Annotated in this window: 53 protein-coding genes (2 of these 53 only partly in view); 26 read left to right on the top strand and 27 right to left on the bottom strand. The window is 56.9% G+C overall.

Features of this window, described 5'->3' with window-relative positions:
* The 3 genes in view from secF to yajC are tightly spaced (at most 52 nt apart) and all read right to left on the bottom strand, a layout consistent with a single transcriptional unit that may run on beyond the window.
* Nucleotides 1-670, bottom strand: the 5' portion of a protein-coding gene (gene secF / locus GSQ86_RS22590; RefSeq protein WP_158752389.1) for a protein translocase subunit SecF. The gene continues 533 nt to the left of window position 1, outside the view; only the first 670 of its 1,203 coding nucleotides appear in the window; its start codon is at nucleotides 668-670; the stop codon falls past the left edge of the window.
* A 52-nt stretch (nucleotides 671-722) separates the two neighbouring features.
* Complete coding sequence (gene secD, locus GSQ86_RS22585) at nucleotides 723-2,339, bottom strand: protein translocase subunit SecD (protein ID WP_158752388.1); 1,617 nt, start codon at nucleotides 2,337-2,339, stop codon at nucleotides 723-725.
* 22 nt (nucleotides 2,340-2,361) lie between these two features.
* On the bottom strand, nucleotides 2,362-2,670 hold the full coding sequence (gene yajC, locus GSQ86_RS22580) for a preprotein translocase subunit YajC (RefSeq protein WP_158752387.1): 309 nt from the start codon (nucleotides 2,668-2,670) through the stop codon (nucleotides 2,362-2,364).
* 377 nt (nucleotides 2,671-3,047) lie between these two features.
* Here yajC and GSQ86_RS22575 point away from each other — a divergent pair, with 377 nt between their 5' ends.
* Both GSQ86_RS22575 and GSQ86_RS22570 read left to right on the top strand, forming a co-directional pair.
* Nucleotides 3,048-5,051, top strand: a complete 2,004-nt coding sequence (locus tag GSQ86_RS22575; RefSeq protein ID WP_158752386.1) for a glycosyltransferase family 39 protein — start codon at nucleotides 3,048-3,050, stop codon at nucleotides 5,049-5,051.
* A 187-nt stretch (nucleotides 5,052-5,238) separates the two neighbouring features.
* Complete coding sequence (locus GSQ86_RS22570; RefSeq protein WP_254062563.1) at nucleotides 5,239-7,257, top strand: M1 family metallopeptidase; 2,019 nt, start codon at nucleotides 5,239-5,241, stop codon at nucleotides 7,255-7,257.
* 134 nt (nucleotides 7,258-7,391) lie between these two features.
* On the opposite strand, the gene GSQ86_RS22565 is transcribed toward GSQ86_RS22570, so the two are convergent.
* From GSQ86_RS22565 to GSQ86_RS22555, 3 genes are all read right to left on the bottom strand, one after another.
* Nucleotides 7,392-8,363, bottom strand: a complete 972-nt coding sequence (locus GSQ86_RS22565) for a hypothetical protein (RefSeq protein ID WP_158752384.1) — start codon at nucleotides 8,361-8,363, stop codon at nucleotides 7,392-7,394.
* Nucleotides 8,364-8,687: 324 nt separating this feature from the next.
* Nucleotides 8,688-11,399: an ABC transporter permease gene (locus tag GSQ86_RS22560; protein WP_254062562.1), complete on the bottom strand. Its 2,712-nt coding sequence runs from the start codon at nucleotides 11,397-11,399 to the stop codon at nucleotides 8,688-8,690.
* A gap of 19 nt (nucleotides 11,400-11,418) precedes the next feature.
* The gene (locus GSQ86_RS22555; protein ID WP_158752383.1) at nucleotides 11,419-11,778 is read right to left on the bottom strand and encodes a PadR family transcriptional regulator; all 360 of its coding nucleotides are present in this window, start codon (nucleotides 11,776-11,778) and stop codon (nucleotides 11,419-11,421) included.
* Between the two features lie 49 nt (nucleotides 11,779-11,827).
* On the opposite strand from GSQ86_RS22555, the gene GSQ86_RS22550 reads away from it, so the two are divergent.
* Nucleotides 11,828-13,978, top strand: a complete 2,151-nt coding sequence (locus tag GSQ86_RS22550; protein WP_158752382.1) for a hypothetical protein — start codon at nucleotides 11,828-11,830, stop codon at nucleotides 13,976-13,978.
* A gap of 15 nt (nucleotides 13,979-13,993) precedes the next feature.
* Here GSQ86_RS22550 and GSQ86_RS22545 read toward each other — a convergent pair whose 3' ends face one another.
* Complete coding sequence (locus GSQ86_RS22545; protein ID WP_158752381.1) at nucleotides 13,994-14,641, bottom strand: hypothetical protein; 648 nt, start codon at nucleotides 14,639-14,641, stop codon at nucleotides 13,994-13,996.
* Between the two features lie 130 nt (nucleotides 14,642-14,771).
* On the opposite strand from GSQ86_RS22545, the gene GSQ86_RS22540 reads away from it, so the two are divergent.
* Entirely contained in the window at nucleotides 14,772-15,662 is an 891-nt protein-coding gene (locus tag GSQ86_RS22540) for a LysR family transcriptional regulator (RefSeq protein ID WP_158752380.1), read from the top strand.
* A gap of 86 nt (nucleotides 15,663-15,748) precedes the next feature.
* On the opposite strand, the gene GSQ86_RS22535 is transcribed toward GSQ86_RS22540, so the two are convergent.
* The 3 genes from GSQ86_RS22535 to GSQ86_RS22525 form a co-directional block, all read right to left on the bottom strand.
* Entirely contained in the window at nucleotides 15,749-17,524 is a 1,776-nt protein-coding gene (locus tag GSQ86_RS22535; RefSeq protein ID WP_158752379.1) for a M20/M25/M40 family metallo-hydrolase, read from the bottom strand.
* Between the two features lie 107 nt (nucleotides 17,525-17,631).
* Nucleotides 17,632-18,330: a GNAT family N-acetyltransferase gene (locus GSQ86_RS22530; RefSeq protein WP_158752378.1), complete on the bottom strand. Its 699-nt coding sequence runs from the start codon at nucleotides 18,328-18,330 to the stop codon at nucleotides 17,632-17,634.
* 42 nt (nucleotides 18,331-18,372) lie between these two features.
* A complete protein-coding gene (locus GSQ86_RS22525; RefSeq protein WP_254062561.1) occupies nucleotides 18,373-18,978 on the bottom strand; it encodes a TetR/AcrR family transcriptional regulator in 606 nt (201 codons plus the stop codon).
* A gap of 68 nt (nucleotides 18,979-19,046) precedes the next feature.
* Here GSQ86_RS22525 and GSQ86_RS22520 point away from each other — a divergent pair, with 68 nt between their 5' ends.
* Together GSQ86_RS22520 and GSQ86_RS22515 are read left to right on the top strand one after the other, a co-directional pair.
* Nucleotides 19,047-20,672: a DHA2 family efflux MFS transporter permease subunit gene (locus GSQ86_RS22520; protein ID WP_158752377.1), complete on the top strand. Its 1,626-nt coding sequence runs from the start codon at nucleotides 19,047-19,049 to the stop codon at nucleotides 20,670-20,672.
* Between the two features lie 61 nt (nucleotides 20,673-20,733).
* The gene (locus GSQ86_RS22515) at nucleotides 20,734-21,738 is read left to right on the top strand and encodes a DUF4105 domain-containing protein (RefSeq protein ID WP_158752376.1); all 1,005 of its coding nucleotides are present in this window, start codon (nucleotides 20,734-20,736) and stop codon (nucleotides 21,736-21,738) included.
* A gap of 15 nt (nucleotides 21,739-21,753) precedes the next feature.
* On the opposite strand, the gene GSQ86_RS22510 is transcribed toward GSQ86_RS22515, so the two are convergent.
* From GSQ86_RS22510 to GSQ86_RS22495, 4 genes are read right to left on the bottom strand one after another with little or no spacing between them, the layout of a single operon-like run.
* On the bottom strand, nucleotides 21,754-22,170 hold the full coding sequence (locus tag GSQ86_RS22510; RefSeq protein ID WP_158752375.1) for a hypothetical protein: 417 nt from the start codon (nucleotides 22,168-22,170) through the stop codon (nucleotides 21,754-21,756).
* Nucleotides 22,167-22,961 (bottom strand): hypothetical protein, encoded by a 795-nt coding sequence (locus GSQ86_RS22505; protein WP_158752374.1) that lies wholly within the window; start codon nucleotides 22,959-22,961, stop codon nucleotides 22,167-22,169. Before GSQ86_RS22505 ends, GSQ86_RS22510 begins: the two co-directional genes overlap by 4 nt.
* Before the next feature lie 55 nt (nucleotides 22,962-23,016).
* Nucleotides 23,017-23,931 (bottom strand): Kdo hydroxylase family protein, encoded by a 915-nt coding sequence (locus tag GSQ86_RS22500; protein WP_158752501.1) that lies wholly within the window; start codon nucleotides 23,929-23,931, stop codon nucleotides 23,017-23,019.
* 7 nt (nucleotides 23,932-23,938) lie between these two features.
* Entirely contained in the window at nucleotides 23,939-24,217 is a 279-nt protein-coding gene (locus GSQ86_RS22495; protein ID WP_158752373.1) for a hypothetical protein, read from the bottom strand.
* Between the two features lie 37 nt (nucleotides 24,218-24,254).
* On the opposite strand from GSQ86_RS22495, the gene GSQ86_RS22490 reads away from it, so the two are divergent.
* Both GSQ86_RS22490 and ruvA read left to right on the top strand, forming a co-directional pair.
* Complete coding sequence (locus tag GSQ86_RS22490) at nucleotides 24,255-24,992, top strand: hypothetical protein (RefSeq protein WP_158752372.1); 738 nt, start codon at nucleotides 24,255-24,257, stop codon at nucleotides 24,990-24,992.
* Between the two features lie 366 nt (nucleotides 24,993-25,358).
* Nucleotides 25,359-25,949 (top strand): Holliday junction branch migration protein RuvA, encoded by a 591-nt coding sequence (gene ruvA / locus GSQ86_RS22485; RefSeq protein ID WP_158752371.1) that lies wholly within the window; start codon nucleotides 25,359-25,361, stop codon nucleotides 25,947-25,949.
* A 120-nt stretch (nucleotides 25,950-26,069) separates the two neighbouring features.
* Here ruvA and GSQ86_RS22480 read toward each other — a convergent pair whose 3' ends face one another.
* Both GSQ86_RS22480 and GSQ86_RS22475 read right to left on the bottom strand, forming a co-directional pair.
* Nucleotides 26,070-28,841, bottom strand: coding sequence for an ABC transporter permease (locus GSQ86_RS22480; protein WP_158752370.1), 2,772 nt, complete (start codon nucleotides 28,839-28,841; stop codon nucleotides 26,070-26,072).
* 10 nt (nucleotides 28,842-28,851) lie between these two features.
* A complete protein-coding gene (locus GSQ86_RS22475) occupies nucleotides 28,852-29,181 on the bottom strand; it encodes a PadR family transcriptional regulator (RefSeq protein WP_158752369.1) in 330 nt (109 codons plus the stop codon).
* A gap of 191 nt (nucleotides 29,182-29,372) precedes the next feature.
* On the opposite strand from GSQ86_RS22475, the gene GSQ86_RS22470 reads away from it, so the two are divergent.
* Nucleotides 29,373-30,752 (top strand): esterase-like activity of phytase family protein, encoded by a 1,380-nt coding sequence (locus GSQ86_RS22470; RefSeq protein WP_158752368.1) that lies wholly within the window; start codon nucleotides 29,373-29,375, stop codon nucleotides 30,750-30,752.
* 84 nt (nucleotides 30,753-30,836) lie between these two features.
* Here GSQ86_RS22470 and GSQ86_RS22465 read toward each other — a convergent pair whose 3' ends face one another.
* Nucleotides 30,837-31,511 carry a leucine-rich repeat domain-containing protein gene (locus GSQ86_RS22465; protein WP_158752367.1) on the bottom strand — a complete coding sequence of 225 codons (675 nt, stop codon included), beginning with the start codon at nucleotides 31,509-31,511 and terminating at the stop codon, nucleotides 30,837-30,839.
* Between the two features lie 174 nt (nucleotides 31,512-31,685).
* Here GSQ86_RS22465 and GSQ86_RS22460 point away from each other — a divergent pair, with 174 nt between their 5' ends.
* From GSQ86_RS22460 to GSQ86_RS22425, 8 genes are all read left to right on the top strand, one after another.
* Entirely contained in the window at nucleotides 31,686-32,123 is a 438-nt protein-coding gene (locus GSQ86_RS22460) for a YciI family protein (RefSeq protein WP_158752366.1), read from the top strand.
* 85 nt (nucleotides 32,124-32,208) lie between these two features.
* Nucleotides 32,209-32,610, top strand: a complete 402-nt coding sequence (locus tag GSQ86_RS22455; protein ID WP_158752365.1) for a YciI family protein — start codon at nucleotides 32,209-32,211, stop codon at nucleotides 32,608-32,610.
* A 70-nt stretch (nucleotides 32,611-32,680) separates the two neighbouring features.
* Nucleotides 32,681-33,091 (top strand): VOC family protein, encoded by a 411-nt coding sequence (locus tag GSQ86_RS22450; RefSeq protein ID WP_158752364.1) that lies wholly within the window; start codon nucleotides 32,681-32,683, stop codon nucleotides 33,089-33,091.
* 57 nt (nucleotides 33,092-33,148) lie between these two features.
* Nucleotides 33,149-33,562, top strand: coding sequence for a DoxX family protein (locus tag GSQ86_RS22445; RefSeq protein ID WP_158752363.1), 414 nt, complete (start codon nucleotides 33,149-33,151; stop codon nucleotides 33,560-33,562).
* Nucleotides 33,563-33,577: 15 nt separating this feature from the next.
* Nucleotides 33,578-33,937 carry a YciI family protein gene (locus GSQ86_RS22440; RefSeq protein ID WP_158752362.1) on the top strand — a complete coding sequence of 120 codons (360 nt, stop codon included), beginning with the start codon at nucleotides 33,578-33,580 and terminating at the stop codon, nucleotides 33,935-33,937.
* Nucleotides 33,938-33,967: 30 nt separating this feature from the next.
* Complete coding sequence (locus tag GSQ86_RS22435) at nucleotides 33,968-35,242, top strand: RNA polymerase sigma factor (protein WP_254062560.1); 1,275 nt, start codon at nucleotides 33,968-33,970, stop codon at nucleotides 35,240-35,242.
* A 163-nt stretch (nucleotides 35,243-35,405) separates the two neighbouring features.
* Nucleotides 35,406-36,731 carry an MFS transporter gene (locus GSQ86_RS22430; protein WP_254062559.1) on the top strand — a complete coding sequence of 442 codons (1,326 nt, stop codon included), beginning with the start codon at nucleotides 35,406-35,408 and terminating at the stop codon, nucleotides 36,729-36,731.
* 116 nt (nucleotides 36,732-36,847) lie between these two features.
* Entirely contained in the window at nucleotides 36,848-36,994 is a 147-nt protein-coding gene (locus tag GSQ86_RS22425; protein ID WP_158752361.1) for a DUF3309 family protein, read from the top strand.
* Here GSQ86_RS22425 and GSQ86_RS22420 read toward each other — a convergent pair.
* Nucleotides 36,966-38,156, bottom strand: coding sequence for a serine hydrolase (locus GSQ86_RS22420; protein WP_158752360.1), 1,191 nt, complete (start codon nucleotides 38,154-38,156; stop codon nucleotides 36,966-36,968). The two genes, GSQ86_RS22425 and GSQ86_RS22420, sit on opposite strands and share 29 nt — an antisense overlap.
* Before the next feature lie 149 nt (nucleotides 38,157-38,305).
* On the opposite strand from GSQ86_RS22420, the gene GSQ86_RS22415 reads away from it, so the two are divergent.
* On the top strand, nucleotides 38,306-39,058 hold the full coding sequence (locus tag GSQ86_RS22415) for a DUF899 family protein (RefSeq protein ID WP_158752359.1): 753 nt from the start codon (nucleotides 38,306-38,308) through the stop codon (nucleotides 39,056-39,058).
* Between the two features lie 2 nt (nucleotides 39,059-39,060).
* On the opposite strand, the gene GSQ86_RS22410 is transcribed toward GSQ86_RS22415, so the two are convergent.
* The gene (locus tag GSQ86_RS22410) at nucleotides 39,061-39,555 is read right to left on the bottom strand and encodes a DUF3455 domain-containing protein (RefSeq protein ID WP_216841258.1); all 495 of its coding nucleotides are present in this window, start codon (nucleotides 39,553-39,555) and stop codon (nucleotides 39,061-39,063) included.
* A gap of 14 nt (nucleotides 39,556-39,569) precedes the next feature.
* Nucleotides 39,570-40,241 (bottom strand): peptide-methionine (S)-S-oxide reductase MsrA, encoded by a 672-nt coding sequence (gene msrA / locus GSQ86_RS22405; protein ID WP_158752357.1) that lies wholly within the window; start codon nucleotides 40,239-40,241, stop codon nucleotides 39,570-39,572.
* A gap of 92 nt (nucleotides 40,242-40,333) precedes the next feature.
* Here msrA and GSQ86_RS22400 point away from each other — a divergent pair, with 92 nt between their 5' ends.
* The 3 genes from GSQ86_RS22400 (at nucleotide 40,334) to GSQ86_RS22390 (ending at nucleotide 42,680) form a co-directional block, all read left to right on the top strand.
* A complete protein-coding gene (locus GSQ86_RS22400; RefSeq protein WP_254062558.1) occupies nucleotides 40,334-41,086 on the top strand; it encodes a DUF2461 domain-containing protein in 753 nt (250 codons plus the stop codon).
* 357 nt (nucleotides 41,087-41,443) lie between these two features.
* Nucleotides 41,444-41,740: an HU family DNA-binding protein gene (locus GSQ86_RS22395; protein WP_158752356.1), complete on the top strand. Its 297-nt coding sequence runs from the start codon at nucleotides 41,444-41,446 to the stop codon at nucleotides 41,738-41,740.
* A 154-nt stretch (nucleotides 41,741-41,894) separates the two neighbouring features.
* The gene (locus GSQ86_RS22390; protein ID WP_158752355.1) at nucleotides 41,895-42,680 is read left to right on the top strand and encodes a class I SAM-dependent methyltransferase; all 786 of its coding nucleotides are present in this window, start codon (nucleotides 41,895-41,897) and stop codon (nucleotides 42,678-42,680) included.
* On the opposite strand, the gene GSQ86_RS22385 is transcribed toward GSQ86_RS22390, so the two are convergent.
* Genes GSQ86_RS22385 through GSQ86_RS22365 form a run of 5 tightly spaced genes read right to left on the bottom strand, consistent with a single transcriptional unit; the run spans nucleotide 42,610 to nucleotide 48,118 of the window.
* A complete protein-coding gene (locus GSQ86_RS22385) occupies nucleotides 42,610-43,290 on the bottom strand; it encodes a MarC family protein (RefSeq protein ID WP_158752354.1) in 681 nt (226 codons plus the stop codon). The genes GSQ86_RS22390 and GSQ86_RS22385 overlap by 71 nt on opposite strands.
* Before the next feature lie 2 nt (nucleotides 43,291-43,292).
* Nucleotides 43,293-44,027 carry an isoprenylcysteine carboxylmethyltransferase family protein gene (locus GSQ86_RS22380; protein ID WP_158752353.1) on the bottom strand — a complete coding sequence of 245 codons (735 nt, stop codon included), beginning with the start codon at nucleotides 44,025-44,027 and terminating at the stop codon, nucleotides 43,293-43,295.
* On the bottom strand, nucleotides 44,024-45,343 hold the full coding sequence (locus tag GSQ86_RS22375) for an amidohydrolase family protein (protein ID WP_158752352.1): 1,320 nt from the start codon (nucleotides 45,341-45,343) through the stop codon (nucleotides 44,024-44,026). The genes GSQ86_RS22380 and GSQ86_RS22375 overlap by 4 nt, the downstream gene beginning before the upstream one ends.
* Before the next feature lie 51 nt (nucleotides 45,344-45,394).
* Nucleotides 45,395-46,285 (bottom strand): N-acetylmuramic acid 6-phosphate etherase, encoded by an 891-nt coding sequence (gene murQ, locus GSQ86_RS22370; protein ID WP_158752497.1) that lies wholly within the window; start codon nucleotides 46,283-46,285, stop codon nucleotides 45,395-45,397.
* A gap of 9 nt (nucleotides 46,286-46,294) precedes the next feature.
* Nucleotides 46,295-48,118: a glycoside hydrolase family 35 protein gene (locus tag GSQ86_RS22365; RefSeq protein WP_158752351.1), complete on the bottom strand. Its 1,824-nt coding sequence runs from the start codon at nucleotides 48,116-48,118 to the stop codon at nucleotides 46,295-46,297.
* A 118-nt stretch (nucleotides 48,119-48,236) separates the two neighbouring features.
* Here GSQ86_RS22365 and GSQ86_RS22360 point away from each other — a divergent pair, with 118 nt between their 5' ends.
* Complete coding sequence (locus GSQ86_RS22360) at nucleotides 48,237-50,747, top strand: DUF3536 domain-containing protein (protein WP_158752350.1); 2,511 nt, start codon at nucleotides 48,237-48,239, stop codon at nucleotides 50,745-50,747.
* Between the two features lie 12 nt (nucleotides 50,748-50,759).
* Here GSQ86_RS22360 and GSQ86_RS22355 read toward each other — a convergent pair whose 3' ends face one another.
* Nucleotides 50,760-51,869 (bottom strand): Rieske 2Fe-2S domain-containing protein, encoded by a 1,110-nt coding sequence (locus GSQ86_RS22355; protein WP_158752349.1) that lies wholly within the window; start codon nucleotides 51,867-51,869, stop codon nucleotides 50,760-50,762.
* Nucleotides 51,870-51,945: 76 nt separating this feature from the next.
* The gene (locus GSQ86_RS22350; RefSeq protein WP_254062557.1) at nucleotides 51,946-53,382 is read right to left on the bottom strand and encodes an aldehyde dehydrogenase family protein; all 1,437 of its coding nucleotides are present in this window, start codon (nucleotides 53,380-53,382) and stop codon (nucleotides 51,946-51,948) included.
* Between the two features lie 41 nt (nucleotides 53,383-53,423).
* On the opposite strand from GSQ86_RS22350, the gene GSQ86_RS22345 reads away from it, so the two are divergent.
* The 4 genes in view from GSQ86_RS22345 to GSQ86_RS22330 are tightly spaced (at most 54 nt apart) and all read left to right on the top strand, a layout consistent with a single transcriptional unit that may run on beyond the window.
* A complete protein-coding gene (locus GSQ86_RS22345) occupies nucleotides 53,424-54,113 on the top strand; it encodes a DNA-3-methyladenine glycosylase (RefSeq protein WP_158752348.1) in 690 nt (229 codons plus the stop codon).
* A 54-nt stretch (nucleotides 54,114-54,167) separates the two neighbouring features.
* Nucleotides 54,168-55,493, top strand: a complete 1,326-nt coding sequence (locus tag GSQ86_RS22340; protein ID WP_158752347.1) for a folylpolyglutamate synthase/dihydrofolate synthase family protein — start codon at nucleotides 54,168-54,170, stop codon at nucleotides 55,491-55,493.
* Entirely contained in the window at nucleotides 55,490-56,317 is an 828-nt protein-coding gene (locus GSQ86_RS22335) for a 1-acyl-sn-glycerol-3-phosphate acyltransferase (RefSeq protein WP_158752346.1), read from the top strand. The genes GSQ86_RS22340 and GSQ86_RS22335 overlap by 4 nt, the downstream gene beginning before the upstream one ends.
* Nucleotides 56,314-56,864: the 5' portion of a gamma-glutamyl-gamma-aminobutyrate hydrolase family protein gene (locus tag GSQ86_RS22330; RefSeq protein WP_158752345.1), read on the top strand. 184 nt of this gene lie beyond the right edge of the window; the window shows 551 of its 735 coding nt (coding positions 1-551); it begins with the start codon at nucleotides 56,314-56,316; its stop codon lies beyond the right edge, outside the window. The genes GSQ86_RS22335 and GSQ86_RS22330 overlap by 4 nt, the downstream gene beginning before the upstream one ends.

Below are 56,864 nucleotides of genomic sequence, written 5' to 3'. Positions count from 1 at the left end.
TCTTAAGCTGTGCGCCGACCTGGGGGCCTACGATTTCGACGTTGCGGATGGTGAAGCCGGAGAGATAGGCGTCCTGCTTCAATTCGCCGAGAACTGCCGGGGTGGTCACGGTAGCGAGACCGTCAATGGAGTCGATCAGGCCGCCCCGGCCATTGCGATAGTCGAAGATTGCGGTTGCCTGCTGCGCATAGTGCTGCGCAGTGGCGTCGCTCGCACCGAGATGCTCCGGGTCCTTCTGCGCGAGCCAATCTGCCAGCGCGACCTGGCTGGCATTGTCGAGGTCAATTTTCCCCGGACCGCCGGCGTCATGCGCATAGTTGGCTTCAAGCGTCTGCAGGATAGTGGCGCGACCGGCGTCGAGTGACGCTTCATTCGCCTTCTGCGCCAGCGCGATGATGACTTCGTTGTTCGTAGCCTGCCCACCGACGATGGTCTGGATGCGCACATCCTTGAGCCCGGCCTTGTCTGCCGCAGCGCGGATGTGATCGACATTCGGCTGCTGGTCGAATTTTACGCGCACGACGGTGCCGCCGCGGAAGTCAACGTCCTGTGGCAGACCATGCCAGAAAAGCAGCGAGAGTACGCCCGCCACGCTGAAGATGAGTGAGAAGCCGAGGAAATACCACTTCTTTCCCAGCCAATCGATTTTTACATCACGAAACAGTTCCACGGATTTCCGCCTGCTCCTAAATTTCTTTCCTGCGCCCGAAGGCGGGTAATACCTAAATTGAAATCGCTTCGCCGCGCTGCTTCTTGTTCAGGTGCGAATCGAAGATAACGCGCGAGACAAAGACAGCAGTAAACAGGTTGGCGAGCAAACCGAAGGTCAGCGTGACGGCAAAGCCGCGCACCGGTCCGGTTCCAAAAATAAACAGAATGGCAGCCGAGACGATGGTCGTCACGTGCGTGTCGATGATCGTTGTCCACGCATGTGCGAAGCCCTGGTCAACAGCCGCTGCCGGCGACTTGCCTGCGTGCAGTTCTTCACGGATACGCTCGAAGATCAGCACGTTCGAATCGACGCCCATACCGACTGTCAAAATCACGCCGGCGATGCCCGGCAGCGTAAGCACCTGTCCGGTAAAGCCCATGAAACCGAGCAGGATGACGAGATTGAGAAAGAGTGCCAGATCGGCGTTAATGCCGGCTCCACGATAGTAGAAGAGCATGAAGATCATGACTGCCAGCATGCCGACCACGGCAGCCATCACGCCCTGCCGGATCGAATCCGCGCCGAGCGACGGGCCGACGGTGCTCTCCTGCAGGTAGTGGATCGATGCGGGTAGCGCGCCGGTCCGCAACAGCATGGAAAGGTCCTTCGACTGCTGCTCGGTGATGCCGCCGCCCGAGATCGTTCCCTGGTCGCGGATGGTGTCATGAATGTTGGCTACTTCGTAGATTTTGTTGTCGAGAACGACGCAGAGCGCCTTGCCCTTGTTCGCGGTGGTGAAGTCAGCGAAATGGTTACCGGCAGCGGTGGTCAGGTAGAAGACCACTTCGGGCTCGTTGGTGTTCTGGTTGCGCGATGCCTGGGCATCGCGGATGTCGGTGCCGCCGACTTCGGCTGCGCGCTTGATCTGGTAGATCTGATCGCCGCTGCCGGGAGCCGAGGCGCCGGGCGCGGTGTGCAGCAGGAGCGAATCATAAGGAACGCTGCCGCCGAGCGCCTGGAGCGCTGCCTGCTCGTCGGACCAGGGGCCACCCTGCACAAGGTGCAACTCAAGACGCGCGGTGGACTGGATCACGTCCTTCACGCGAGCCGGGTCGTCAACGCCGGGAAGCTCGACGAGGATCTGGTCGCTGCCGAGGTTGTACTCCTGGATCACCGGCTCACTGACGCCGAGTGTGTCGACGCGTGTGCGGATGACTTCAATGGCCTGTTCGAGGGTGCGCTTTTTCAGGTCCGCAACCGCGCTGGGCTTCATGGTCAGCGTGAAGGTGTTGTTCGCGCCGGACGCGACGTCGTACTGGGCGCCGTAACGCTGGTTCAGCACATTGCGAACATCGCCGGAACGGTCAGCCGGAGCACCATTGATCACGATGGCCTGTGGATGCGAGGCATCGGGCATGACGGAGCCGACGGTGATGCCGTTCTGCTGCATATCGGCCTGGATGTGCGCGGCATCATTCGTCGTCTGCGAGTTCACGGCTTCGTCGGTCATCACCTGCAGGATCAGGTGCGTGCCGCCCTTTAGATCAAGACCAAGGTGGATGCGGTCGAGGAGCGACGCCTTCAGCGCTGTTCCGGTCAATCCTTTGGGAATGCCGATGATGCCGAAGATGAAGACGATCAGGACCGCGAAGATCAGAATAGTTTTTTGAGTGAGATTCTTACGCATGGGAATTCAAATCGAGTGCGGGCTACTTAGCGGCCTCATCTGTGGTTACGGAAGCGATGGCGCTCTTGACTACTTCCAGTTTGATATTGTCCGGCGCTACGCGCAGCTGGATGGCGTCTTCCTTGATGGACATGATTATGCCGCGGATGCCGCCTGTGGTAGTCACTTTGTCGCCTGGCTTTAGATTGCTGAGCATCTGCTGCCATTGCTTCTGCTTGTTCTGATTGGGGCGGATGAGCAGGAGATAAAAAACAGCAATGATAACAACGAAGGGCAGAAAAGAGACCAGGCCCGGAGGAAGTGCGCCGGCTAGCAGTAGTGTTGCGTTCAACGTGCAATCCTTTTCATTGCATAGCTTTGCGCGATGCAGTGACACATAGTTTGTATCCGCGGAAGGTCTTTGGACAGCGCCAACGTCTTCTTTACGGGAAAACGGCTGCTATTTCCTTCAGGAACACAGACCCCGAATCCCGTCGCCCATGACGCCGCAACCATGGCTCAAGCAATAAAAACAGATCAAAGAGGCCGGAGAGGTCCTAGCACCATAGCTTTTCAGCAGGGGGTGGCTTATGTCAAGGCAGGCGAAGCGTCAGAGGGGCAATTTCCCCCTCGAAAGTGACCGAAAAATGCGTTTTTTGCTCTCGTCGAGATGCTGTTTCGAGGAGACAGACGGATGCCGCGATATGATCTCGAAACCGAGGTAAGTACATGCAGCGTAAGCATTGGGTCGCGGGAGCAGTCGTCTCTATATTGTTCATCATGGTGGCAGAAGTAGGGCTGTCGACGCGGCAGGAGTCTGCCAGTTGGGATGAGGGCGATCACATCTACGCCGGATACATGAATTGGAAGCACCGGGAATACAGTCTGAACCCGGAGCATCCGCCGCTGGTCAAGCTCATTGCGACGCTCTCGCTGCTGCCGCTTGACCTGAAGATCGCTCCCCGGCAGGGCAGATATTTCAAGTCCGAGTCGTACTACGGCGGCCGGGAACTGCTCTTCCGTAACGACCCGAAATATGGAGGCCATTACAGCGCGGATACGCTGCTCTTCCGGATTCATATGACCGTTCTGGTCTTTGCCCTGGTGCTGGCGTTGCTGCTTTTTGCCGCAGGAAGGGAGATGTTTGGATCGTGGGCGGGACTCATCGCGATGATGCTGTTCGTCTTCGACCCGACAGTGTTGACCAACGCGCCCTTCGTCACCACGGACATGGGGGCGGCATGTGGCTTTTTTGCCGCGGTGTATACCTTCTATCGCTTTGTGAAATCAATGCGCTGGCAACGGGCTGCGCTGTGCGGCCTTGCTACCGGACTGGCTCTCACTGCCAAGCACTCGACGGTTTTGCTGCTGCCGATATTGATTTTGCTTGCCGCCGGAGAGATCGCGGGCAGGTGGAAGGCAGGCCGGAAGTGGCCCGGCCGCGATGTGCTGTCCCTGGTATCAGGAATGGCGGCAATTGCAGCGATCGCACTGTTTGTTCTGTGGGGCGTGTACAGCTTCCGCTATGCGATGCATCCGACAGGCGTGGAAATGCCGCCGCTGTCAGGCCAGCTGAATTCGCTTTCTCCGGTGATGCAGCATCTGATCTCCTTCTGCGCACGACACCATCTTTTACCGGAGAGTTACCTTTACGGACTTGTGGACGTGCAGCGGGTCGGAATTTATATGCCGACCTACATCTTCGGAAAGCTCTACGCACATGGCCAGTGGTTCTACTTTCCCGTGCTGCTCTCACTGAAGTGGAGCGTTGGCGTTCTGGGGCTGTTGGCGCTTGCCATCTATGCCTTTGTTGCCGGCAAAGTTCGCCGTCCGCGCGAGGTTTTCTTTCTCGCGCTGCCGGCATTGTTCTATCTCGCGGCGGCTATGGCAGGACCGCTCAATATCGGCATCCGGCATGTGTTGCCGGTGTTTCCGTTTGTCTTTGCGCTGGCGGGCGCCGGTGCCGCATGGATGGCACAGCAGCGAAAGGCATGGGCGTGTGTCGTAGGAGCACTGCTTCTGTGGCATGTGATCGATTCGGTGCGCATGTTCCCCAATTACATGCCGTATGCAAACACACTGTGGGGCGGCCCAACGAAAACGCATCTGTATTTTTCCGATTCGGCGACGGAATGGGGACAGGAGTTGAAGTGGACGAAGCAATGGCTCGATGCGCATAACGTCAAGGACTGCTGGTTCGCCTATTTTCCTGCTCCGTTTCTTCTTCCCAGCGATTATGGTGTCCCCTGCAAGTTGCTGCCGACGCTCGACACCATGTACGAGTACGACATTGCGTTGCCGCCGGTCGTGCATGGCCCGGTCCTGATCAGCCTTGCCGACTTGAATGGATTCGAGTTCGGAACAAAAGTGCGGAATCCCTATCAGGCGCTTTTCGAGTGCAAACCGGACGATGTGATTGCGAATGGCGTGGCCGTCTTCTATGGAGACTTCGCTCTACCGGATGCTGCTGCACTTGGCTATGAGCAGCAGACGCACTCCCAGATGAAGGACAATCCGCAGGCAGCGCTGGCTGCGGCGCAGCAAGCAGTAGCGCTGGTTCCGGAGGGCTTCGACGCAAATATCGCCCTGGGCGACGTTTTTACAGCTACAGGGGACAAGGCTTCGGCACATGCCGCATATGCGGTGGCGATGCGCCGTGTGCCAGAGATGGAGCCGACGTCGCAAAAGCACTGGAAGCCGATTCTGGAAAAGAAAATGGTAGGCAGCGAATAGAGCTCCGATTCTTTGCGTCCATAAGCCCGGCAAAAACGTCGTCTATCGCAACCTGAAAAACTGCCGCATGACTGCCTCGTTCAAGCGTGTCGGTGCGGATCGTAGCGCGCACTTCGCTCCGTGTACTCTGTGATTACGCGTAGTCAACTCAATTTGCACCATTCCACGAATGGAAGAAAGGTTTCCTGTGCCATCCTTTCCCCTCTCGCTCCGCCGCTCGTGTCTTCGCCTGCTGATTCCTGCCCTGTGCTTCGTTTCCTGCTCCGCTGCAATTGCTCAGACAGCACCTTCTGCCGCTCCTTCCAGCTACGATCCGCGCCTTACATTCGCTCCGCTGTCACTACCTGATCCGGTAAACGCGTATCGTTCGAGCAATGGCGCGCCGGGGCCGAGCTACTGGCAGAATGACGCCAGCTACGAGCTTCACGCCACGCTCGATACGTCGGCGAAAGAGCTTCGCACAACGGAAATCATCACCTACACCAACAATAGTCCGGACACGCTGCCGAACCTATGGGTACAGCTGGATCAGAACATCTACCGCAAGGACTCGCGGGCACAGGTGCTGCTTGGCGGCATGATGCGGCGGCGGCGGAATAATCCTGCTTCCGACGCCAAACCGGAAAGCACCTCGAGTGACGGATTTATTTTCGACTCGGTCGAGATCGAGGCAGGCAAGCAGACGACGAAGGCCGAATACATCGTCAACGACACGCGGATGCAGATCCGGCTGGCGCAGCCTCTGCAGGGGCGCGGTGGCAAGCTGAAGATTCAAATCCAGTACCACTACCAGATTCCGGGATTATGGGGCGGACGCACCTCGTGGGGCATGTCAAAGCAGGGCGAGATTTATGACATGGCGCAGTGGTATCCGCGGATGTGCGTGTATGACGATCTGCGCGGATGGGACACGCTGCCTTACCTCGGCAGCGAATTTTATCTTGAGTACGGCAACTTCGATTATTTCGTTACCGTGCCTGCGAATATGATCGTCGCCGGTTCTGGCGAGTTGATGAATCCGAAAGATGTGTTGACCAAGGCTGAGATTGAGCGGCTGGAGCAGGCACGCAACAGCGACAAAACTGTCTACATTCGCAAGCCGGAGGAGGTGACGGATCCGGCAAGCCGCCCAAAGACAGATGGCTCGTTGACGTGGCATTTTCACATGGACCATACGCGAGATGTGGCGTGGAGCGCTTCGCCGGTTTTCATATGGGATGCGGCGCGTATCAATCTGCCCGATGGCAAGAAGTCCCTGGCGATGAGCGTCTATCCGCCGGAAAGCGTGGGAGCGGATGCGTGGGATAAGTCGACCGAATATGTGAAGGACACAGTCGAGCACTTTTCGAAGCAGTGGTTCCCATATCCGTGGCCTGCCGCCGTCAGCGTCGCCGGGTTTTCTACTGGGATGGAGTATCCGGGCATCGTCTTCGACGGTATTCCGGACAAGGGCGATTTTCTTTTCTGGGTGACTGCGCACGAGATTGGCCATGACTGGTTTCCGATGATTGTCGGCTCAAACGAGCGACGCCATGCCTTCATGGATGAGGGCTTCAATACCTTCATTGACATCGATGAATCGGCAACGTATGCGGGTGGTAAGTACGGACCGAAGCGCGATTCGGAATACTCCGCTGGCGGCGAGCCGCCTGACATGATTCTCAAGGTCCTCGACAATCCGGATGCGCCGACACTGATGGCGCAGGCCGATTCCTATGGTTTCCAGCTTGGGCATCCGATCAGCTACTTCAAGGGCGCGTACGGAATGGTCCTGCTGCGCGAGCAGATTCTTGGGCCGGAGCGCTTCGACTGGGCCTTCCGCAAGTACATTCGCGACTGGGCTTATAAGCATCCGTCGCCTTCAGATTTCTTCCGCGAAATGCAGAGCGAGGGCGGCGAAGATCTGAGCTGGTTCTGGAACGGCTGGTATCTGAACAACTGGAAATATGATGTCGCCGTTGACAAGATCGAGGGTTCCACGGTGACGCTGAGCAATCGCGGCCAGCTTGTGCTGCCAACGACGGTCGAAGCCACGCACCAGGATGGGACGAAGACGCGGGTGAAGCTGCCGGCTGAAACGTGGATGTCGAAAGGGACGTATACGTGGGCGCTGGAGAATAAGTCGCCTGTCGTTTCCGTGGTAGTCGATCCGGATCATCAGCTTCCTGATGACGATCGCAGTAATAACGAGAAGAAAGTGCAGTAGCAAAAACAGAAGAGCGAAGAGTCTCAATCAGAACAGCTTGGGATTCTTCGCTTCGCTTAGAATGACGTTTTGGCCCTTGAGGGGATAGATCATCCGTCTAGTCGGAGCCTTCAAAGTCCGCTGAGCCGCCTACCTCACTTGAAATACTCGACCCAGGACTTCACTGCGGTCTGACTCATGCCCAGCCCTGTCGCTGCCGTCTCGAGGAGATTCCTCAGCGACAATGCGAACTGCTGCAGCGTATCGGGTTGCCAGAAGCGATCCTGTGCCGCCTGGTTCTTGAATTCAGCGATGTAGCTATCCATCAAGGCTGCCTGCGCGGTGCTCAGATCCTGCACCAGCACAGGATGCGGATGCGCGGAGACATCGAGCGGCTGCAATAGAGAAGCAATAAGAGGCCCCTGCCCGGTTCCTTTTGAAAGGCTGGCGAGCATGACCGCACCGCGTCCGTAGTCGTAATTCGCCATGATGGAATCGACGCGCTTCTCGACGGCCAGCTGCTCCCACCCGGCAGGAACAGTCGTGACTGGAATATAGGTGATATTGATACGCGCCTTGGACACATAACGGGCGACTGCGCTGGCCTCGGGCAGGTCAATTAATAATGCCTTGAAGAATGCTTTGTATTTCGGCATATCCGCGTCGGAAGGCGAGTGAGAAAGCAGGACATAGCTGTACAGCCCGTAACCGTTTTCCTCCTTTTGGCTGGAAGCCAGAAGAGCAGTACCCGTGACGCGGGGCATAGGCATAGCCATTTTTACCGAATGAATCGGAGCTATGGACAGTGCTGGTGGTGGTGGCGGCGGTGCCGACTGCGCGGGAGCTGGCGCCGCAGTCTCCCGCGGAGCGCTGTTGCAGGCGGAAAGAGAAAGCGCCAACCCCGCTAGCACTCCCACGATCACCAATTTTGTGTGAGCGTTATCTTTTTTGTTTCCGTTCGCGCGAACGCAGCATTGCGCCAGCCATACCAGCACCATCGCAATGCCGGCAAAAAGGAGCATCATGGGCGCTGAGGGTGGAGGTGGCGGTAGCAGATAATCGGCTAGCAGATAGAACAACAGGGTAAGGGCGACGCTACATGCGATAAATACACCAGTCTTTTTCATGCCGGCTCCAGGATCTTCATAACAATCAAGACAACAGGGATTTTAGGGAAGAATACTCTGACAGGCCGGATTGGAGAAGGACTCTCTGGAGCCCAGCTTTCACCTGCATCGAGCCTTGGGGCAAGCACTCGTAAAACGAGTCAGCCGGCTACATCGGCAAGCCGTTATAGCAAAAAAAAACGATAGTCCTCAAGCCGCGTTTGGGACGGAGGGGGCTCCGCCTCCTTCACCATAGAGCTTCGTTATGGAGCAGTGATGACGGAAGAAGAACGGCATTTCGAGGAAATGAAAATATTTCTGCGTTCGCAGTCTGAACCTGCAACTCTATTCCATTCTCAAGGCCTGTGCCGGATCGATGGTCGCTGCCCGGCGCGCGGGAATCAGCCCGGCTATGCAAGCGGCCAGCACCAGCGTCGTTATCGAGAGCACCAGTATGCCGACATCCATGCCCTTCATGTCATAAAGCTGCGATTCTATAAAGCGTACGCAGAGCAGCGCCGTGGGGATCCCGATGGCCAATCCCAGCGCAGCCTGGATCATGGCCCCGCGCATAATCATCGCGATGACCCGGCTGCGCTTTGCGCCGAGTGCCATGCGAATGCCTATTTCACTTGTGCGCAGCGCAACGGTATAGGCGGTCACTCCATATAGCCCGATAGTCGCAAGCAGCAGCGCAAGGCCGCCAAACAGAATCGTCAGCCGAGCTACCAGTCGTTCATGGCTGAACTGGTCGGAAATCTGCTGATCGAATGTCTCGAACTTCACCACTGTCAGGTTAGGATTGATGCTTGCCAGCGTCTTCCGTGTCAGGGCTTCCATATCGCTGATGGGCCGGGTTGTCTTCAACACAATGGCGCCGGCATACATGCTCATATCTTCTTCAATAGGGTCTTTCGAGCCGAATGGGCGCTGCCCGAACGGCACAAAGTACATGAGATGGTCTTTCCAGTAGACGGTAGTGTAGACCGTATCTTCGACAACACCGACGATTTGAAAAGAGTCTGTCGATCCCGGGGAGCCAAAGAGATGCCCTACAGGATTCTCACCGGGGTTGAAGAGGTGTTTTACAAATGTCCGGCTTACACCGGCTACGGGCCGGGAGGCTGAGGTATCCTGCGGGGTGATTCCGCGCCCCATCACCACATGCGTCCCCACGGAATCGAAGTATTCTGAATTGACCTTGATCCAGGAAGATTGCGTGCCCGGACCGGTTTTTCCGTCTATCTGAACACCATCACTATTATTGTTGTCTTCCATGGGCGTGTAAGAGCTGATGCCTGCCTTTTCCACCCCCGGTATGCCGTGAAACCGGTCTTCTATCGTCCGATAAAGCTCCTCTACCTGCGTCTGTTTATAACCAGCGGCCTGGGGATTGATGTGGACGATATACCGGTTAGTCGACTCCAGCTTCAGATCCGTATCCTGCAGCTTATATAAGCTGCGGGAAAACATGCCTGCGCCAATCAGGAGCACCAGTGACAATGCAGCTTGCAGGACCACTAATCCACGCTGCAGCAAAGAAGCGCCGAATGCCGTGGCCCGCGATCCGCTTCGCAGCACATCTGCCGGTTCCCCCTGTGCTGCGATCCAGGCAGGTGCCACGCCAAACAGAACACCAGTAACCAGTGACACCCCGCATGCAAATCCAAGAACGGCGATGGATGGACTGGCATGGATGGGAACATTCTGCGCTCCAGGGAATGCCAAGGCCAGCAGCATCTTTGTTCCCAGGTATGCCACTACCAGACCCGCCATGCCGCCCACAAGAGACAGGACGACGCTTTCCGTCAACAGTTGCCGGATGATCCTGCCTCTCGCTGCGCCTAGTGCAGTTCTTACAGACACCTCTGCCTTTCGCGCCATGCCGCGCACCAGTAGAAGGTTGGCAATATTGGCGCAGGCAATCAACAGCACGAGGCCGGAAAGGGCCATCAGCATGCGCAGATTCGTTCCGTATGATTCCTGCATGTTTTGGATGCCGCCGCCGCCGGGCGTGAGCACAACGTGTACTTTCGGCAGCTCCGCTTTTCCTTTACCCGAGTAATACGGCTTGTTCGCGGCCATGTACTGTCGAATCAGCACGCTCAATTTTTCCTGCAAAGCCGGCTGATAGACACCCGGCTTCACGCGCCCGATCATGTATAACCATTGCGTCCTGGGATCGTGCACATACGGGACTGATGCCAACACCGGCATCGTCTCGATCGGGAAATAGAATTCCGGCGGCGTGCTCGACAGGCGGTCGCCAAAAAAGCCTTCAGGCGCGATGCCCGCTATCGTGACCGGCTTCGTGTTCACCCAGAATGTACTGCCTATGATCGACGGGTTTCCTGCATAGTCGTGCTGCCATGTTTCATAGCTCATGATCGCAACCATGGGAGCGCCCGCTACGTCATCCGAATCGGTCAGAAGCCGTCCTGCCTGCGGCTGCAATCCAAAGGTACGGAAATAATTGCCGGAAACAAACTCGCCCATCACGGAACGCGCTTCTTTCGCTCCATCACGCCGCACCGTCACTGGGCGCCATTCAAATCCTGCCTGGATGGCCGCAAGCTCTTCGAACTCCGGGGTGCTTTTCTTCAGGAGCTGCCATGCGGCGGTAGGAAAGTAGGAAACGCTGCCGTCCTCGGGTATTCCCTGGCCAACGCAGCAGTCGCCATTGTTCCCAATTCGCACCAGGCTTTTCGCATCGCCTACAGGCAGGTTCTTCATCAGCACGGCATGGACGAGTGAGAAGATGGCGGCATTCGCGCCGATGCCAAGCGCCAGGGTCAAAACTGCAACGACTGTATAGCCGGGAGATTTGCGCAGAATGCGGGAGCTGAAAACCACGTCCTGCCAGAGCCGCTCCAACCATTGCCAGCCCCAGATTTCGCGGGCGTTATCTTTGGCGAGCAGAACATTTCCGAACTTCCGCATCGCAGCATGGCGCGCTTTCTCGGGTGTCATCCCGGCCTCAATGTTCTCCTGTGTCTCGAAGTCGATGTGCGTTTGAATCTCATCTTCCAATCGGTCTTTGCGGCTCTTCCAAAGCATGACAAGTCCCTCCCTTGAGCTACTGGCCCTTTTCAGGCAGCGGTGTGAGAAGGCGCGTCATGGCACGCGAGAACCGCTGCCATTTTGAGGTTTCCTGCGACAATCTCTGCCGCCCCTTTGCGGTGAGCCGGTAAAACCTGGCCTTCCGGTTGTTCTCGGAAATGCCGTCCTCTGCCACGATGAGGCCAAACTTCATCAGGCGTTGCAGAGCTGGATAAAGCGAACCATGGCCAACTTGCAGCACATCTTCCGACCGCCGCTCGATGGAGCGGGCAATAGCGTGACCATGCGCATGCCCGAAGGCGAGTGTCTGCAGGATGAGCAGGTCGAGCGTTCCTTGCAGAAGTTCGAGTTGGTCGTTGGCTTCTTTAGTCGACATTCGACCCAAACTTATCCTCGCTCGGGTCGATTGTCAAGGGGAGTTCCGCATGGAAAATTTCCCCGCGGATGATTTTGCTATTCAGACACGTCAGCCAAACCCGATTATCCTGTGTGCAATGTCATTCGTGCGATCCATGCGGCGGTTGTGGCGGAGGCGGCGCTGGCGGAAGCGCTCGGTGTTTGCCACACAGGATGTGGGTCTGCGTGAGCGCACGCAGGCATTCTGCGACGCAAGCACTCGCGGCATGCGCACGCGGCGGGCAGTCGCGCTCTTCGCTTATATCTGGAACAGGCCGACGGATCGTGGCTTTATTACTTCTCTGCTGCGCTGGATCCGGCTGCTCGAATACGACCAGCCGCTTCGCACCGCCTTCAATGATTCGTGGCTTGCCCTGCTTTCGGGACTTGACTCCGTTCCGCTTTTTGCCGACGCGGGCCTGCCCTCGAGTACGGCGCTGCTTCATGAAGCGTTTCGGCGGCTCTTTCAGCGCCTTTTGCCGACCGCGCGCGAGGAATCGGATACGGCACGGTTGTTCACAGCTATTTTCTCGTCGAGCAGGTCCGTCGAGCGTTTTGTGCATCTGGATGCCTCGGTATTTGCCCGCGTCGCGCGGATTTTATGGCCCGAGGGTGGGCTGGACGCAGTTCCCCACATGAGCGATGACATTCACCAGGCGTTGAGCCTGCTGGCTACGCGCGTGGCCGGACGCGGCGTGACGGCGGCCGTCCGGCAACGCGGGAGCAGCCGCAATGTCGAGAACTCGCCCTTTTACCGGCTTGTCTTTGCGACAGATGAATTTCTTCGGTCGCTGGGGACAAATGACAACCTCGCGCTTGATCGGTGGCAAAGGGCGCTCCATGCCTGCCGGGCGGAGATGATTCAGGTGGGCCTGCACATGGAGGAGGCGGGAGTCAGCACGGCGCTGGTCTTCGACCTGACCAGCATGGATGCTTCGCTTGACCGCATGCAGCTGCTCGGTTCGACGATCGCAGCCAGTTCCCGACAGGCGGTGCAGCCGGCACGGCAACTTTTGAATACGCTTGTCGCAGGCCGGTTGGAAGATACGCGATTGGGGCCTCTCATTCGCCAGAATTTGAACCTGCTGGCGCGTAAAACGGTTGAGCGCACCGGGCACAGTGGCGAGCACTACATCGCCAACACCCGCAGGGAATACTGGTTGATGTGGCTGGCGGCGCTGGGCGGCGGCCTTCTGACGGTTTTTACAGCGGCTTTCAAGCTGCGGATTATCGGAAACTCCTTCCCCCTCTTCGTCGAAGGCTTCCTGATCGGCACCGACTATGCCATCAGCTTTCTGCTGTTGCAAGTTTTCTCGCTTGCGCTGGCCACCAAGCAGCCTTCGGCAACGGGTGCAGCGCTGGCTGGTATCGTCCGCGAGAACCGCGGCGTTTCGCGCTGGAGCAAGATTGCAGATTTCGCCGCACGTATCAGCCGCACGCAGCTCGCTGCTGCGCTCGGTAATGTAATCGCCGTCTGCCTTGGGGCGATCGCTTTCGAGCAGCTCTGGCACAAGATGTTCATGCACTCCTATCTGCCACAACAGACCGCGGTCCATGTCTATGAAACGCTGCATCCTTTCACTTCGGGTACAAGCATCGATGCTGCGATTACCGGGGTTATTCTCTGGCTGGCAGCAGTCATTGGAGGATGGTGTGAAAATTTCGCGGTCTACAACCGGCTTCCCGAGGCGATTGCGCAGCATCCATTGGGCCTGAAGATCGGCGTACGGCGCATGCAACGGCTCGCGCACTGGTTTGAGAACAATATCGCCGCCTGGAGCACGAGCATCGTGCTCGGCTACATGATGGGCTTTTTTCCGGAAGTTGCCCGCTTTTTCGGCCTTCCGCTCGATATCCGCCACGTTACGTTGAACACCGGTATGCTGGCGCTTGCCGCTGCGCGTTATGGCGTCAGCTCGTTCGGGCATCACTGGTTTTATTACGCAGTTGCCGGAATAGGAATGACCTTCATTCTCAATCTCAGCGTGAGCTTCGGCATCGCTTCGATTACCGCCCTGCGCGCCTACAACGTGCGTCACGAGGAACGGGTAAAGATATTGAAATATTTGATCGGGCAGGTTCTGCATTCGCCGCTAAGGTTTATTCTGCCAGTCGATCCAGTCCACAAGACCCTGACAATCTCTCCTGCACAGGAAGCGCTCGACCAGGAGAACGGCTGACGGCGGCCGCGATCTTTATTTTTCTGCGGACGCGAAGATGAAGCCGCGATAAGGTAACTCGACTGGCTTCTCTGGATTGGAATCGGCGGTTGCTCGCGGTTGGGCAGGGTCGGCGACCAGCGTCGAAGCGGAAAGCTGCGCTTCGGTGATGCCGTGTTCCGTATGCCCCGTGTTCTGCGTCGCAATGTGAATCCACTCGTGTACCAGGACGTGAGATATAGCCTGCGACATGGCATGTGCGCGCTGGTCCTCTGACATGCCGAGGGTTGTGGCGTTCAGCGTCTGCGCCATGCGTGCGCAATCGACGTAAATGTAGGGCTGAATCTCACCTCTGACACGAAGCACCCAACCTAGAGGGCCGGGCTGCTGCGGCCGGTAAGCCTGCTGTGCCACGTCGCAGCGGCCAAGCAGCTTTACTTCAATCACTCTGCCAAATTCCTCGCCAGAATACAGCTCTGTGCTGCGCATTAGCCGCGGATTGCGCTCTATAGAGCGGCCTTCCGTTCCGAAATTTTCTTCGGCCATATCTTCGTGGATCGCGGAAAAAAGTGGTGTCCACAGAGTGTCGCGAACATCTTTATCTGCATAGAAAACCAGCGTACTGCGATCGCCCTGAGCGCGGCATATGGAAGTCGTAAGCAGGAGCAGGACCAGGCAGCGCAAAAGAGAGCGTTTCGAGAATGAGCAGCCGTCGTACACAATAAATATTTTTAATCCGCCACATAAGATGCGTCCAATGAATACATCGGATTATCATCATCTATATTTGAGATTGATTCCGGGAGATCCATCCATGGAAGTGCGACAGCTTCAGATTTTTTGTGCCCTCGCTGAGGAATTAAGCTTTACCCGCACAGCGGAGCGCGTGCATACAGTGCAATCGAATGTCACGACGCAGATCAAAGCGCTGGAAGAAGAGCTGGGTACGCCGCTTTTTGACCGGCTGGCCAAGCGAGTGATTCTGACAGAAGCAGGCGGCCGCTTTCTCCCCTATGCGGAAAAAGCCCTGTCCGCGATGCTGGAAGGCAGTTTTGCCGTGCGCCACGGCTCTGAGCCTGCCGGACCGCTGCGGATTGGGGCGCCGGAGAGCGTACTCACCTACCGCCTGCCGGAGGTGCTGCAGTCCTTCCGCAAGCGCTATCCGGAGGTGGAGCTGATCTTTCGCCCGCACTGGGACGAAACCCTATGGGAGGCCCTTGAGGGCGGCAAACTCGATATGGCGATTCGCATGATTGACCAGGTCGATCATCCTCAGTGCGCTTCGCTGAGACTGCGCACAGAAAATGTTCATCTCATCGCCCACCCCGACCATCCTCTGGCAAGGAGACAGAAGGTCAATCCGCAGGATCTGGCCGGACAGATGCTTCTGCTGACGGAGGCTGGTTGCGCCTATCGCAGGAAACTGGATGTAGCTTTATCGGCGCATAAGACGCGCGCAGGCAATATCACTGAATTTTCCAGCGTAGAGGCTCTGAAGCAGTGTGCGACAGCGGGAATGGGCATTGGCCTTTTGCCGGAGATTGTGGTGGCAGCAGAGCTAAAGAGGCGGCAGCTTAAGGCGCTCGCCTGGACTGGCCCTGAAATGCATATTGCGACCCACGTGGTGTGGCACAAGGACAAGTGGTTGTCGCCGGGAATGATGGCATTTCTTGAGCTGTTGCAGGAAAAGCTGCAGGCGGCGTAAAAACGCGACATAAATGCCATAAATCGCAAGAAAAAGCCGCCATTCTGACAACAGAACGGCGGCTTTCATTTCGCTATTGCAGCCTGCTACTTCTTCTCATCCGCGGGCGGTACTGCTCCGGGGAAGAGATTCGGCAGCGGGGCATTCTGCTGATCACGCAGCTCCGGATGCGGCAGCGGCTTGCGTGGCAGCATCTGTTCGCGCATGGCCGTGTTGTAGACGAAGATGGCCTCTACCGTGGCGATCTGCTTCAGGTCGCCGGGCTGCAGCCGCTCATACACGTCCTGATTAGAGTGATGGGTACGACTCTCGTAATCGAGCGGATCCTGAATAAATTGGAAGCCAGGGATGCCGACTGCGTCAAAGGAAAGGTGATCGGTGCCACCGGTGTTCCGCATGGTCAGTGTGGTGACGCCGAGATCCTTCAGCGGCGCGATCCACTGCGCGAAGATAGGCGCGACGGCTGCGTTCCCTTGCAGATAGACGCCGCGGACTTTTCCAGAGCCGTTGTCTACGTTGAAGTAGCCGGAGATCAGCTTCTGCTCAGGCTTCAGATCCAGCGGTCCGGTCTTGCGCATAAATTCGGGCAAGGCGGCCTGGTCGGGCGTATTGAGCGGAGACGCGAAGCCGAAGTGCTGCTTTACGTATCCGCGTGAGCCGAAGAGACCTTCTTCTTCACCGCTCCACAACGCGATGCGGATGGTGCGGCGCGGGTGAACGTCAAGCGCTTTGAGAATGCGCATGACTTCCATGGCGACTATCGATCCAGCGCCGTTGTCTGTGGCTCCGGTGCCTGCGATCCAGCTGTCGAGGTGGCCGCCGACCATTACGACTTCGTCTTTCAGCTTGGGGTCGGTGCCGGGGATTTCAGCAACTGTGTCGAAGCCATGCTCGTGATCGCCGGTGAATTTCGTCTCAACGTTCATTTCGATGGTCACGGGAACGTGAGCTTCGAGCAGACGAGAAACGCGGCCATAGCTCTCGATTGCCATTACGACAACCGGTACTTTGACTTTGTGATCGGCGAGGTAAGGCTGGCGTCCAAGTGCAGCGCCGTTGTCGTCGAAGATGGTTCCACCGGAACCGCCGCCATTCTTGGCGTCGCGGCTGGGCCGGATCACGCCTGCTGCCTTTTCCTCGGCGAGGAAATCCGCGATCTGGTCAGCCAGCTTGTAGCGCTGCATGTATGTCCGGAGACGCGCCTGCATATCGCGTCCGGCGCGATCGTTTGCCTGATAGGAGGCCATCTCCTCAAGTTCCTTGTCGGAGTAGCGCTCAAACAGGGCCTGATCCACCGGCGGCACTTCGCGCATCTCGCCGAGAAGCACAATTTTGCCAGCGAGCTTTCCCTTGTACTGGTCGAAATCTTTGTCGCTTTGGATATTGACGGCAACAACGTCGCCGCTGACCGGTCCGTTTGTCGCAGGAGACCATGGAGTAGCCTGTGCGATGAAGACGGCTGTGTCAGGCGAGGTCATGCGAACCCAGGTATTGAGCTGTTGCCAGCCCATGCCAAAGTCGCCCCAATCCTCAAGATGCGCATTCACGCAGCCCATTGCGGTGAGCTGATCGCGCGTCCAGGCGTTGGCCTTGGCCATATTTGGAGAACCGGTGAGGCGCGGACCGATATCGTCCGTCAGAGCAGAGGCGTACTGCATGATCCGTGAGTGCTCGATGCCCTCTTCGCGGATGCGCTGGTACATGGCGAGATCGATGTTTTCCGTCGCAGGCTGGGATTGCTCGACGGCAGATGGTGTATCTTCAACGGTTTTTGCTTTGGTTTTATCTGCTGCGAAGGTTGGAACAGCAATCGCCAGCAACAGCGCCGACAGAGGTCGGCGACAGGAATTGAACATGGACATGGTCCTCCTCAAAATCAATCAGGGAAGTGGAAGAATATCAGAAAGCTCCACGGAGATTGAGCAGGAAGACGCTTGAGACAGCGGATTAGTTGCAGCACAACCGCCGATTAGAGCGGTTTTTTTACCACGACGACGTGCAGATTACGCCGAATGGTAAAGCCTACCTTTTCATACGTGCTGACCGCCGCATCATTTCCTATCGTGACGCCCAAAATGGGGGTCTCGCCATGGTCGAAGATGCCGCGCGCAACGGTTGCGACAAGGGCCTGCGCGTAACCGCGTCCGCGATATTCAGGATATGTGCAAACGGCGCTCACTTCTGTATATCCCGTGAGACTGATGCGTTGTCCCGTCATGGCGGCAAGGTGCCCGGCATCGCGGATCGCACGGTATCCACCGAACTCGATGGTACGTGTACGAAAGGGCCCCGGCTCCGTGGCTTCCGCAATCTTCTGCATATGTGAGACGTCGTCCGTATGCAGTGGCTGTATCAAAGATTCGAGCTTTGACGGCGAAGGGAGGTCGCGGCAGATCATGTGGTGCATTTGAAAATGTTTCAATAGCCTCCAGCCCTTCGGTACGTTCGGAGGTGCATCGAGAAAGAAGATGGCGAACTCATCGGGGGCAAGCAACTCACCCAGCGCAGAATATGCCTGTGGAGTTTGATCTTTGACCGCGGCTAACGGAGACACATCCGCGGGGTATCGCTTCGCCAGATCGCTGCCTTGCGCAAAGTGCGCATGGTTTGTGTGTAGCGCATACCAGATGGGATGGTTGAGTGCTTCCTGGTCTTCTTTGCTCATCATGTATTCAGAAATAGATGACTGAGCTTTCCCCTGAGCCTCAAATTATTGAGCCTGCACTGTAACGCCATTGAGCATGTGATGGAGATGTTCGCGTGCGAGGCAAAGAGGAGTTCGATTGCCGGTGAGACGCCCAATCATCAGGCTGCCTTCGAGGGTCGAAATAATGACGGAAGCGATACTGGGAGGTGATGTTCCGCGCTTGATCTCGCCCTTTGCTATGCCCTGGCGAACGGCATTCTCCAGATATTCGAGCCATTCACGCATCGCGCTCTGTGCATGACTTCGCAGCGTGGGATTTCCATCGTCGGCGTCGATGGCCGTGTTCATCAGCGCGCAGCCACCAGAAATGGCCGAGGGCTTAGCTGCAAAGGTGTCGACCATGCCGTGCAACTTACCCAGCGGACTCGGAATTTGATCGAGCGCAGTCAGTCGTACGCGTCTGATCTCGTCCCATGCGTAGTCAAAGGCAGCGACAGCCAGCTCTTCCTTGCTTTCGAAGTGGCGATAGATGCCACCCTTTTCCAGGCCGGTCTCTTCCATCAGCTCGGAAAGGCTGGTTCCCGAGTAACCTCGTTGGTTGAAAACGGGCGCAGCTTTGCGGATGATCTTTCGGCGGGTTTTCTCACCCTTCCCTAAAAGAACGCTCACGAAAAAATCGTAGCACATTTTGCGACCGATTGGTCTCACGAAGAATCTCTTTCCAACATACCGATACTATGAGCACAGCGACATTAGCCCGCCCCATAGCTCCCTCAGATGTCGCAACCAAGCGCGCTATTAATCCGTGGGCGGTGGCCATCACGGTCACGCTGGCAACGTTCATGGAGCTTCTGGATACTTCGATTGCCAACGTTTCCCTGCCGCATATTGCGGGCGGCCTGGGATCGAGCTTCGATGAAGCTACGTGGGTTCTGACTTCGTATCTGGTAGCAAATGCAGTCGTTCTGCCACTCAGCGCATGGCTTTCCCGCGTCTTTGGCCGCAAGCGTTATTACATGATGTGCGTGGCTTTATTCACCATAACGTCATTTCTTTGCGGTATCGCGCCTACGCTTGGCTTCCTTCTGCTCTTCCGCGTCATGCAGGGGATCGGTGGCGGCGGTCTTGCTCCCGTCGAGCAGGCCATCCTGGTCGATACCTTCCCGGCGTCGAAACGCGCTGCGGCATTCGCTCTCTACAGCATGGCGATTGTGACCGCGCCTGCGATCGGCCCTCCTCTGGGCGGCTGGATTACGGACAGCTTCTCCTGGCGTTGGGTCTTCTTCATCAATGTGCCGATTGGCATCGTCTCGCTCATTCTCAGTAGCCGTCTCGTGCATGACCCGCCACAGTTCAAGGAAGAGATAGCCAAGCTGCGCGCGAGCGGCAAGCTGAAGATCGACGGGTTGGGTATTGCGCTCATCGCGATTGGATTCGCATGCCTGGAAATTGTGCTCGACCGTGGACAGATCGATGACTGGTTCGGTAGCAGTACGATTGTGGCACTCCTAATCGCGGCTATCGTCACGCTGAGCTTTGCGATCTACTGGGAGTGGAACCATACCGATCCGGTAGTCGAAATCACGCTGCTGAAAGAGCGCAATTTTGCCTCCGCTACGATCTTCTACTTCCTCTTCGGATTTGTGCTCTTCGGCAGCACGACGATGATTCCGGAGATTCTACAGACGCTCTATGGCTATACCGCTACCGACGCTGGGCTTGTGCTGGGTCCAGGCGCGCTGGTCATTACCGTTCTTGCTCCTTTCGTCGCGAGACTAACGCAGTCGGGCAAGGTGAACCCGCGACACCTGATCATCTTCAGCTATTGCGTTGTTGCGTGTTCCATGTGGTACTACGGCAGCTTCACGCCGCAGACGGATTACTTCCATTACGCCTTTGCGCGCGCGATTCAGGGCTTCGGCTACGCATTCCTTTTTGTGCCGGTGAGCGTGATGGCATACTCGTATCTGCCTCCGCAAAAGAACAATAAGGCTTCAAGCTTCACGAATCTGGCGCGCAACTGGGGCGGCAGCTTCGGCGTGGCTTTCATTACGACGTTTCATGAGCGTCGCATGGACCTGCACCAATCGCGGCTTGCCGACACGCTGGCACACGGGTTGCCGCTGGTCGATGCAACGCGCGACTCGCTGACGCGCAACTTCGAGCGCCTAGGGTTTTCACCTGTCGATGCAAGTACCCACGCAAACGGCCGCATCTATGAACTGCTGGGGCAGCAGGCGAGCCTGCTAGGGTTTCGCGACTGCTTTCACATGCTGGGAATTATTTCCCTACTTGGTATTCCGGTGGTGATCTTCATGTCGCGCAACTTCCGGCCGGCAGGCGGAGGCTCAGGCGGACACTGATCGAGTTTACGTTTGTGGTTGCGCATACGACATGTAGCGTCGATGATTGTTCCGACCGCGCATGACGATTCGACACCTGGCTCGCAAACTTGGCGTTGTATTTTTGTCCTTCATACTGCTGCTGCTCACTGTGTGGGCCGCCTCGGCTCTTTTCTTTGATGTTCGCTTTGCACGGCTGCGCATTCCCTGCATGGTGGCGTATCTGCTGGTGGTCGCAGGCACACTCTTCTTCAAGCGCTTCTGGTATCGAGTGGTGGGCTGCCTTGCCTGCTTTCTGGTTGTGCTGCTCTGGTGGCTTTCGCTCAAGCCGTCAAATGACGGTAACTGGCAGTCCGATGTCTCCCGGCTGGCGTACGGGCAGGTGAATGGCGATCACGTCACGCTCTACAACACACGCAGCTGCGACTATCGCGCCGAGCTCGACTACACCTGCCAGTGGCCGACGCGTGAGGTGGATCTGTCGCAGATTCGCGGCATGGATCTCTTTGTCGACTACTGGGGCTCGCCGTGGATCGCACACACGATACTGAGCTTCGATCTCGGCAACGGGCAGCACGTTGCGTTTTCGATTGAAGCCCGAAAGGTGGCAGGGCAGAGTTATTCCGCGGTGCGGGGGTTCTTCCGGCAGTTCACACTTATTTCTATAGCGAGCGATGAGCGGGACGTAGTGCGCCTTCGCACAAACTACAGAAAGGATGAGGATTTGTACCTCTTCCACACTACGGCGACTCCCGCGTTTGCACGCTCACTCTTTCTGGACTACGTCCATTTCACCAATTTTCTGCACGATCATCCTAAGTGGTACAATGCTGCGACGAGCAATTGCACGACGGAGATATTCACGCTGAAGTCCATGAGCATATTGCCGCGCAACTGGACGATTTTGCTGAACGGCAAGGGACCAGCCGAACAATATCGTGAAGGAAATCTCGCCGGAGATGGCTTGCCATTCGACGAATTGATGAAGCGGGCTTATATCAATCCAGTAGCAAAGACGGTAGATAAGGACCCCGACTTTTCGACAGAGATCCGCGAGGGCAGACCGGGATTCCCAGCCTTGCAGTAGCTTCTTGATTCAGCGTTACAGCCCGAAACCTGCGAGGAACGGTGCAACAGTGTGGAAGGCGATGCCGCCGAATTTAGCAATCATTCCGGCGATGGTTCCAATCGTCGTCAGCTCGCTCTGTGCAGCACCGGAGGCCTTCACCAGCAGATTCAGCTTTTCTAGCCCGGATTGGAGCTTGCCTTTCGCTTCCGGAGCTTTTACATCTTCGTGCATCGGCTGCACGACACTTTCGACGATGGTGCTCTTCATGGCCTCCGGCATGCTGGACTTCTGAATCTCCGCCCGCAAATCTTCGATCAGCTTAAGAAGCTGCTGCTGATCGGCTGCATTGTTGATGGAGGTGTTCGAGACTGCTCCTGCGCCAATCGCGATGCCGGTGCCGGAGACGCTTCCGCCTACGTATGTGCCTCTCGTATCTTTATCGTCGGTCATACATTCGCTCCAGCTTCCGGGCGGACCGCGGTGGAAGCAAGGCTGTGCTCTCCCACGGCGATACCCGCTCCTTGAATATTCCCATTCACAGTCGTTGAGCGGTCATCGATGTGAATGGTGACGTTGTAAACAGCTCCAGCCGGGACAGACATGATCGGAGTCTGTTTATGTGTATTCGGATTCACGATGTTCAGCTGCATCTGATCAGGGCGTTGAGGATCGGCTACGGCAACCACCGATGCTGGAAACGATGTTCCGCCGGTGACGTTAATACCGCCGACGAACTGCAGGCACGGGGCCAGGAACTCGCTCCATCTCTGGGTCTGCACCATCACCATGACCTTTACCGTCGATAGCGGTCCCTGAATCAGCAGCATGAGCACATGAATGGCGACATTGAATGGAGGCATACCGAGTGCATCGAACTCTCGTCCGACCGCGATTCCGGATTGCAGAGGGATCTCGCGCATCGGAGCGAAATTGAAGACGGCTTGCACCTGCAATGATTGCGCCAGACCGGCTGCTACCTCTGGAGACTCGAGATTCTGCAGACCCATCAGAACCACTTGCGAGGTCATGAGATCGATTTCTTCGACGCAAACCAATGCCGGAGTGAAGTCGGTGAATTGCGACCCCGGCGGCAACAACATGTAGATGCTCAGAGGTTGGGGAATTCCGCGCATCTGCGCGAGCATGAGAGAGTACTGCATCAAGGGGTTCGGTGGGATGACGGTGAAGCCTTCCGGCAGTGCTGCCGTATAGTTGGCTCCGCGAATGACCTGCTCATTCAAAGCTTGAGAAGTATATCTCCGGGAAGACCGACCTACTGCTAAATATTTTCAGCCATTACAGCAAGCTCGAACCGGCTATCTCCTGCAAGACTGCCAGAGGCGAGGTCTCCGGCGTTACCAGCGCTTCGGGACGAACGAGGAAGGTCTGTTCGAGGGCGTATTGTCCGGCCAGAACTGCGTGAGGAACGGTGTCGGTGTAAACCATCCAGCTGGAGCCGGGAGGAAAGTTGAAGCTGTACTTCGGGCACTCGGACTGGAAGCGCGGGTTCTCTTTCAAAAAGTTATGGAAGCGCATCATGAAATCGTCATAGGGCGAGCGCTTGATGGATGGGATGGCTGCTGCGAGTCCCATTCCGCGGCCCAGCGACTTCGCGGCGCGGCTGATAGCGCTGTCCGGCAGCGGAGCGATCTCTGCGGGCACGAACTGTTTCACCGTCTGGCCGAAGGGGTCGCTGACGACCCAATCGCGGGTGCGCGTCGGATGGATGTTATTGAAGAAGCGGAGAATCCTTGAACCATAAGTCGGGCGCGTGGGAAAGGCATCGGTGTGCAGCAAGTCGTTACGACGACGCTGCGGCAGGTCGCGGCCTTCTTCTTCCTGCGGACGGAAGCTGGCGTAATCGAGTTGCCAGTTCGCGTTATAGGGAGCGAGGAAGTCCGTGAGAAATGCGGTCACGCTCTTTGAATATTGCCGCATGATGCCTTGTAGCCGCGCTACTGCCTGTGCGTCTGCGGTTTTGGAATCGACACCGCTGAGCTTGTCAATGTTCGGCTTGTAGGCGATGTTCTTGTGCAGCGAGCTATCAGTCTGCTGCTGGCCCAGGAGAAACTGCAGGTCATTCTCAGGGATGAGAATGGGAGTCTGCGGGAAGTAGAGAATGTCTCCGGCTTCAAGCTCGGCGCACCATTCGCGCTCCTGTGTTTGCGAGGGCGACTTCAGTTCTTCGGGCGAGATCGAGATGACAGCCATAACGTGTTCAGTTGCCACTCAGTTTGCGGCGAAACCAGAAGGCTAACAGAACCACGAGGCTGACAGCGAGGACGACCAGTCCAGCGGGCAGAGCGATGTAACGGTAGCTGTCAGCGAAATTAACGTTGTGGTGGCCTGCGGTGTTGTAGATGAGGATGCCGAAGATGGCGAAGAAGCAGGTGGTGAAAAAAGTGATGAATCCCAGTGAGAAGGACAACAACAGAGTGGCGAAGAGTCCGTAATCGCCGAATTGGATCCCGAATATTCTGCCTTGGCTTGCAACCATAACGGCGCGACACGCTCCTCAGCTAGAATACAAGGTTATGGCTGAAGCCGCCCAGATCGAGTTGTTGCCGGCGCAAAAAGTTGCGCAGGATGTGCAGGTACTGCAGGCGCCAAACGGCGTGTGCTATGCGCAATATGGCGATACACACCTGACTGCGCAGGAGCTGGAGCGCATTGTGCAGGCGGTTCCGGATTCGATTGCAGCCGCGCTGAAAAGGCGCGCCTACTATTTTGTTCCGCTGACGATCAGCGAGAATGACGAGACGCTGATCGCCCCGGAGTATTCGGTGGACTTCAGCGACCGGGCCATCTGCCATCGCAACGTTACCTTCGGCGGATCGGAGTGCATCTTCATCTCGACGCGATTGATGCAGGACCGCTTCGCGCTGGCTTTCGAATTCTTCATCAACGTCGGCCACCACTTTGTTGAATCAATCGGCGTGCCGCAGAGCTTCGGCGACCTTATCTGGGCGCAGGCGCTGGCAGATGCCCGCGGCGAGACCAGCCAGGATGCCTGGGAAAACCGCAAGAAGGCTACCGACCGCACGCGTGCAGATGAGAAGGCGAAGACCACGTTTTTCGACGCCGCATTTTCCGACGCGATTGCCATCTACCTGCTTTCTCTGAGTATCGATTTTGACTATGCCGATCTGCGGGAGCGGGAGTATCCGCTGCTGGCTGCTCCGGTGTTGGCGGAGCGGCTGCGGCATATCGCCGGATTGTTCCCTGCGAATGCCGGGTATGAGTTTGAGATCAAGTACCGTCGGCGGGGCTAGGAATACCCTCCCTATTTTGCCCAGAGATTGTTTATTTAAACAGTTTAGTTGGGATTGGTCTAAGTTATTAAAACTTCGCTTCGTGTATTTGCGGAGCAAGTTTTCCATCCCACCCTTTGCTTTGCAAAGGATGGGGCACCCAGGCTAAATTGCTGAAAACATCAATACTGCATTTTGGCGTTATCCGCTCCGCTCATCTGGTTTGAGATTCTTCGCCTGCGGCTCAGAATGACGAGATTCTCGCCCTTCAAATTTTTTTTCTTATATCGGTACGGGATTTGATCCTGACACTACGCCTAAATATTTGGCTAAACGATTAAATCCCCATGACTCTCGCTATCGTCGGCATTTATTTACAATCGCGGGATGATTGCGCATTTGCGGGGGCGGCTTTTTTCAAAACAACCAGGACAGGCGATTGTTGAGGCAGGTGGCGTGGGCTACGACGTGACCATCAGCGTTCCGACGTTTACGGCTTTGCCTGCCGAGGGAGCCGAGGTATCCCTCTTCATTCACACGCAGGTGCGCGAGGATATTCTGGCGCTCTTCGGTTTTCTCGACCGCAGAGAGAAGAGGCTTTTTGAGCGGCTGATTACGGTCTCGGGAGTCGGGCCTAAGCTGGCTGTGACGATCTTGAGCGGATTAAATGCGGAGCGAACGGTGGCGGCGATTCGGGCGCAGGACCACGCGACGCTGACGCGGATTCCCGGCGTTGGGAAAAAGCTGGCCGAGCGGCTGGTGGTGGAACTGAAAGACAAGCTCGACGATATGGCGACGACCGCTCCAGCAGTTTTGGCTGCGGGTCCGGCGGCAGACGATGTGCTGTCGGCTCTGGTGAACCTTGGATATCAGCGGCCGGCGGCGCAGAAGGCGATTGAGACGGCGGTCGGGAAGAACAAGGCCGCGGGTGAGAACTTCGATGAGCTCTTCCGCGCGGCCCTGCAGGTGATCCGGTAATTGCCGTATGCAGGGTACTGGCTGCGGTTGAACCGAAATTCAGGAAAGCGTGCCTCCTTCGTCTCGCTCGCTAGGGCAGTCGAAAGCTGATTTCCGCCCAGACTTTTAACGTTGTCGCGGCTACTCGATTCGCAGCGCCTCCATGGGCTCGATGGATGCGGCGCGGCGCGCGGGAAAAAGGCCGGCGATAAGAGCACACGCACATAGAACGAACGCGGATAGGCCGAGCACGAGGGGATCGAAGCGGCTCACTGCATAAAGCTGGTGGGCCAGATAGCGTCCGATGAGGATGGCGAGTGGCAGACCGATGCAAATTCCAATGGCAACTTGAGAAAATGCGCCTCGCAGCACCATGCTCACAATGTTGCCGCGACTGGCGCCGAGGGCCATGCGCGTGCCGATCTCATTCACGCGTCGCGTGACGTTGTAGGCTGTCACCCCATAGAGGCCGATGGATGCAAGCACCAGCGCAAGCAAGCTAAAGAGGCCGGTGAGTCGCGCGATGAGACGCTCCTGGTTGAACTGCGTGGCGATCTGTTCGGAGTAGGTGATGACGCGAACCACTGACAGATTGGGGTCGACGCTGGCCAATGCGTTGATGAGCGGCTTCTCATAGCCTTCCGGAGCGCCAGTGACGCTGAGTTGAATGGATTGTGCGTAGAGCGTGCCAGTTTCGAGGCGCTGATAACCCGACGGTCCGAACTGCGTGGTCTGTGTAAAGGGTAGAAACATAGTGGGGCTGGCGGTAATGGAGGGGTTCTTGTATTTTGCGTCGCGCACAATGCCGATGATCTGATAGTCGTATCCGTGGCCGGGCAGCGACATGCCGAATCTCTTTCCGATAGCGTCTTCGCCGGGAAAGAAGGTTCGCGCGAAGGATTCATCGACAACGGCGACGTGCTGGGAGGCTTGCGTGTCCTGATCGGTGATGGCTCGGCCGCGCAGAAGCGGCGTACCGAGAGTCTGAAAATAATGTGGGCTCACGCGGTTGTAGACGATGTTGACGTCCTCGATCCATTTGTCGGTGCGTCCGCCGATGGTGACACCGAGGTTGACGCAGCAAAGATTCTGCGGACTGTTGAGCGAGAGGCTTGCGCTGCGCACTCCGGGGATTAACTCTAGGCGATGCTGAAGCTCTTCATAGCGCGCTGGAAGTTGCTCAGGTTTGTATCCGGCAGCTTTGAAGCTGATGCTGGCGAGAAGCCTGCCTTGCGTCTGGAAGCCGAGGTCGGTTTTTTCCAGATTGCGCAAGCTCTGTGTTACGAGGCCGGCCACGGCAAGCAGGATAATGGAAAGCGCGGCCTGCAGGATGATGAGAATCTTTTGCGGCTTTGCCGAATGATGCGTCGCGCTGCGGCTGGCGGCGCGCAGGCCTTTGGAAGGATCAGCATGCGTCCCGATCCATGCGGGGGCGATGCCGAAGATCACTCCGGTGAGAACGGAAAGCAGTAACGCGAAGGCAAATATCGGCAGCGATGGCGTGGCGTGAACGGGGACATACGTTGCTCCGCGAAAGACGATTAGCAGAATGGCCCTGGTTCCGAGATATGCAAGCAGCAACCCGGCCAGGCCGCCGATCGCAGAGAGTAGCACGCTTTCAGTCAGCACAGCGCGTATCAGGCGTGCGCGCGAGGCTCCGAGTGAGAGGCGCAGAGCGGTCTGGTGCTGGCGAGCGGTGCTGCGAGCGAGCAGCAGATTCGCCAGATTGGCGCATGCGATGAGCAGCACGAGTGCGGATGCGGCTGAAAGCAGGTAGAGTCCGTTTTTCGAGCTGCTGCGAAAAGATGAAATGCCTGTGCCGCCGGGTGTGAGCTGAATGTGCTGCTTCGGCAGGTCTGCTAGATCGTCTTTGTTGAGCTTTCTTTCGGACTGGAGCCAGTGTTGGATGTCAGTCGTAAGCTGTGCCTGCACTTGCGCTGGCACTGCACCTTGTTTCAAACGGCCGGTAACATACAGCCACGCATCACCGGATGAGTTGAGGATGGATTTCTGGCCATTGCCTTCAAAGGCTGGTTCCTGGCTCAGTGGAATCCATAGTTCGGGTGGATAAGCGGAGAGTCGGTCACCAAAGAAGCCTTCGGGCGCGATACCGATGAGCGTGACGGGCTGACCGTCTAACGAGATTGTAGTTCCGACGATGGCCGGATCAGCGCCGTACTTCTCTTTCCATGTGCGATAACTCATCACCGCAACGGCGGCGGCTTCCGATTGGTCGTCAGAAGGATGGATCAGGCGGCCCAGACTGGCTTGAATTCCCAATGTTGCAAAGTAGTTTCCGGAGACATATTCGCCGCCCGCGGTCTGAGCGGATCCAGATGAACCTGCACGTCGAATGTTGAATGAAGTCGTTCCACCGGAGAAGGCGGCAAGCTGCTCGAAGGATGGGTTGGTGTCGCGCAGATGTTTATAGAAGGGGTAATCGAAAGTGCCCCATGAGCCTTCAAGGCCGCCCCATTCGCAGCAGTAATATTCGCCTTCGCCAACACGATAGAGCTGATGGGGATTGGCGATGGGCAACTGCTTCAGCATGACAGCATGCATGAGAGTAAAGATCGCGGTGTTGGCTCCGATGCCGAGCGCCAGCGTGAGTACGGCGGTCACGGTGAAGCCGGGGCTGTGGATCAATTGACGCAGGCCGTAACGAATGTCCTGCCAGATGGATTCGGCCAGCGATTCCCAACCGGAGGAGCGCACTTGCTGCTTTACTGTTTCCATGGTTCCCATCTCCGCGCGAGCTGCGCTCAAAGCTTCTTCATGGTTCATGCCGCCGCGCATCTTCTCCTGCGCAGCAGCCTCGATGTAGCCGCTCAGCTCTTCATCCAGATCGCGGTTTCTCTGGTCTTTGTGGCAGAGTGCCTTCAGGCCCATCAGAAAAGCTCGCAAAGGTCTCATGGTGTCCTGCTCAGGCTTCGAGAATGCGGCTGATGGCGGCGATCTGGCGGCCCCATTCGCGGGTTTCTTCCTTCAGCGCTTTGCGGCCGCTGTCAGTGAGGACGTAGTACTTTGCGCGGCGATTGTTTTCCGTCGAGCGCCATTCGGCCTTGATACGGCCCGCGCGTTCGAGCCGGTTAAAGGCGGGAAACAACGAGCCGGGATTGACGCGGAAAACGCCGCTGCTGATCTGCTCGATGCGAAGGGCGACGCCGAAACCGTGCATGGGCTCAAGCGCGAGCGTCTTCAGGACGAGCATTTCGAGCGTTCCCTGAACGAGGTCGCTGGGTTTGTCGGACATTCCGAAACTCTCCTCTAGTTAATCAAGAGGAATGATGCGCTGCGCCCACTAGATTGTCAAGAGGAGAGTTTCGAGATTACTCAAGTGAATTTTGGTCGGGCAGTATTCAGAAATTGGAATTGAACTGATGTTTACATTGCCTGCTTAGAATTCTGGCTGCTTCTCAGACCGAGAGCAGAGGAGAATTCCCCGTGAAAAAAATCTCGTATTGCGCAGCGGTGGTTGCGATTGTGTGCGCATCGCTGCAAGCTCAAGTAACTTTACTGGGCAAGAGTACGCTGACTGGATCGAGTGCCGGCTCATATCAAGACTTATCAGGATTGAAATACACGCTGGAAAATGGAGTTCCCGCGAATTTGCTGGGCGGATTTGGCTCCGGCATTACCTACGCCGGTGGCAATACCTTTCTCGCAGTGCCGGACCGCGGGCCGAATGCGGTGAGCTTCAATCCGCTGGTGGACGACACGGTAGCGTATGTGAACCGCTTCCATACGATCACGATGGATCTGGCGCCAAACAGCGGCAGCGGTCTGCCGTTTACGCTGACGCCCACGCTGCGCGCAACAACCCTGCTGAACGCGCTGCTTCCTCTCAATTACGGCACGGGCGCGGGATTGAATATCATTCCTGGCAAGCCGCCGATCAACACGTTGCTGAAGCACTATTTTACGGGCCGATCGGATGGCTATGATCCGGAACACGGCTCGGCGGATGTGCTGGATGCGCGACTGGACCCGGAGAGCATTCGCGTATCGAACGATGGGCTTACGGTTTTCATCTCGGATGAGTACGGACCGTATATCTATCAGTTCCTGCGTGCGACGGGCGAGCGGCTCAGGACCTTTACGATTCCGGCAGATTTCTATGTGGCGAATCCGAAGCCCACAGGTGATGAGGAGCAGGCGACAAACAATACCGGCCGTGTTCCGAACAAGGGCATGGAAGGGCTGGCGATTACTCCGGATGGACGGACGCTGGTGGGCATCATCCAGAATTCGCTGATCCAGGATGCGGCAGAAGGCGGCGATGTGGCTAATGTGTTGCGCATTGTGACGATCGATATTCTTTCAGGCCGCACGACGCACCAATACGCGTATCTGCTGACGACCGGTTCCGGCGTGAGCGAGATTACGGCGCTGAACGACCACGAGATGATTGTGGACGAGCGCGACGGCAAGGGTCTGGGCGACGGCAGCAAGGCGAAGGTGAAGCAGTTCTTCAAGATCGATCTGAACGGTGCAACCGACGTGAGCAACATGGACGGCACAGCAGCAGCTGCGCACGCTGTGCCGAAGACGCTGTTTCTGGATGTGGTCAAAGTCCTGACCGCCAACGGCATTACCGCAGACCAGATTCCAGCGAAGATCGAAGGCGTTTCCTTTGGACCAGACGTGAACTACAACGGCAAGATGGTGCACACGATCTGGGTGGCGAACGACAATGACTTCCTCCAGGATTACAGCGGACCGAATACGAATCCCAACCAGTTCTTCGTGTTCGGATTTACCGATGCGGACCTGAGCGGATCGGTATACGTCCCGCAACCGCACTATTCGCTGTTCGGCTGGTAAAGGTTTGTTGCCTTGCAAAATAAAAGGCGCCATTGCGGCGCCTTTTCTGCTTTCTGGATCGACCGCCGCTCCTGGACGCGGGAATTATCTACAGATGAGGCAGCCATTTGCTTCGAGTTCACTTAGCCATGCGGGGAGTTCTACTGGTCTTGAAAAATTGACGACCCAGCGCAGATCGACTTTTTCGAGTTTCGGGAGTTCGGCCAGAGTCGATGGCAGTGATTGAATTGGGTTGCCGCGAAGGTCGATGTGGCGGAGGCCACACAGCTCGCCGATGGATGGCGGCAGCGAAGAAAGGCGATTGTCTCTGAGATGCAGCTCGCGGAGATTTCGGAGCTGAGATATGGAACCCGGAACTGCTGTGAGCTGATTGCCGGAGGCACGCAGCTCGATGAGATGGTCGAGACGGCAGAGGGCTTCGGGGAATATCGAGAATTGATTGTCACTGATGTTCAGGTAGCGGAGATGTTTCAAACGCTCGATGGATGCAGGGAGCGTGGTCAGCTGGTTGTCGTGGAGATAGAGAAAATCAGTGAGCGCTTCGAGATTGCCTATGGCATCCGGAATCCGGCTGAGTTGGTTGTGGCCGAGGTCGAGCATGCGGAGGCGCTTCAGGCCTGCGATGCGATCGGAAATTTCTGCCAGTTGATTCTCGGCCAAAACCAGGGATTCGAGGTCGATTTGTTCCCATACCGAGTCGGGCACCCGACCGAGATTCTGCTTCCAGAGGTTGAGGTGCAAAGCTGAGACGTCGGACATGATGGAGATCGTATCGTGTTCCCTGCGTTGAGGGTGGGCGTTCTTAATCCATAAATATCTTAGGAAAAGTTCGACAGCGTGTCGATTTCGCGGTGTGCCGTTCGACGTGTGAGTAGAGGGTGAGATACAAGGGTAAATCGCCCAACGATGGACTTCCAAACGAAGGAGAGACGTATGCGTGTGATGGTGTTGGTGAAGGGAACAAAGCAATCGGAGGCGGGGCTGCCGCCAACCGAAGAGATGAGCGAAATGTTGGCAGAGATGGGCAAGTTCAACGAAGAGCTGGTGAAGGCCGGTGTGCTGCTGGCTGCCGATGGATTGCAGCCGAGCTCGAAGGGCAAGCGGGTGCTGTTTTCCGGTGCGGAGCGCACGGTGATCGATGGGCCGTTCGCGGAAGCAAAAGAGCTGGTGGCCGGCTACTGGATCTGGCAGGTGAAATCGATGGAAGAGGCGGTGGAGTGGGTGAAACGCTGTCCATGCCCGTTTCCCAGGGAGGAGTCGTATATTGAGATTCGGCCGGTGTACGAAGCAGAAGATTTAGGCGACGCGCTGACTCCAGAGCTGAAAGAACAGGATGACCGTCTGCGCGCGCAAGTAGCTGCACAAAATTAATTTTGGTGCGTGTGTCGAATTAACTCAGCGCCATTCGATGGATAGGCAGAGGGAATTCTAGAAAGCAATTTAAGGAGATGAAACGATGAAATTTTTGTGCGTATACAAACCGGCGAAAGAAGAAGGCGCTCCACCAACGCAGGAGGACTTTACGAAGATGGGAGCGTTCATTGAAGAGATGACGAAGACCGGCAAGCTGATTGCGACAGAAGGCTGCATGCCGAGCGCGAATGGCGCTCGATTGCGGCTTTCTAACGGGAAGTTCGCCGTGGTGGATGGACCGTTTACCGAATCGAAGGAGCTGATCGCCGGCTTTGCGCTGCTCGAGACAGAGTCGAAGGATGAGGCGATTGAACTTTCAAAGCGATTTCTTGAAGTCGCAGGCGACGGCGAGACCGAGATTCGCCAGATCTACGAGCAGGGCGATGTCTGCGTTGGATCGGCGCCTGGAGTACACCAGCAGCATGCGCAGGTGGCGCTAAAATAAGCCCCCAAAAAGGTTTCACTTGTACCCATCGTCAGGATGACGAATCTTTGTTTGAGAGAGAGAGAGAGCTATGCAGATCGATTCATATTTGAATTTCAGCGGCGATTGCGAAGAAGCATTCAAATTTTACGAGCAGTGTTTCGGCGGGAAGATCGAATTCAAGATGACCCACGGTGAGTCACCGATGGCCGGTCAGTTTCCACCGGAGTGGAGCGGCAAGATCATGCACATTTCGTTGAGAGTCGGTGACAGGATGCTGCTGGGGTCCGACGCTCCGCCGCAGTATTACCACAAGCCGCAAGGCTTAACGGTATCTATCTCAGTGAATGACGTAGCAGAAGCAGATCGCATCTTCGCTGCGTTGGCTGAAAAAGGGAATGTGACGATGCCGATCGCGCAGACCTTCTGGTCGCCAAAGTTCGGGATGGTGACGGATCGCTTTGGTATTCCGTGGATGGTGAACACCGTGCAGCCGGCGTGAATTAAGCGAGGGCTCTGTTGTGAACGAAGGCAGAGCCTTTTTTTCTGGGGAGGATTTATGCAGGAAGTTGCAATTGGCAATACGGTTTCAGCGAAGAGACTCTGGACGGGACGCATATTGAGCGGACTGGTCGTTCTTTTTCTTTTGATGGACAGCGTGATGAAGCTGATGAAACCAGCTCCAGTGCTCAAGGCCCAGGCGGCGCTGGGATGGCCGGACGAAATTACGATCACGACGGGAATTGTGCTGCTTCTCTGCACGATTCTTTATGCCATTCCGAATACGGCGGTACTGGGCGCAGTTCTGTTAACGGGATATCTTGGCGGCGCGGTGGCGGTCCAGTGGCGCGTGGGAAATCCGCTGTTCTCGAATACGCTGTTTCCTGTGTATATGGGAATTTTGCTGTGGGCGGGGCTGTGTCTGCGAGATGAGCCCTTGTGTGCAATGATTCCATTGCGGCGTTCGAGCTGATGGAGGTTGCACACGATGCGGTTTGTGATTTTGCGGAAATCCGATGCGACGATGGATTCGGATATTCCGGCGAGCAAAGAGCTTTTTCAGGCGATGCATGAGTACGACGAAGAGATGAAGAAGGCTGGGGCCTTAGTGGCGGTGGAGAGACTGCAGCCAACTTCGCGCGGGACGCGGGTTCGTTTTTCGAAAGGCGAGTTCTCGACTGTGGACGGACCATTTTCCGAGTCGAAGGAACTCATAGCGGGAGTGACGATGATCGAGGTTGCTTCGAAAGAAGAAGCAATTGCCTGGATCAAGCGCTGCCCAACGCTGCGCGGCGATGTGGAAGCGGAGTACGAAATCCGTCCGGTACTCGACTGCCAGCTTGCTTAGTCAGCGGCAATGATGATGTGATCGTTAGCTGTGACGGCTACGGATATTCATGGCACGATCGACGCGGTATGGAGAATAGAGTCGGCAAAACTGATTGCCGGACTCACGCGCATGGTGCGCGATGTGGGCCTCGCAGAAGATCTGGCGCAGGAAGCGCTGGTTTGCGCGCTGGAGAAGTGGCCCGAGTTGGGCATTCCGGAAAAGCCTGGCGCGTGGCTGATGGCCACGGCGAAGCATCGCGCGCTCGATCAGCTGCGGCGAAGGCAGATGCTCGAGCGCAAGCATGAAGAGCTTGGCCGCGAGATGGAAGCGAAGGAGCTGGCCGTGCCGGACTTCAACGCAGCTCTCGATGACGACATTGGCGACGATCTTCTGCGATTGATTTTTATTGCGTGCCATCCGGTGCTCTCGTCCGAGGCCCGCACGGCGCTCACATTGCGCCTGCTGGGCGGTCTTACGACCGATGAGATTGCCCGGGCGTTTCTGGTTCCTGAAGCCACCATTGCGCAGCGGATCGTCCGCGCCAAGAAAACGCTGGCACAGGAGCATATTCCGTTTGAAGTTCCGCGCGGCGATGAACTGCCGCGGCGGCTGGCTTCAGTCCTGAGCGTCATCTACCTGATTTTTAACGAAGGCTATTCGGCAACAGCGGGCGACGACTGGATGAGGCCCGCGCTTTGCGAAGATGCGCTACGGCTGGGACGCATTCTTGCGGAGCTTGCTCCGGGTGAAGCGGAAGCGCATGGGCTGGTCGCGTTGATGGAGATTCAAGCGTCTCGGTCTGCGGCGCGGACAGGGCCGGAGGGACGGCCGGTGCTGTTGCTCGATCAGGACAGGGCGCGATGGGACCGGTTGCTGATCCGTCGTGGGTTGCAGGCGCTGGAGCGCGCCGACGCTCTGGGCGAAGCGCGGGGACCGTATGCCCTGCAGGCTGCGATTGCGGCATGTCATGCACGGGCGGTAGTCGCAGATGAGACAGACTGGGCCCGCATTGTGGAGGTTTATGGCGAGCTTGCACAGGTGATGCCTTCACCGATTGTTGAATTGAACCGCGCGGTTGCGGTGGGCATGGCGTCTGGGCCAGCGGCGGCATTGGAGCTGGTAGACGAGTTGAACACCGAGCCTGCGCTCAAGGGCTATCACCTGTTGCCGAGCGTGCGCGGTGACCTGTTGGCCAAACTGCACCGGTATGACGAGGCTCAGGCGGAGTGTGAACGCGCCGCCTCAATGACCCGCAACGCGCGTGAGCGGGAATTGCTGTTGGAACGGGCTCGCGAGTTTGCGGCGCGCTCCGGTAATTCGTAATTCCATGATCTGCGCGGGGGATTTATCGGCTTAAGATGCATCTCACCGTGCAGCCTGAGCGAGGTAAGAAGCGCTGATTGAGACCGACATTCCCGCACGACTGGACCGGCTGCCGTGGAGTGGCTGGCATCTGCGAATTGTCACCGCGCTTTCAATCACATGGTTGCTTGATGGCCTCGAAGGGAGCCTGGGCGGGTCGCTTGCCGGCGCGCTGAAGAGTTCTGCAACGCTTGGCCTTACCGATGCCCAACTTGGCCTCAGCTCTTCGTTCTATCTGATGGGCGCGGTGGCGGGTGCTTTAGTTTTTGGATATCTAGCCGACCGCTATGGACGGCGCAGGCTCTTTCTGTGGACGCTGCTGCTGTATCTTTGCGCCACTGCGGCGACAGGGCTCTCCTGGAGTCTCGCGAGTTTTACCTTTTTCCGGACAATAACGGGAGCAGGGATTGGCGGCGAGTATGCCGCGGTGAATTCCGCAGTGGATGAATTGCTTCCCGCACGGCTGCGGGGACGGGTCGATCTCTGGATCAACGGCACGTTCTGGCTTGGGATTATTCTCGGAGCCCTGGTGTCCGTGGCTTTCCTTTCCTCTGCCGTGTTTGGAGAAAAACTCGGATGGCGGCTTGCATTCCTGTCCGGCGTTCCGCTTGGCGCTGCCGTTCTGCTGATGCGCCGGTTTGTTCCGGAGAGCCCGCGCTGGTTGCTGCGTCAGGGATTGCAAACAGAGGCGGCGGCAGTTGTTCAGACGATTGAGGAGTCGGTGCGGCGTGAAGCGGGCGCGCTTCCTCCCGTACAAACGGCGGACCTTGTTCGATATGAGAGTGGACGGCGACAAACTCTGCGTCGCCTGCGACGGCTATTGCAGGGTGAATACCGGCGGCGGGCGCTGCTGTGTTTCGGTCTGATGGCGGCACAGGCATTCTTCTATAACTCGGTATTTTTCTCACTGTCCCTGGTTCTGCTGCGGTACTACGGTGTGTCGGCACAAGCGGCGGGATATTACTTTCTTCCGATTGCGGCAGCAAACTTCTTGGGACCGGCGCTGCTTGGGTATCTGTTTGATTCGGTAGGACGGCGGCAGATGATCGGAGCCACTTACGGCCTCTCCGGCCTGCTGTTGTTCGCCGGCAGCTGGATGTTCTATCGTCACGAACTTACGGTAGCCGGGCAAATGGTCTGGTGGTCGCTGATCTTCTTCTTCGCGTCGGCGGCGGCGAGCTCCGCCTATCTGACGGTGAGCGAAGTTTTTCCGCAGGAGATTCGAGCCTCGGCGATTGCCATTTTCTATGCTTTCGGCACGCTGGCCGGGGGAGTATCTGGCCCGTTGATCTTCGGCCATTTGATCGGCAGCGGCTCGCGCGCATTGCTGTTTTCAGGGTATGTATTCGGGGCAGTTGCGATGGCCGCCGCTGGTCTGGCACAGGCTGTATGGGGAATCGCCGCCGAGAGAAAACCGCTTGAAATGATCGCTCCTGAAGGAGATTATTGATCGCTGTCAACCCGGGCGGACACAAGAATCTAAAAAAAGCACACACAGAAAGCGCGGAAGACGCATCCTACGAGTGATTTCACAAATGTGAATGAGTCACTCAGAAAGGACAACACATGCTTCTCATCATTCTCATTATTCTTCTCCTCGTCTTCGGATTTGGCGGCTATCGCATGGGCCCGGGCATCGGCTATTACGGCGGCGGCGGAATCAGCCTGATCCTGCTGATCGTGATCATTCTGCTTTTGCTTCACGTGTTCTAAAGAAATTATCGATCAGGAAATCGCGCAGCTCGATGTTGAAGCTGCGCGTGTTTTGTTTCGTGTCCTGCGCGTCGGTGTTGTAGTCGACGATGTAGGCGCTGCGCGTGGCCGGATCGATGTTGATCTGGCTGCGAAATCCGTTCTGCCATCCGGGATGGCCGATAAGCGTCAGGCCGTGATCGCTATGAACGAAGAAGCTTTCGGCTACGGAGTCATGCGCGCCTGCGCGTGACGGGAAGTCGTCGTCGGGCGTGACAGTCAGTACTGGCTTCCACATTTCTTCGAGCGATGACCGCTTGAGAATGGCATCGTAGTCAGCCTGATGGGCCGGATCACCTAATAGAAACTGAATGTATTTCAACATGTCCGGCAAGGGCGAGTTGAGGCCGCCGTTGGAGCGGGTGATGCCGGTGTTGAAATCGAATGGATCTTCGGTCAGCTTGCCGTCTTTCAAGTCCCAGCTATGGGAGCGATAGCGCAGCAGTGTATACGGGCTGCGGTCATAGTAGCTGTGGTCCATGCCGAGGGGGCGAAAGATGTTCTTCTGCATGTAGACCTCGAACTGATCTCCGGATAGACGCTCGATGATTTCGCCCAGGAAAACGACGGCGAGATTGGAGTAGCTGTAGCGCGTGCCAGGCGCAAATTTGATATTGGAATAAGGCAGCATGGCGACGATCTGCGACCACTGCGTTGGCTCGAAGGGCTGCCAGTCCTGGTCGCGCCAGGGCCAGGTAGCGTCACGGAAGCCGCTTGAATGCGACATGGCCTCGCGGATGGTGATGGCCGAGACAGTGCCATATTCGTCGTGCACAGCGGCGAGCTCGGGGATGTATTTGATGAGGGGATCGTCGAGCGAGAGCAGGCCGCGATCGCGCAGCTGCATGATGGCGATTCCGGTAAAGGTCTTGGTGACGGAAGCCCAGTGATAGGTGGTGTTGTCGTCCACTGGTTGGGTATCGCTCTGTTTGCCGTAGTTGTCGTGCAGTACGACCTCGCCATTGCGGATAAGCATGAGGCTGCTGCCGAGGATTCCGTTGCGCTGCAAACCAGATTCATAAAAAGTCTTGATCTGCTGCGTTGTAACTGGAGATTTGGCTTGGGCGGCAAGGATGCCGGTCAGGCAGGAAATGGCCAAAATGGTTCGTACGAATATGCGCATGGGTTTGCTCGGATTGTAGCGGATGGCTGCGGCTGTCTATCTAGATTTTGTGATGGCTGGCAGAGTGAAACTGGCGTTCTGCGGCATTCGTCTTGTTCCGGCTCGGGCCACAACGGTAGACTTTCTCTACACAAACCAGGAGCCAAATCATGAGCATCACTTTTCCCAACGAGTCGGCCGAATATCGTGTCGCTCGCGACCTCCTCATGCAGGACGAAATTGCGCTTCGCCGCGCCATGGAAGCGGTGGCCGTCTCTCGGCGGGCATTGCCGCCGGGTGGGCTCGTTCCTGAAGATTATGTCTTTGACGGCCTCAATGCCGACGGCGTACCAGCAAAGCTGAGGCTTTCGGAACTGTTCGCGCCGGGCAAGGATTCGCTGGTGATTTATAACTTCATGTTTCCGCGCATGCCGCAGGATGACCGACCGGGTCCGTCGGAGGGTGTAACGGCTCAATTGAAGCGGGAGGACGGACCGTGTCCCTCGTGCACTACATTTCTCGACCAGCTGGATGGGGCGGCGAAGCATTTGAATCAGAAGATCAACTTCGTGGTCATTGCGAAGGCTCCGTTAGAGCGTCTGATTGCGTTTGCCGAGGATCGCAGCTGGAAAAACCTCTGTCTGCTGTCGGTGGCGGGGAATAACTTCAAACGCCACTACCACGCCGAATCGCCTGAGGGGGACCAGTTGCCGATGATGACGGTCTTTCATCGATCCGGCGATGAGATCCGACACTTCTGGAGCTCGGAGATGATGTATGGTCCAGCCGATCCGGGCCAGGATCCTCGTCACCTTGCGACTCTCGATACGATCTGGAATATCTTCGACTTTACGCCCGGTGGACGGCCGTCAAACTGGAATGAACAGTTGAGCTATGACTGCTGCCATGCGTCGGCATCCTGATCTTACTTAGCGTAAAAACTATAAATTGCCGTGTAGGGCTGGCTAGAGTCCCCACTGGTGCAGGCTTCTTTCGGAGCCGCACCGCCGTGGGTTTCGGTGCGGCGGATGTACGTGACGGCAGCGAATTTTCCTGATCCGCTGCCGGGGACGGCTTGGAGCAGCAGCCACGGCACAGAGCCAGCTTCCGGTGAAGACTGCGTGGCGATGGCTTTACCTTTGACTTCGCTGCCGTCGCTCAGTTTCCATGTGGGTCCGGCAAAGTGCGCGCCGATGACGGTTCCTTTTGCGTCAAGAAGCTTCGCGTCAGGCGCTTTGAGTATCCACTTTCCGGCAGCGCAGGTATAGATTTGCGCTCCTTCGCCTTTCGCTTCGAGAAGCGGGTGCATGCCAGCAGGTACATCAATGGAGGGAGCTTGTTGCGCAGGCGCTGCGGCTGACGTGATGAGCGCGGCGACGAGGAGAAGGCTTCGCATCATCGGACGAAAGTAACAGGGCAACGTGAATTCTGCGTTTATTTGCCTTCGTAACGCTGGAAAAGCTCCGGGAATTGCTCTTTTAGAGCAGAGATTTTAGGGCGGTCGCAGACTTCAATGTACGGGTTGCCAGGATTATGAAGCGCGTAATCCTGGTGGTAGGACTCAGCCGGATAGAAGGCTTTCAACGGCACGACCTGCGTCACGATAAGGCCCGAAAAGACATGCGCAGCATCCAGCTGCTTGATGTAGGCGTCGGCGACGCGGTGCTGTTCTTCATCCGAGTAAAAGATAACCGAGCGATACGATGTTCCAACATCATTGCCCTGGCGATTGAGCTGTGTGGGATCGTGCGCGACGGAGAAAAAGATGCGCAGCAGCTGTCCGTACGTAATCTTTGCCGGGTCATAAACGACGCGGACGCTCTCGGCGTGGCCGGTGGTTTCGGTGGTCACATCGTCATAGTGGGCAGTGGCTGCGGAGCCGCCAGAGTAGCCTGCGGTGGTGTTGATAACTCCCTTGACGCGCTCGAAGACAGCCTGCGTACCCCAGAAGCATCCGCCCGCAAAGACGGCTGTGGCTTTACCGCTTTTTGCTGCGGTTGTATCCGTCTGTGCAGCGGGAATCGGCGTTTTGCGGGTTTCCGTCTGGGTATAGGCAATGGCGATACCGGCAGCGAGGACAAGCGCCCACAAGAGAATGCGTTTCATACTCATTAGAGCGAGGGCGGGGTAAAAAGTTACAGATTGCGTTTTGACGGAATCGAGACATCCGTCGCTTCTGCAAACTTTACAATGCGTTTATGCCGAAGGTCAGCTCAAAAACGATAAAAACGGAAGAGATTCAGCCTTATTTCAACACGGAGGCGCTGAAATTCCTGCGCGGATTGAAGCGAAATAACGACCGCGCATGGTTTGAGGCGCGGCGGGATGTATACGAACGTGAGTTAAAGCCGCCTCTGCTGGCCCTGGTCGAACGTGTAACGGATGCGATGACGGAGTTTGCGCCGGCGCATGTTCGACCGGCGGAGAAGAGCATCATGCGCATTTACCGGGACATCCGCTTCTCGGCGGATAAGTCTCCTTACAAGACACATGTGGCGGCGTGGTGGACACGCAACGGTCTTGAAAAGACCTCCGGCGGCGGATATTACTTTCATTTTTCGGCGAGCGAGGTGGTGATCGCAGCCGGCATTTATATGCCGCAAAAGGAACAGCTGATGGCGATCCGCATGCAATTGCTGCAGCAGCATGAAGAGCTGCGACGGATGCTGAACGACAAAAAGCTCCGTAAAGTGATGGATCTTGATCTCGATACGCAGGCACTTTCGCGTCCGCCAAAGGGATTTCCCAAGGAACACCCGGGTCTCGACCTGATCCGGCAGCAGCAGTGGGGAGTCGTGGCGCGACTTCCGGCGCAGGCGGCGCTCGACGCTGGGTTCGCGGGTGAGGTGGTGAAACGCTTCCGGCTGGCGGCTCCAATTGTCGATTTTCTAAATCGCCCATTTGCGCGGGATGTGGAAAAAAAGAAGCAATACATCTTCAAACTGATGTAGACGCTCCCTGCGCAAAGGGCTAGACTAGCCATCATCTCTGCAAAAGGCCAATGCACGCGAAAGCCGCGCCGTACAAGGGCTTCCGCAATTCCTTTTTGGGCGAATAAATTGTCCGAAATCCAGAAAAACCGGAAAAAACCAATAAAAACCGTAAAAAACCTGTGGAAACAGGGCTTTTGCCGTTGACAATGGCTTCAAAAAGACGCAAGGTAAACGGCGGTAGGTTTTTTTGGGAGCCGCATGGATACAGGGGTTTCAAGCGAATCCTGCGACCACGGAACTAAAGAAATCTGAAGCAAACGCGATACCAGCAAAGGTTCTGGGACAGCGGAAAAAGAACCAGGAGGATTGAAAAAAATGGCAACAACTATGACGAAGACAGCTCTCGTTCGCCAGCTGGCGGAAAAGCTCGAACTCACCAACAAGCAGTCGGCGGCGTTCCTCGACCTGCTTGCCGAAACAGCGATCAAGGAAACGAAGAAGAACGGCGTCTTCGTAATTCCCGGACTCGGACGCCTGGTAAAGGCAGAGCGCAAGGCCCGCATCGGCCGCAACCCGCAGACCGGTGAGCAGATCAAGATCAAGGCAAAGACCGTCGTGAAGTTCCGCGTAGCCAAGGCTGCGAAGGACACGATCGCTCCGCCGAAGAAGTAGTTCTACTGCGCTGGGCACCATACAAAAAGGAAACGGGTCACTCCGTTTCCTTTTTGTTTTGCGCGCATGACGTTTGTCATTCTCTTTTGGTGACGGAATCGACTGCCCGAACCTGCGCCGCGGGCTTACAGTCGTGTAGTAAGGAAAGGCTATCGTGGCAAAGGTTGACTATGGCATTGACGCCCCCGGAGTGATTCGCAACCTCGCACTCTGCGGCACTGCGCTCCTGATCGTTCGCGCATTTACACCGGTTATTCCCATTGGTCCGGTGAAGATTATTCACTTCGAATGGACGGCCTTCTGGCTGCTGGCTACGGCAGCTCTGATGCTGCTGTATTCAAAGTTCGGCAAGATGCGGCATCGCGATCGCATGATTCGCATGGCGACGCTCAAGGGAAATGAAGAAGTGTTGGACGTCGGGACAGGACGCGGCCTGCTGCTGGTTGCGGCCGCGAAGGAGCTGACGACAGGTCATGCGGTCGGCATCGACATTTGGAAGGCGGAGGACCTGAGCGAAAACAAACGCGAGCGCACAGAGCAGAATCTTGCGGCAGAAGGCGTGGTGGATCGGTGCGAGTTGATCGATGCGCCCGCGGAGAAGATGACATTCCTCGACGACCGCTTCGACGTCGTCGTATCGAATATGTGTCTGCATAACATCCCGAAAAAAGAGGGGCGTGACCGCGCATGTCTTGAGATTGTCCGCGTGTTGAAGCCGGGCGGTGTTGCGGTGATTTCCGATTACAAGAACACGGGAAACTATGCGCGCGTCTTCAGGCAGGCGGGCATGGTCGTGAGCAGAAAGTTTTACATCCTCGACACGTTCTTCCCGGTCAGCATAGTGTTTGCGGAAAAAGCCGATTTGATGGTCAGGAAAAGTGGATCGTCGCCAGGTAATCTTTTACTCCGGTGCAGAGAATCTGCACGCCGATGCACATAAGGATGAAGGAACACAGGCGCATGACAACCGCCGTCCCGGTAGAGCCCAGCAGCCGCTCCGCTGCGTTCGCGTAGCGATAGCAGATATAGATGATCAGGCAGATGATGACAGAGCCTGCAATGGCAGCGATCAAAACTTCGGGCGAAAGAAACGAACGGGCATGCACCTCGGCAGGCAGATGCGCGCCCACGGCGACGGCAACGGAAATGGAGCCCGGACCGATGGTTATAGGCAGCGTGTAGGGATAAAAGGCGTGGTCGAGAATGTTGTCATCCTGCAGTGACTTGGAACCAACACCGCTGGCGCCTTGCGAGAGTAGCGACCATCCGGTAGCAGCGACGAGCAGGCCTCCGCCTATCTGCACGGCGTAGATGGAGATTCCAAAGAAAGTCAGAATCTTGACACCCCACAAGAGCGAGCAGATAAGCAGAAAAAAGCTGTAGATAGCGATCTTCTGCGTGAGGGCGCGATGCACTTTCGGCTCGACGCTGCCGATCATGTTGATGAAGATGGCGGCGCTGCCCAGCGGATTGACGATGGGAAAGAGTGCACCGACAACCAGAACTGTGGCCTCAATCACAGTGGATACATCGCGGGCTAGATCGATCACGGTCAGGACCTCTCGGTTATTTCTCGCGGCACAAACGCACGCAGCACCAGGGAAGCTCCGAAACAGATGATGACGCAGCGCGTGAGCAGATAGGCATTGTAGCGCCATGCGAGGACGGCGAAACAGGCAGTGATCCCGATGTAGTAGCTCTCCGCAAGCACACTGGCGAGCCATTGCGGCCGCGCAGGCGAGGCAGGTACACGGGCCCGCAGGCTGCGCAATAAGCGCGGTACTTTCTGTTTGTACACCAGATATGTCTCGCCCTGTTGCCCTGTCAGATACGCCTCTTCGCCGAGAATGAGCCGGAAGAAGAAGATAGCCTGAGCGAGGAGGAAGAAGATGGCTCCCGAAGGTGGCATGAGTATGGAAATTGCGACTGCCGAAAGAAATGAACCAACGTAAAGCGGATTGCGCACGTAGCGATACGGTCCCCCTGCGACAATTGCCGCGCCCTGCATGGATCTGCCTTGCATAACCGGTGCACCCAGATAGGCCGTTCCCCATATGCGGAAGATGGTTCCCTTGAGCAATAAGACGATGGCAACAACGGTAATCAGAATAGTAGCGGCGCTGAGCGAGAGCCAGTGAGCACTGGCGAGCGCGCCTGAGAGTTCAAGCCACACGGTGCTGACGCTGCTGGAGCCAATGTAGCGCGCCCACGGAGCCCAGAAGCCAAGGCAGTAGATGACGAAGATGATGACCACGCGAAAGCGGAATTCAAATGCCGTTGCCTTCATTTCGCGAGTGCTCCGCTCTCATTCTTGTAGACGATGCCGGACTTCATGACGAACTGAACATGTTCGAGAATGCGGATATCTTTGAGCGGGTCGCCATTGACGGCGATGACGTCTGCCCACTTGCCGGCTTCAATAGAGCCGACATGATTCGTCCAGCTCATGAGGTCTGCGGCGTTCAGTGTCGCCGTCTGCAGCGCGGCAAGCGGCGTCATTCCGAACTGATTTACGTAAACGTCGAGTTCGTGCGCGTTGAGGCCGTGCGGGTAGACAGCGGCATCTGTGCCGAGAGCAACCTTCACGCCTGCCGCGATAGCCTTCTTCGCGTTAGCCTTTTCAACGGCGCTTACGTCTTTCATTTTCTGTTTATAGAACGGCGGCAGGTTGCCATACTGCTGCATCCAGTCGATGAGATAGGCCGTGGGCACAAAATAATTTCCATGCTGCTTCATGGCGGCGATATCTTCGTCGTTCATGTAGGAGCCGTGCTCGATGGAGTCAATGCCCGCTTCCGTAGCCCATAAGATTCCTTGCGCGCCGTGTGCGTGCGCGGCCACTTTGCGGCCAAGTCGATGGGCGTCGGCAACGATAGCCTTTAGCTCTTCGAGCGTGTACTGCGATGCCTGCGGATCGTCGCCCTTGGAGAGGACGCCACCGGTAGCGCAGACCTTGATGACGTCGGCTCCGTATTTGATATTCTCACGGACCTTATGCTGCACCGCCTCGACGCCGTCGGCTACTCCATCGGATGTCTGGTGAAACTCGAAGGGCAGCAGATTATCGTCGCAGTGGCCGCCAGTAATGCCAAGCGCCGGGCCGCTGACCTGCATGTGTGGACCTTCGATCAGGCCCTCGTTGATGGCGTCGCGGAGGTCTACGTCTGCATATCCGTCGGCGCCCACGTTGCGGACGGTGGTGAATCCCGCTTCGAGCGTGACCTTCGCGTTGCGCGCTCCGATAAGAGCGCTCTTGGCGACACTGGTCGAAAGCTCATGATAAGGATCGAAGTTCGTGTCCATGGTGAGGTGCGTGTGCACGTCGATGAGACCGGGGAGGACGGTCATATTGCGCATATCGATCTCCGCATCGCCCGACTGCTTTAGCGTGGATGCAGTAGGCGCGATCGCGGAGATGCTGTCGCCGGTAACGATGATGGTCTGATCGGCAGCTTCATTGCCGGTGTGCACGTCGATGATGTGACCGGCGCGGATGAGAGTGCGCGTTGGCGCCGTCGCCTGCTGGGCGGCAAGAGACAGCGACTGCATGAGTAACAGTAACAGTGACAAAATAAAGCTGCGGCGGCAGGCGGTCTTAAACATGCTGATCGTCCCTGAGTTCTGCGTGAGATGTGCGGCAAGTCTAGCAGAGGGTCAGGCGAGAGCGATGCGTAATCTTCCTTTGGCCGCCTGCAGTTTTGTTTCGGCTTCTGCGCGAGAGAGTCCAAGACGCTGCATCACGATGGCTGTTTTCACTGAGCCTGCCTCATCGAGCAGCGCCGCGGCTTTTTCGTGTGACACATCGGTAAGAGTGGCGATGATTCTGGCGGCACGGTCGCGCAGTTTTACGTTTGTGGGCTGCACGTTGACCATCAGGTTGCCGTAAACATAGCCGAGACGCACCAACGATGCCGTCGAGAGCATGTTGAGCACAAGCTTGGTTGCCGTACCCGCCTTCATGCGTGTCGATCCTGTAACTACTTCGGGCCCGGTGGCCGGCGTGATGGCGATCTCCGCCCGCTGTGCCACCTGCGAATTAGGCACGCAGCTGAGGCCGATGGTAGCGGCTCCGAGACTGCATGCGTAATCGAGGCCGCCGAGCACGTAGGGCGTGCGTCCACTGGCCGCAATGCCGACGAGCACGTCTTTTCCGCTGAAGGCGTGGGCTTCGAGGTCGCGCTGGCCTTGCGAGGCATCGTCCTCAGCGCGCTCTACGGAACGGCGAAGAGCTACGTCGCCGCCTGCGATGAGGCCCTGCACCAGTTCCGGCGGTGTGTTGTAAGTGGGCGGGCACTCGGAGGCGTCGAGCACGCCAAGACGGCCTGAAGTGCCTGCGCCGACATAAAAGAGCCGACCGCCGTTGTCGAGACGAGCGACGATGGCATCGATGGCCTGCGCGATGTGCGGCAGTTCGCGCTCGACCGCCGTGAGCACATCTCGGTCGGCGTCGTGCATCGTCTGGAGCAGATCGAGCGTGGAGAGCTGGTCGAGATTGGCGGTGGCCGGGTTGCGTGCTTCAGTCAGAAGCTGGTCGAGCTTTTCCATAGTCACAGATTACTTCTTCACCGCTGCGTTCAGCACTGGATGATCGAGCCCCTGCAACGTGCGGTTGGGCTCGCCTTCCAGATCGAGGACGACGACCTCGTTTTCGCCCTGCTTGAGCCACGACGCGGGCACGTAGAGGGTCTTCTGCGGCCCGATGTTCCAGACTCGCCCCAGGGCGCGGCCATTGAGCCAGACCTGGCCTTTGGTGTACGCACTGGTGTCGAGGAAGGTATCCGCCGGCTTTTCAATGTTGAAGGTTGCGCGGTAGAAGCAGGCTCCGGAGCACGGTTCTTTGCTATAGCTGTATTTTTCTGGTGCCTGCATAGGCAGCGGGTAGATCTCCCATCCAGTGACGGGCTTGCCTGCGAGCGTGACTTCTTTGGTGATGCCTTTGCGCTCGCCGCGCATAACCTTGGTGAAATTCACTCGGCCTGTGTTCTCTACGAGGATGTCGAGCCGCGCTTTGGATGCGGTGACGTTGAGCGGCAGGGTGCTCTGGTTCAGGCGGCGGTCGAACGTTCCAGCAAGCTTGCCGTCGACGTAGATTTTTGCGTAGTCATGCAGCTGATCGAGTACGAGGTCGCCGCTGACCGGTCCGCTGAGGGTGGTGCGGTAAAGAATGTAGCCGTAGGCCTGGTCGAGGTCTTCCATCGAAAGCGGCTGTTCGCTATGCGTGGACTTTCCCAGGTTCTTCCAGAGCGAGGCCGACTGCGTAAGCGTGAAGGACGGCACCGTGATGGCTGGCGCTATCTGTGGAACCGGAGGCGGAGTAACGCCGGTAACTTTAGAAATGACGTCGCGAAAGAGGATGTATTTCGGGGTTGGCCTTCCACTTTCATCGAGCGGCGAGTCGTAGTCATAGCTGGTAACGTCCGGCTCATAATTTTTGCCGTCAGAATTGGCGCCGTTCATCCAGCCGAAACTGGTGCCGCCGTGGAACATGTAGAGGCTGATGGAATATCCCTGGCGCAGTGTCCAGTCGAGGTCGTTGGCTTGCTGCTTGGCGTCGGTCTGGGCGTGCTTCGATCCCCAATGATCAAACCAGCCGTCCCAATATTCGCTGTTGATGAAAGGCCCTTCGGGGCGCAGCTTCTTCAAATGGGCAAAGCCGCTCTTTGCGTCGCCGGGGCCGTAGTTGATGCCGACTGGCAATTCAGGCAAAGAACCATTCGGGACTTGTTCAGGACCATCTGCGGTGTAAAGCTGCGCCTTAGTAAATCCGGCATCGAGAATGGCGTGGTGAACCTGCTCCATATAGTCGTGGTCTTTGTCGAAGGAGCCGTATTCATTTTCCACCTGCACCAGAATGATGGGGCCTCCATTGCCGATCTGCAGCGGAGCCAGCTCATTGCCTAAGCGCATGAACCATTTCCTGGCTGGATCCATGAACTTCGGATCGCTGGAGCGAACGACGGTGCTGTGATCCTTGAGCAGCCATGCCGGGAAGCCGCCGAACTCCCATTCCGCACAGGCATATGGGCCGGGACGCAAGATAACGTAGAGGCCCTCTTCCTGGGCTTCGCGAATGAATTCGGCTACATCGTTATTTCCGGAGAAATCGTAAATGCCGGGGCGCTGTTCATGCTCATTCCAGAAGACATATGTCGTCACCGTATTCAGACCCATGGCTTTGGCCATCTTGAAGCGGTCGCGCCAGTAGGCGCGCGGAATGCGGGCGTAGTGCATTTCTCCGGAGATGACTTGGAACGGCTTGCCGTCGAGCGTGAACTTGCCGTTTTCCGCCTTGAAGGTGTGCTCGGCAGCAAACGAGGAATTTCCAGCGGCGAGGAAGGGAAGCAGGAGGAGAAGGAGTAGTGCAGATTTACGAACCATTGGTTTCGATTTGCTCCGATTTGTTATGAAACGACAGTGTACAGGGCTTGACTGAGCTTCGTGCTGAAAATTGCTGCACCTACAATGGAAGCAGCAAAACGACCGGAGCCCTTCCTGCATGCCGAAGATCGACCATTATGTTTGTATTCACGGGCATTTTTATCAGCCCCCACGTGAGAATCCCTGGCTTGAGCAGGTTGAGACGCAGGATTCGGCCGCGCCTTTCCATGACTGGAACGAGCGCATCACATCGGAATGTTACGCGCCGAACGGCGCTTCGCGCATTGTGAATAAGCAGAATGAAATTACCCGCATTCTGAATAACTATTCGCATATCAGCTTCAATTTCGGCCCAACGCTTCTATCGTGGCTGGAGGCTTGCGCACCTCGCACCTATCGCATGGTGCTGGAAGGCGATCTCGCGAGCCAGAATCGCTATTCTGGGCACGGCTCGGCGATGGCGCAGGTTTACAACCACATCATTATGCCGCTGGCGAACATGCGAGATAAAACGACGCAAATTCGCTGGGGAATCGCTGATTTTGTACGCCGCTTTGAACGGCAGCCGGAGGGCATGTGGCTGGCGGAGACCGCTGTCGATTCTGAAACGCTGGAACTACTGGCCGACCATGGAATTCTCTTCACAGTTCTGGCGCCGGGGCAATGTGCGCGGGTTCGTCCGCTAAAGAAAAGCGCGGAGACAACCGATGGCGACGCTGAGGCGGCGTGGTCGGATGTGAATGCGCGCACCGTAGATACGCGCAGGCCGTACCTGATTCGTTTGAAGACAGGGCGCGAGATTGCCGTGTTCTTCTATGATGGCGCTCGCTCCCAGGCAATTGCGTTTGAGGGCATTTTGAACAGCGGCGATAACTTCGCCGCGCGCCTGGTGAATGGGTTCGATGATGCGCCTGGACCGCAATTGGTCCACGTCGCTACAGATGGCGAAAGCTATGGTCATCACCACCGGCACGGGGAGATGGCTCTTTCCTACGCGCTGAAGTTGATCGAGCGCAAGCCTGACGTGCAGCTTACAAATTACGGCGAGTTCCTGGCGAAGTTTCCGCCAACGCAGGAAGCGCAGATTGTCGAAGATTCATCCTGGAGCTGCGCGCATGGAGTCGGACGATGGCGGTCAAACTGCGGCTGCAACATGGGCTCGCATCCGGACTGGAACCAACAGTGGCGCAGACCGCTGCGCGAGGCGCTGGACGACTTGCGAGATGCGGTGGCTCCGTTGACCGAAAGAGCTGGCGCCGAGCTGTTTCACAATGTCTGGGCCGCTCGCGATGCTTACATCCCTGTGATTCTGAGCCGTAGCGGTTCGACGGTGGCTCAGTTTCTTGCTGCGCAGACCACACACGAGCTAAGTGCCGAAGAGCGGATCACAGCCCTCAAGCTGATGGAATTGCAACGGCAGGCGCTGCTTATGTACACGAGCTGCGGCTGGTTTTTCGATGAGGTTTCCGGTATTGAGACAGTGCAGATCATTGCCTATGCCGGACGCCTGCTTCAACTGGCTGGCGAGGTCTTCGGCGCCGACGGCACGGCGCTCGAAAACCAGTTCGTCAGGCAACTGCAGGAGGCAAAGAGCAATATTCCGGAGCAAGGAGATGGCGCGGCTATTTACCAGCGGCATATCAAGAAGATGCAGGTCGGGCTCGAACAGGTGGCAGCGCATTACGCGATCAGTTCCATTTTTTCCAGCTATCCGGAAGAGACGGAGCTGTTCTGTTATTCCATTCGCAGGATCAGCTACGAAGTGGTTACATCTGGCCGGGGAAGGCTGCTCTTCGGGCGAGCACGGATTGCTTCGCAGATCACGCAGGAACCGGAGACTCTGATCTACGCCGTTGTGCATTTCGGCGACCAGAATATTACCGCGGTAGTGAAATCCTTCGACCCATCGCGAATGGACGAATACGAAGACTTTGTGCAGAAGGCTCGCTCGGCCGTGATTGGGGCAGACTTTCCCGCGCTGATCCGCCTCTTCGATCGTCATTTCAAAGCCGAGACCTATTCCGTGCAGTCGCTCTTCAAAGATGAGCAGCGGAGAATTATCAAGCAGATCCTGAGCACAACCATCTCCGAAGTCGAATCGAGCCTGATCTCGATTTACAAGGACCACGCATCGCTGCTGCATTTCCTGAGTAAGGCCGGCGTGCCAAAACCGCCGTCATTGAGCCTGGCTGCTAGTTTTGCCATCAATGCTGGCCTGAGACGAGCTCTTGAAAGCGAACCAATTGATGCAGTGCAGGTGCGAGCTTATCGCGGGTTGTCGTCGGCTGATCAGATTGATGTGGATAAAGTCGAACTAAGCTACATCGCTGACCAGAAGATGAAGCGCGTCATGGTTCGTCTACAGGCGGAATTTAAGAATATGGCCCGTCTCGACGATGCTCTTTTGACTGCGCGAACGCTGTCGGAATTGCCATTCGACTTGAATATCTGGCAGGCGCAGAATATCTGGTATGACACGCTGAAGCTCTCTCGCAAAGAGAAGCTGCCCGCAGAGTGGGAAGAGCGCTTCCGAGAGTTGGGCAGACAGATGAGGATACGCGTCGATGAGCTGGTCGTTGAAGAAGACGAAGATGCGCAGAAACTGGCGGAGTCAATGGCCGCTGGCTGAGCGCTTTATTTTTTAGCTGCGCCAGCGCAACGTGACCGGCCCATCCATGGGATGCCGCATCGGTTGACCGCTGACTGCTGCTTCAAGCCGTGCCTGCTTGAGCGCGAAATACCACTTCGCCGGTCGGTCCGCGTCATCGATGAGCATCAGCGTGGGATCGTATTTCAACCCCTCGGCTTGCTGAATCATCGTCACCTGGTCCTGCTCTACAAAGCGTTTGCCGAATAATGTAGCTATGGTTGTTACAAATGGAACACGATAAAACACATTCCAGGCAGCATAAACATCGATACGGCAGGCATTTGCAACTGTAGGTGTTACGGTTGTGAGGCTTGAGAACCATTTATCTCCGGCGCGGATGGTTTCGTAACGCCGGTTTGGCAGAACGAAGTCGATGGTGGTCGTAATTGGCTCGCCATAGACGCCGAGCAGCTTATAAGGCGCACTGTTGGCTGAGGGCGCATGCGAGGACATCCGGAAGCCTTGATCTATCGGTTCGAAGTGCTTTTCTTTCTCGTGAATGCTGGCCTGCTTCCGCCACCACCACGATTGATGCACGAAGGGGCCGTGCGCCGGGTCCATCAGTCCAATGATGCCGTGATCGACATTGCAGGGCAGCTCGGCGGTAAGGTGCTGACTGCGAAAGCGTGGGCCAAATTTCGGCGTCTCAGGAACCGGCGGCAATACACTCTCGTCGGCGCGTACGCGGCCCGACCCCGGCTCAGGCACGTAGACCCACGCATAGCCATCGCGTTCCTCGCAAGGAAAAGCAGTCCCGTAAATGCGTGTCGCATCGAGCGTGTCATGGCTGGTGAGCGATGGGATTTCTTTGCACTGTCCGCTTACCGGTTCGAAGGCCCAGCCATGGTATTTGCACGTAAGCTGCTGACCATCAAACCATCCGCACGAGAGCGGAATACCGCGATGCGGACAGCTATCGCGCATCGCAAAGAGTTGCCCATCGGTCTTTCGGCCCAGCACCAGCGGAATGCCCATGAGCATTGCTGTTTGAAGCTCTTTGCCTTGCAGCAACTCGCTGCGCATGGCCGGATACCAGTCGTTATAGATGAGCGTAGCGCTCGGTCCTTGCGGTGTGGCGATCGTGGTGAGCTTCGTGGCCATTTCTCTTCTCAACTATAGCGTAGGGCTGTGAGAGGCACCTTCATGGATCATAGGAATTAGCGTCCCTCGGCATAGGCTATAGCGCCATCACCAGCAGCTTGCGCTCAGTCATTTCCTCTGTGGCGTAGCGAATCCCTTCGCGGCCCATGCCAGAGTCTTTCACGCCGCCATAAGGCATCGGATCGAGCCGCCACGTCGGGGTATCGCCGACGATGAGACCGCCGACATCGAGCTTTTCGTAAGCCTGAAAGATTCTGCCCACATCGCGAGTCATCAGTCCAGCCTGCAAACCATAACGCGAACGGTTGACTTCGTTCAGGACGGCGTCGAAATCATCATATGGCTCGATAGCGAGAATTGGCGCGAAGGCTTCCTCATCGAGAACCTTCATGGGACTGCGCGTGCCGGTGAGAAGCGTCGGTTCCACCATATTGCCTTCGCGTGAGCCTCCGGTAAGCACAGTGGCGCCTGCGGCCCGCGCTTCGTCCATCCAGCTTTCGATGCGTTCCGCCTCTGCTGTTCGGATGACGGGGCCGACATCGGTCGCTTCGTTCGCAGGATCCCCGCAGACAAGCGTTCCCGCATGACGAACAGCATTCTGAATGAACTCATCGAAAATGGGCCGCTCGACATACACGCGTTGCACGGAGATGCAGCTCTGTCCTGCGTAGCTGGTTCCGGCGACGACGATATTCTTCGCAGCGCCCGCGAGATCGGGCCAGTCGCCGTGGACGATCATCGCAGCGTTGCCGCCGAGCTCCAGCAGAACGCGCTTTCTCGCTGCCTTCTGCTTCAATGCCCAGCCCACTTTCGCGCTGCCGGTAAAGCTGAGTATTTTGAGTCGATCTTCATGCTCAAGCAGGAATTCTGCGTCCTCATTTGTAAGTGGCAGCACAGCCAGAGCTTCCGAAGGCCAACCAGCTTCGAGAATGAAATCGCCGAGGCGCAAAGAGCAGAAAGGCGTCTGCGGAGCGGGCTTAAGCAAAATCGGACAGCCCGCGGCGATAGCGGGCGCGAGTTTGTGAGCTACCAGATTTAAAGGAAAATTGAATGGCGTGATGGCGAAGATCGGACCTGCCGGAAAGCGCCGCACCATGCCCCATCGGCCTTCGCTGCCCTTCAGCAAATCAAGCGGGAGCACTTCACCACCCTCGCGCACAGCTTCCTCAGCTGCGGTTGTAAACGTCAGGACAGCGCGATCGACCTCGACACGCGCGGCCTTGAGCGGCTTTCCCGCTTCAGCAACAATGAGTTGGGCAAGCTCGTCCTTCGCCGCTGCAATACTCGCGGCAACTTTCTCCAGAATCTGCTTTCGCTCATAGCTGGCGAGCGTTCGTGTCGTGGCAAATGCCCTATCCAGGAGACGAACTGCTTCAACGGCGTGGCTTCGTTCCGCTTCTCGCACGCTTCCAATGACACTCTGATCCCAGGGCGAACGGATTTCCATCTCTCTGCCCGCGAAAATTTCCTGCCCGTCTAGCAAAAATCCACGACTCGTCATTTTCTTCGCCATTTGTTCCCTATTTGTCCGCGATTTCGCGTACACTTGCTGCGATGACCGACGGACGCCGCTCTGTACGATACGATGCCGCCCTGGCCTGCCGCGAACTTGCGGCTGCCGACCCCAAACTCGGCGAACTGATTGCGCGCGCCGGTCCCTACTCGGTGAAGCTAAAAAGCCAGCACTCGCCCTTCGAAGCGCTGCTCGAATCAATTATTTACCAACAGCTCCACGGAAAGGCTGCAGCGGCGATTCTAAAACGTCTGCTCACGCTCTTTGGGGAGATTCATCCCAGCCCGGAGCATCTATTGCAGGCAAGTGACGATATGTTGCGCTCGGTTGGTCTTTCCGCCAGCAAAAGCAAGGCACTGCGCGATCTCGCCGCCAAGACGCTGGATGGGACGGTTCCAACGCTGATCCAGATTCGGCGCATGCCGGATGACGAGATCGTCGAACGGCTGACGGCGGTGCGCGGTATCGGCAAATGGACGGTGGAGATGCTGCTCATGTTCCGGCTCGGCAGGCCCAACGTTTTCCCCATCACCGATTACGGTGTGCGTAAAGGTTTCTCGCTTACATTCAAAAAATTGCCGAAGAACAAGCCGTTTGACGCCACCATGCTGGCCAAACCGGAAGAGATGCTGCGGCGCGGCAAGCGCTGGGAGCCGTGGCGCTCGGTCGCAAGCTGGTACATGTGGCGCGCCTGCGATCTGGCGGGTAAGCCGTCACCTCCGGCAGAGTAGAAACCCGTAATGTTGTTGCTGAGTGCAGCGCTAAGGATCAACTAAAATCGATGCATGTCCTATGCTGACGCCATCGAAAGTTTGTTCGCGCTTGCCGGGGAGCTGCATGTTCCTGCCGGGCAGCCGCGGCGCAAGTTTGAGCTTGAGCATATGCGCGTTCTCGCCGCCGCACTGGGCGATCCGCAAAAAAAATTTCCTTCAGTATTGATTGCAGGGACCAACGGCAAAGGCTCTACCTCTGCCACGCTGGCTTCTATTCTGCAGGCCGCCGGGTACCGCACCGGCCTTTACACATCGCCGCACCTGGCGCGCGTGAACGAGCGCATTCGCATCAATGGTGCGGATATCGACGATGACGACTTCGCCCGTTTTTATTTCCAAGTCGACGATACGGCGCGCAGGCTTGTCGATGCAGGCGAGCTGCCCGCACCTCCAAGTTTTTTTGAAAGCATCACAGCCGTTGCTTTTGTAGCGTTCGCTGAAGTAAATGTCGATATCGCCATACTCGAAGTGGGCATGGGCGGCAGGCTTGACGCGACGAACATCGTTGAGCCGCTCGTCTCTGTGATTACCGACATCTCACTCGATCATACCGAATGGCTGGGCCCGACAATTACCGATATTGCACGCGAAAAAGCGGGCATCTTGCGGCAAAATGGCGTGATGGTGACGTTGCCGCAGCATCCTGAAGCAAATTACGCCATCGGCGACGTAGCCGTAACGCTCGATGTGCAGGGAGTCAACGCAGCCGAATATATTCCATCGCGCACAACACAGCCTGAAAGCGAAGGCAATCGCTACTCTTTGCAAGTGCTGGGCGAGATGATTGAGATCGACTCTCCGCTGACGGGCCAGCACCAGCAGCGCAATCTCGCGCTGGCCATTGCCACCGCAATTGAAATACGTAACCGTAATAGTTACAAAATTAACGCTGAAGATATTGCACGCGGAATCCGCGAAACCCGCTGGGCTGGCCGAATGGAACGCTTTGCCGCAACGAACGGTGCGACGATCCTGCTCGATGTAGGTCACAACCCAGCTGGTGCGTGGGCATTGCGTGCGATGCTTGCTGGAATGGAATCGCAATCTCCGAAGACGCTCATCTTCGGCTGCCTGCGCGATAAGGCCATTGCGGAAATCACGCAGATTCTCTTTCCACTCTTCGATCATGTTTTGCTCACGCCCGTCGATTCGCCACGTTCGGCAACTATGGACGAACTGATTGCAGCATCGGTCGCCACGGGCGCATCTTTTGAAGCCTGTGCTGATGCTAAAAGAGCATTGAAACGCGCCGAGGCGATTACGCCGGCAAACGGATTGATCGTCGGAACCGGCTCCGTCTACCTTGTAGGCAAGTTGCGCGCGGAGCTGGCGAAATGAGCACTCGGCGTCCACTCGGTCCGCGGCCCAATCCGCTGCCTCTTGCCAATCGAGCATTATCGCTTTTTCTGCAAGGGCCTGCATTTTTTGCCTCCACAGCATTTTTCGGCAGCCTGTCGCTTGCCGCATCTTTGTTTGAGAAAGACGGCAGGTTCCAGCATCGGATTGCTCAGGCCTGGGCGCGCGCCTCAGTATTTATTAGCGCCTGCTCGGTTACGATCCTGGGAGCCGAAAACCTGCGTAAGCATAAGGTCGCAGTTTATACCTGCAATCACCTCTCCTATATGGATACGCCGGTGATCTTCAGCACTTTGCCCTTTCAGTTCCGCATTGTGGCCCGTCATGACCTCTGGAAGCTGCCCTTCATCGGGTGGCATCTGAATCGGTCCGGACAGGTGCCGGTCAATGTCGACAACCCGCGCGCTTCCATTTCAAGCCTCAGCGGCGCCGTAAAGACTTTGAAATCGGGCATGCCGCTTTTTATCTTTCCCGAAGGCGGTCGCTCCGACAGCGGCCACCCGAGTGCTTTCCTGAATGGCCCGGCCTTTATGGCAATCCGAGCGCAGGTCCCGATCGTTCCCATGGCTCTTATTGGAACGCATGAACTGCTGCCGATTCATACCGGTCAGTTTTATCCGGTACCTATCACATTGGCAGTGGGAGAGCCGATTGAGACCGTCGGCTACACCATGCGGCAGACGGAAGAGCTGACGGCGCGCTTGAGCGACGAGATCTGCCGCCTCTATTACGCGCACTCTTACCTGCAACTCCCGGCACAGCCCTCGCTTGAGGCCATTACCGAAATTCCTGAGAATGCATTATGAGCGAACCACCTCGCATCGCCATCCCGGAGCCTAACTCCACGGAACTGGAATATAACCAGCGTACCTGGCCGCAGTATGCCCAGGCGGTAGAAGCCTCAGGCGGCATCGCTGTGCCAATTTCCCTGTCAGAAACGCCTGCCGCAGTCGCAAAGATAGTTGCCTCCTGCGCAGGGGTGCTTCTGCCGGGCAGCCCGGCTGATCTGAATCCTCAGAAGTATGGGCAGGAGCCGATTCCAGAGTGCGCCGAAGCCGATCCGGCCCGCGAGGCAGTCGACGAACTGCTGCTGCAGGATGCGTTTAACCTGCATAAGCCCCTGCTGTGCATCTGTTACGGAACGCAGTCACTCAATGTGTGGAAGGGCGGAACGCTGATCCAGAACCTCTCCAGCGACCTGAACCACAAGGCTGGACGCGAGATCAGCGAAGCACATCCGGTCGCGATTGCCGCGGAATCCCAGTATTTTCATGGATTTACCCCCACCCTGCCTGTAAACAGCAGCCATCATCAGGCCATCGCTGTTCCGGGAGATCAATTAAAGGTCGTGGC

The organism is Acidobacterium sp. S8 (assembly GCF_009765985.1).
GTDB lineage: Bacteria > Acidobacteriota > Terriglobia > Terriglobales > Acidobacteriaceae > Alloacidobacterium.
The sequence above is the reverse complement of the archived record's forward strand: the minus strand, read 5'-3'. Positions and strand labels throughout refer to the sequence as shown.

Bases quoted from the DNA above. Each gene is read 5' to 3' on its own strand.
- secD (WP_158752388.1), bottom strand. From the start codon at position 2,339: ATGCGTAAGAATCTCACTCAAAAAACTATTCTGATCTTCGCGGTCCTG.
- GSQ86_RS22575 (WP_158752386.1), top strand. From the start codon at position 3,048: ATGCAGCGTAAGCATTGGGTCGCGGGAGCAGTCGTCTCTATATTGTTC.
- GSQ86_RS22565 (WP_158752384.1), bottom strand. From the start codon at position 8,363: ATGAAAAAGACTGGTGTATTTATCGCATGTAGCGTCGCCCTTACCCTG.
- GSQ86_RS22560 (WP_254062562.1), bottom strand. From the start codon at position 11,399: ATGCTTTGGAAGAGCCGCAAAGACCGATTGGAAGATGAGATTCAAACG.
- GSQ86_RS22555 (WP_158752383.1), bottom strand. From the start codon at position 11,778: ATGTCGACTAAAGAAGCCAACGACCAACTCGAACTTCTGCAAGGAACG.
- GSQ86_RS22550 (WP_158752382.1), top strand. From the start codon at position 11,828: ATGGAAAATTTCCCCGCGGATGATTTTGCTATTCAGACACGTCAGCCA.
- GSQ86_RS22540 (WP_158752380.1), top strand. From the start codon at position 14,772: ATGGAAGTGCGACAGCTTCAGATTTTTTGTGCCCTCGCTGAGGAATTA.
- GSQ86_RS22535 (WP_158752379.1), bottom strand. From the start codon at position 17,524: ATGTCCATGTTCAATTCCTGTCGCCGACCTCTGTCGGCGCTGTTGCTG.
- GSQ86_RS22530 (WP_158752378.1), bottom strand. From the start codon at position 18,330: ATGATGAGCAAAGAAGACCAGGAAGCACTCAACCATCCCATCTGGTAT.
- GSQ86_RS22520 (WP_158752377.1), top strand. From the start codon at position 19,047: ATGAGCACAGCGACATTAGCCCGCCCCATAGCTCCCTCAGATGTCGCA.
- GSQ86_RS22515 (WP_158752376.1), top strand. From the start codon at position 20,734: ATGACGATTCGACACCTGGCTCGCAAACTTGGCGTTGTATTTTTGTCC.
- GSQ86_RS22510 (WP_158752375.1), bottom strand. From the start codon at position 22,170: ATGACCGACGATAAAGATACGAGAGGCACATACGTAGGCGGAAGCGTC.
- GSQ86_RS22500 (WP_158752501.1), bottom strand. From the start codon at position 23,931: ATGGCTGTCATCTCGATCTCGCCCGAAGAACTGAAGTCGCCCTCGCAA.
- GSQ86_RS22495 (WP_158752373.1), bottom strand. From the start codon at position 24,217: ATGGTTGCAAGCCAAGGCAGAATATTCGGGATCCAATTCGGCGATTAC.
- GSQ86_RS22490 (WP_158752372.1), top strand. From the start codon at position 24,255: ATGGCTGAAGCCGCCCAGATCGAGTTGTTGCCGGCGCAAAAAGTTGCG.
- ruvA (WP_158752371.1), top strand. From the start codon at position 25,359: ATGATTGCGCATTTGCGGGGGCGGCTTTTTTCAAAACAACCAGGACAG.
- GSQ86_RS22480 (WP_158752370.1), bottom strand. From the start codon at position 28,841: ATGAGACCTTTGCGAGCTTTTCTGATGGGCCTGAAGGCACTCTGCCAC.
- GSQ86_RS22475 (WP_158752369.1), bottom strand. From the start codon at position 29,181: ATGTCCGACAAACCCAGCGACCTCGTTCAGGGAACGCTCGAAATGCTC.
- GSQ86_RS22465 (WP_158752367.1), bottom strand. From the start codon at position 31,511: ATGTCCGACGTCTCAGCTTTGCACCTCAACCTCTGGAAGCAGAATCTC.
- GSQ86_RS22460 (WP_158752366.1), top strand. From the start codon at position 31,686: ATGCGTGTGATGGTGTTGGTGAAGGGAACAAAGCAATCGGAGGCGGGG.
- GSQ86_RS22455 (WP_158752365.1), top strand. From the start codon at position 32,209: ATGAAATTTTTGTGCGTATACAAACCGGCGAAAGAAGAAGGCGCTCCA.
- GSQ86_RS22450 (WP_158752364.1), top strand. From the start codon at position 32,681: ATGCAGATCGATTCATATTTGAATTTCAGCGGCGATTGCGAAGAAGCA.
- GSQ86_RS22445 (WP_158752363.1), top strand. From the start codon at position 33,149: ATGCAGGAAGTTGCAATTGGCAATACGGTTTCAGCGAAGAGACTCTGG.
- GSQ86_RS22440 (WP_158752362.1), top strand. From the start codon at position 33,578: ATGCGGTTTGTGATTTTGCGGAAATCCGATGCGACGATGGATTCGGAT.
- GSQ86_RS22425 (WP_158752361.1), top strand. From the start codon at position 36,848: ATGCTTCTCATCATTCTCATTATTCTTCTCCTCGTCTTCGGATTTGGC.
- GSQ86_RS22420 (WP_158752360.1), bottom strand. From the start codon at position 38,156: ATGCGCATATTCGTACGAACCATTTTGGCCATTTCCTGCCTGACCGGC.
- GSQ86_RS22415 (WP_158752359.1), top strand. From the start codon at position 38,306: ATGAGCATCACTTTTCCCAACGAGTCGGCCGAATATCGTGTCGCTCGC.
- msrA (WP_158752357.1), bottom strand. From the start codon at position 40,241: ATGAAACGCATTCTCTTGTGGGCGCTTGTCCTCGCTGCCGGTATCGCC.
- GSQ86_RS22400 (WP_254062558.1), top strand. From the start codon at position 40,334: ATGCCGAAGGTCAGCTCAAAAACGATAAAAACGGAAGAGATTCAGCCT.
- GSQ86_RS22395 (WP_158752356.1), top strand. From the start codon at position 41,444: ATGGCAACAACTATGACGAAGACAGCTCTCGTTCGCCAGCTGGCGGAA.
- GSQ86_RS22380 (WP_158752353.1), bottom strand. From the start codon at position 44,027: ATGAAGGCAACGGCATTTGAATTCCGCTTTCGCGTGGTCATCATCTTC.
- GSQ86_RS22375 (WP_158752352.1), bottom strand. From the start codon at position 45,343: ATGTTTAAGACCGCCTGCCGCCGCAGCTTTATTTTGTCACTGTTACTG.
- murQ (WP_158752497.1), bottom strand. From the start codon at position 46,285: ATGGAAAAGCTCGACCAGCTTCTGACTGAAGCACGCAACCCGGCCACC.
- GSQ86_RS22365 (WP_158752351.1), bottom strand. From the start codon at position 48,118: ATGGTTCGTAAATCTGCACTACTCCTTCTCCTCCTGCTTCCCTTCCTC.
- GSQ86_RS22360 (WP_158752350.1), top strand. From the start codon at position 48,237: ATGCCGAAGATCGACCATTATGTTTGTATTCACGGGCATTTTTATCAG.
- GSQ86_RS22355 (WP_158752349.1), bottom strand. From the start codon at position 51,869: ATGGCCACGAAGCTCACCACGATCGCCACACCGCAAGGACCGAGCGCT.
- GSQ86_RS22350 (WP_254062557.1), bottom strand. From the start codon at position 53,382: ATGGCGAAGAAAATGACGAGTCGTGGATTTTTGCTAGACGGGCAGGAA.
- GSQ86_RS22345 (WP_158752348.1), top strand. From the start codon at position 53,424: ATGACCGACGGACGCCGCTCTGTACGATACGATGCCGCCCTGGCCTGC.
- GSQ86_RS22340 (WP_158752347.1), top strand. From the start codon at position 54,168: ATGTCCTATGCTGACGCCATCGAAAGTTTGTTCGCGCTTGCCGGGGAG.
- GSQ86_RS22335 (WP_158752346.1), top strand. From the start codon at position 55,490: ATGAGCACTCGGCGTCCACTCGGTCCGCGGCCCAATCCGCTGCCTCTT.